This is a genomic window from Brevundimonas sp., from assembly GCF_003248455.1.
Classification (GTDB): Bacteria; Pseudomonadota; Alphaproteobacteria; order Caulobacterales; family Caulobacteraceae; genus Brevundimonas.
In genome coordinates this window covers 1-56469 of record NZ_QFNM01000016.1, presented here as the reverse complement: position 1 = coordinate 56469, position 56469 = coordinate 1, and the positions used below count along the sequence as shown (strand labels likewise).

At 69.2% G+C, this 56469-nt stretch carries 52 protein-coding genes, 1 other RNA gene and 3 pseudogenes (1 of these 56 only partly in view); 28 read left to right on the top strand and 28 right to left on the bottom strand.

Annotated features, from left to right (window positions below):
• The 3 genes and pseudogenes from DI624_RS07920 to DI624_RS07915 all read right to left on the bottom strand — a co-directional run.
• Positions 1-422, bottom strand: the 5' portion of a protein-coding gene (locus tag DI624_RS07920) for a hypothetical protein (RefSeq protein WP_291537244.1). 214 nt of this gene lie to the left of the window's left edge; 422 of the gene's 636 nt are visible here — the first part of the coding sequence; its start codon is at positions 420-422; its stop codon lies off the left edge, out of view.
• A gap of 69 nt (positions 423-491) precedes the next feature.
• Positions 492-587: pseudogene (locus DI624_RS16120) on the bottom strand (hypothetical protein); the annotation flags it as partial.
• Between the two features lie 673 nt (positions 588-1260).
• Positions 1261-3171 (bottom strand): annotated as a pseudogene (locus DI624_RS07915) (DNA methyltransferase); the annotation flags it as partial.
• A gap of 149 nt (positions 3172-3320) precedes the next feature.
• On the opposite strand from DI624_RS07915, the gene DI624_RS07910 reads away from it, so the two are divergent.
• From DI624_RS07910 to DI624_RS16115, 8 genes and pseudogenes are all read left to right on the top strand, one after another.
• Entirely contained in the window at positions 3321-3656 is a 336-nt protein-coding gene (locus tag DI624_RS07910) for a PadR family transcriptional regulator (protein WP_291537242.1), read from the top strand.
• Between the two features lie 26 nt (positions 3657-3682).
• On the top strand, positions 3683-4822 hold the full coding sequence (locus DI624_RS07905; RefSeq protein WP_291537241.1) for a hypothetical protein: 1140 nt from the start codon (positions 3683-3685) through the stop codon (positions 4820-4822).
• Positions 4823-4949: 127 nt separating this feature from the next.
• Positions 4950-5573 carry a hypothetical protein gene (locus DI624_RS07900; protein WP_291537240.1) on the top strand — a complete coding sequence of 208 codons (624 nt, stop codon included), beginning with the start codon at positions 4950-4952 and terminating at the stop codon, positions 5571-5573.
• Positions 5566-5775, top strand: coding sequence for a helix-turn-helix domain-containing protein (locus DI624_RS07895; RefSeq protein ID WP_291537239.1), 210 nt, complete (start codon positions 5566-5568; stop codon positions 5773-5775). Before DI624_RS07900 ends, DI624_RS07895 begins: the two co-directional genes overlap by 8 nt.
• A 10-nt stretch (positions 5776-5785) precedes the next feature.
• Positions 5786-6958 carry an Ada metal-binding domain-containing protein gene (locus DI624_RS07890; RefSeq protein WP_291537238.1) on the top strand — a complete coding sequence of 391 codons (1173 nt, stop codon included), beginning with the start codon at positions 5786-5788 and terminating at the stop codon, positions 6956-6958.
• Positions 6942-7478, top strand: a complete 537-nt coding sequence (locus tag DI624_RS07885) for a methylated-DNA--[protein]-cysteine S-methyltransferase (protein WP_291537237.1) — start codon at positions 6942-6944, stop codon at positions 7476-7478. Before DI624_RS07890 ends, DI624_RS07885 begins: the two co-directional genes overlap by 17 nt.
• Before the next feature lie 107 nt (positions 7479-7585).
• Complete coding sequence (locus DI624_RS07880) at positions 7586-7984, top strand: host attachment protein (RefSeq protein WP_291537236.1); 399 nt, start codon at positions 7586-7588, stop codon at positions 7982-7984.
• A pseudogene (locus DI624_RS16115) lies at positions 7985-8038 on the top strand (hypothetical protein); the annotation flags it as partial.
• 16 nt (positions 8039-8054) lie between these two features.
• Here the strand turns inward: DI624_RS16115 and ilvA are convergent.
• Positions 8055-9569, bottom strand: a complete 1515-nt coding sequence (gene ilvA, locus DI624_RS07875) for a threonine ammonia-lyase, biosynthetic (protein WP_291537235.1) — start codon at positions 9567-9569, stop codon at positions 8055-8057.
• 541 nt (positions 9570-10110) lie between these two features.
• Between ilvA and nadA the strand changes: the two genes are divergently transcribed.
• The 4 genes from nadA to nadC are packed head-to-tail and all read left to right on the top strand — an operon-like array spanning position 10111 to position 14461.
• Positions 10111-11190 (top strand): quinolinate synthase NadA, encoded by a 1080-nt coding sequence (gene nadA, locus DI624_RS07870; protein WP_291537234.1) that lies wholly within the window; start codon positions 10111-10113, stop codon positions 11188-11190.
• 54 nt (positions 11191-11244) lie between these two features.
• Positions 11245-12090: a site-2 protease family protein gene (locus DI624_RS07865; RefSeq protein WP_291537233.1), complete on the top strand. Its 846-nt coding sequence runs from the start codon at positions 11245-11247 to the stop codon at positions 12088-12090.
• Positions 12087-13607 carry an L-aspartate oxidase gene (locus DI624_RS07860; protein WP_291537232.1) on the top strand — a complete coding sequence of 507 codons (1521 nt, stop codon included), beginning with the start codon at positions 12087-12089 and terminating at the stop codon, positions 13605-13607. The genes DI624_RS07865 and DI624_RS07860 overlap by 4 nt, the downstream gene beginning before the upstream one ends.
• Positions 13604-14461: a carboxylating nicotinate-nucleotide diphosphorylase gene (nadC, locus tag DI624_RS07855; protein ID WP_291537231.1), complete on the top strand. Its 858-nt coding sequence runs from the start codon at positions 13604-13606 to the stop codon at positions 14459-14461. Before DI624_RS07860 ends, nadC begins: the two co-directional genes overlap by 4 nt.
• Before the next feature lie 17 nt (positions 14462-14478).
• Here nadC and DI624_RS07850 read toward each other — a convergent pair whose 3' ends face one another.
• The gene (locus DI624_RS07850) at positions 14479-15555 is read right to left on the bottom strand and encodes a cell wall hydrolase (protein WP_291537230.1); all 1077 of its coding nucleotides are present in this window, start codon (positions 15553-15555) and stop codon (positions 14479-14481) included.
• A 515-nt stretch (positions 15556-16070) separates the two neighbouring features.
• Here DI624_RS07850 and DI624_RS07845 point away from each other — a divergent pair.
• Entirely contained in the window at positions 16071-16253 is a 183-nt protein-coding gene (locus DI624_RS07845) for a hypothetical protein (protein WP_291537229.1), read from the top strand.
• 242 nt (positions 16254-16495) lie between these two features.
• Positions 16496-16852: a DUF6481 family protein gene (locus DI624_RS07840; RefSeq protein ID WP_291537228.1), complete on the top strand. Its 357-nt coding sequence runs from the start codon at positions 16496-16498 to the stop codon at positions 16850-16852.
• Between the two features lie 67 nt (positions 16853-16919).
• Here the strand turns inward: DI624_RS07840 and DI624_RS07835 are convergent, their stop codons facing one another.
• Entirely contained in the window at positions 16920-20171 is a 3252-nt protein-coding gene (locus DI624_RS07835) for a PAS domain S-box protein (protein WP_291537227.1), read from the bottom strand.
• 236 nt (positions 20172-20407) lie between these two features.
• Between DI624_RS07835 and DI624_RS07830 the strand changes: the two genes are divergently transcribed.
• From DI624_RS07830 to DI624_RS07815, 4 genes are all read left to right on the top strand, one after another.
• Positions 20408-21598, top strand: a complete 1191-nt coding sequence (locus tag DI624_RS07830) for a cell wall hydrolase (protein ID WP_291537226.1) — start codon at positions 20408-20410, stop codon at positions 21596-21598.
• Between the two features lie 80 nt (positions 21599-21678).
• Positions 21679-23616, top strand: a complete 1938-nt coding sequence (locus tag DI624_RS07825) for a PAS domain-containing protein (protein WP_291537225.1) — start codon at positions 21679-21681, stop codon at positions 23614-23616.
• A gap of 63 nt (positions 23617-23679) precedes the next feature.
• Positions 23680-24087, top strand: a complete 408-nt coding sequence (locus tag DI624_RS07820; protein ID WP_291537224.1) for a response regulator — start codon at positions 23680-23682, stop codon at positions 24085-24087.
• A gap of 70 nt (positions 24088-24157) precedes the next feature.
• Positions 24158-25117, top strand: a complete 960-nt coding sequence (locus tag DI624_RS07815; protein WP_291537223.1) for an aldo/keto reductase — start codon at positions 24158-24160, stop codon at positions 25115-25117.
• Positions 25118-25189: 72 nt separating this feature from the next.
• On the opposite strand, the gene trxB is transcribed toward DI624_RS07815, so the two are convergent.
• The 11 genes from trxB to DI624_RS07760 form a co-directional block, all read right to left on the bottom strand.
• The gene (trxB, locus tag DI624_RS07810; RefSeq protein WP_291537222.1) at positions 25190-26197 is read right to left on the bottom strand and encodes a thioredoxin-disulfide reductase; all 1008 of its coding nucleotides are present in this window, start codon (positions 26195-26197) and stop codon (positions 25190-25192) included.
• 88 nt (positions 26198-26285) lie between these two features.
• The gene (locus DI624_RS07805; RefSeq protein WP_291537221.1) at positions 26286-27254 is read right to left on the bottom strand and encodes a mitochondrial fission ELM1 family protein; all 969 of its coding nucleotides are present in this window, start codon (positions 27252-27254) and stop codon (positions 26286-26288) included.
• 50 nt (positions 27255-27304) lie between these two features.
• Positions 27305-27778 carry a transcription elongation factor GreA gene (gene greA / locus DI624_RS07800; RefSeq protein WP_291537220.1) on the bottom strand — a complete coding sequence of 158 codons (474 nt, stop codon included), beginning with the start codon at positions 27776-27778 and terminating at the stop codon, positions 27305-27307.
• A gap of 142 nt (positions 27779-27920) precedes the next feature.
• Positions 27921-28121: a hypothetical protein gene (locus DI624_RS07795; RefSeq protein WP_291537219.1), complete on the bottom strand. Its 201-nt coding sequence runs from the start codon at positions 28119-28121 to the stop codon at positions 27921-27923.
• A gap of 54 nt (positions 28122-28175) precedes the next feature.
• Positions 28176-28841 carry a glutathione S-transferase gene (locus DI624_RS07790; RefSeq protein WP_291537218.1) on the bottom strand — a complete coding sequence of 222 codons (666 nt, stop codon included), beginning with the start codon at positions 28839-28841 and terminating at the stop codon, positions 28176-28178.
• Between the two features lie 67 nt (positions 28842-28908).
• Positions 28909-29109 carry a cysteine protease gene (locus DI624_RS07785; RefSeq protein WP_291537217.1) on the bottom strand — a complete coding sequence of 67 codons (201 nt, stop codon included), beginning with the start codon at positions 29107-29109 and terminating at the stop codon, positions 28909-28911.
• Positions 29110-29189: 80 nt separating this feature from the next.
• Entirely contained in the window at positions 29190-30404 is a 1215-nt protein-coding gene (locus DI624_RS07780) for a hypothetical protein (RefSeq protein WP_291537216.1), read from the bottom strand.
• A gap of 60 nt (positions 30405-30464) precedes the next feature.
• On the bottom strand, positions 30465-33764 hold the full coding sequence (carB, locus tag DI624_RS07775) for a carbamoyl-phosphate synthase large subunit (RefSeq protein WP_291537215.1): 3300 nt from the start codon (positions 33762-33764) through the stop codon (positions 30465-30467).
• A 22-nt stretch (positions 33765-33786) separates the two neighbouring features.
• Positions 33787-34101 carry a hypothetical protein gene (locus DI624_RS07770; RefSeq protein ID WP_291537214.1) on the bottom strand — a complete coding sequence of 105 codons (315 nt, stop codon included), beginning with the start codon at positions 34099-34101 and terminating at the stop codon, positions 33787-33789.
• Between the two features lie 178 nt (positions 34102-34279).
• Positions 34280-37489 (bottom strand): TonB-dependent receptor, encoded by a 3210-nt coding sequence (locus tag DI624_RS07765; RefSeq protein WP_291537213.1) that lies wholly within the window; start codon positions 37487-37489, stop codon positions 34280-34282.
• A gap of 157 nt (positions 37490-37646) precedes the next feature.
• Positions 37647-38345 (bottom strand): HAD family hydrolase, encoded by a 699-nt coding sequence (locus DI624_RS07760; protein WP_291537212.1) that lies wholly within the window; start codon positions 38343-38345, stop codon positions 37647-37649.
• 64 nt (positions 38346-38409) lie between these two features.
• Between DI624_RS07760 and DI624_RS07755 the strand changes: the two genes are divergently transcribed.
• Positions 38410-39726: a S41 family peptidase gene (locus DI624_RS07755; protein ID WP_291537211.1), complete on the top strand. Its 1317-nt coding sequence runs from the start codon at positions 38410-38412 to the stop codon at positions 39724-39726.
• 50 nt (positions 39727-39776) lie between these two features.
• Here the strand turns inward: DI624_RS07755 and DI624_RS07750 are convergent, their stop codons facing one another.
• From DI624_RS07750 to tkt, 6 genes are all read right to left on the bottom strand, one after another.
• Entirely contained in the window at positions 39777-40022 is a 246-nt protein-coding gene (locus DI624_RS07750) for a YbdD/YjiX family protein (protein WP_291537210.1), read from the bottom strand.
• On the bottom strand, positions 40015-42102 hold the full coding sequence (locus DI624_RS07745; protein ID WP_291537209.1) for a carbon starvation CstA family protein: 2088 nt from the start codon (positions 42100-42102) through the stop codon (positions 40015-40017). The genes DI624_RS07750 and DI624_RS07745 overlap by 8 nt, the downstream gene beginning before the upstream one ends.
• Before the next feature lie 202 nt (positions 42103-42304).
• Positions 42305-43501, bottom strand: a complete 1197-nt coding sequence (gene purT / locus DI624_RS07740) for a formate-dependent phosphoribosylglycinamide formyltransferase (protein WP_291537208.1) — start codon at positions 43499-43501, stop codon at positions 42305-42307.
• Between the two features lie 5 nt (positions 43502-43506).
• Positions 43507-43911 (bottom strand): VOC family protein, encoded by a 405-nt coding sequence (locus tag DI624_RS07735; protein ID WP_291537207.1) that lies wholly within the window; start codon positions 43909-43911, stop codon positions 43507-43509.
• Positions 43908-44753, bottom strand: a complete 846-nt coding sequence (locus DI624_RS07730) for an alpha/beta hydrolase-fold protein (RefSeq protein ID WP_291537206.1) — start codon at positions 44751-44753, stop codon at positions 43908-43910. The genes DI624_RS07735 and DI624_RS07730 overlap by 4 nt, the downstream gene beginning before the upstream one ends.
• A gap of 169 nt (positions 44754-44922) precedes the next feature.
• Positions 44923-46872 (bottom strand): transketolase, encoded by a 1950-nt coding sequence (gene tkt, locus DI624_RS07725; RefSeq protein ID WP_291537247.1) that lies wholly within the window; start codon positions 46870-46872, stop codon positions 44923-44925.
• 150 nt (positions 46873-47022) lie between these two features.
• On the opposite strand from tkt, the gene DI624_RS07720 reads away from it, so the two are divergent.
• From DI624_RS07720 to DI624_RS07700, 5 genes are all read left to right on the top strand, one after another.
• Positions 47023-47286, top strand: coding sequence for a hypothetical protein (locus DI624_RS07720; protein WP_291537205.1), 264 nt, complete (start codon positions 47023-47025; stop codon positions 47284-47286).
• Positions 47286-47612 (top strand): cell division protein ZapA, encoded by a 327-nt coding sequence (locus DI624_RS07715; protein WP_291537204.1) that lies wholly within the window; start codon positions 47286-47288, stop codon positions 47610-47612. The genes DI624_RS07720 and DI624_RS07715 overlap by 1 nt, the downstream gene beginning before the upstream one ends.
• A 52-nt stretch (positions 47613-47664) precedes the next feature.
• Positions 47665-47825, top strand: a non-coding RNA gene (gene ssrS / locus DI624_RS07710) — 6S RNA.
• Between the two features lie 102 nt (positions 47826-47927).
• Positions 47928-48476, top strand: coding sequence for a 5-formyltetrahydrofolate cyclo-ligase (locus tag DI624_RS07705; protein WP_291537203.1), 549 nt, complete (start codon positions 47928-47930; stop codon positions 48474-48476).
• A gap of 10 nt (positions 48477-48486) precedes the next feature.
• On the top strand, positions 48487-49308 hold the full coding sequence (locus DI624_RS07700) for a TIGR00282 family metallophosphoesterase (RefSeq protein ID WP_291537202.1): 822 nt from the start codon (positions 48487-48489) through the stop codon (positions 49306-49308).
• 7 nt (positions 49309-49315) lie between these two features.
• Here DI624_RS07700 and DI624_RS07695 read toward each other — a convergent pair whose 3' ends face one another.
• The 3 genes from DI624_RS07695 to purL all read right to left on the bottom strand — a co-directional run bounded on the left by DI624_RS07695 (position 49316) and on the right by purL (position 54212).
• Positions 49316-50410 carry a glycosyltransferase family 4 protein gene (locus DI624_RS07695; protein WP_291537201.1) on the bottom strand — a complete coding sequence of 365 codons (1095 nt, stop codon included), beginning with the start codon at positions 50408-50410 and terminating at the stop codon, positions 49316-49318.
• A gap of 67 nt (positions 50411-50477) precedes the next feature.
• Positions 50478-51875: a cytochrome P450 gene (locus tag DI624_RS07690; protein ID WP_291537200.1), complete on the bottom strand. Its 1398-nt coding sequence runs from the start codon at positions 51873-51875 to the stop codon at positions 50478-50480.
• A gap of 108 nt (positions 51876-51983) precedes the next feature.
• Entirely contained in the window at positions 51984-54212 is a 2229-nt protein-coding gene (gene purL / locus DI624_RS07685; protein WP_291537199.1) for a phosphoribosylformylglycinamidine synthase subunit PurL, read from the bottom strand.
• 110 nt (positions 54213-54322) lie between these two features.
• Between purL and DI624_RS07680 the strand changes: the two genes are divergently transcribed.
• Together DI624_RS07680 and DI624_RS07675 are read left to right on the top strand one after the other, a co-directional pair.
• On the top strand, positions 54323-54463 hold the full coding sequence (locus DI624_RS07680) for a hypothetical protein (RefSeq protein WP_291537198.1): 141 nt from the start codon (positions 54323-54325) through the stop codon (positions 54461-54463).
• Complete coding sequence (locus tag DI624_RS07675; RefSeq protein ID WP_291537197.1) at positions 54460-54708, top strand: Tat pathway signal protein; 249 nt, start codon at positions 54460-54462, stop codon at positions 54706-54708. Before DI624_RS07680 ends, DI624_RS07675 begins: the two co-directional genes overlap by 4 nt.
• Before the next feature lie 4 nt (positions 54709-54712).
• Here DI624_RS07675 and DI624_RS07670 read toward each other — a convergent pair whose 3' ends face one another.
• A complete protein-coding gene (locus DI624_RS07670; RefSeq protein ID WP_291537196.1) occupies positions 54713-55504 on the bottom strand; it encodes a hypothetical protein in 792 nt (263 codons plus the stop codon).
• 82 nt (positions 55505-55586) lie between these two features.
• Here DI624_RS07670 and DI624_RS07665 point away from each other — a divergent pair, with 82 nt between their 5' ends.
• Positions 55587-56021, top strand: a complete 435-nt coding sequence (locus tag DI624_RS07665; RefSeq protein ID WP_291537195.1) for a hypothetical protein — start codon at positions 55587-55589, stop codon at positions 56019-56021.
• Positions 56022-56087: 66 nt separating this feature from the next.
• Positions 56088-56321, top strand: coding sequence for a hypothetical protein (locus DI624_RS07660; protein WP_291537194.1), 234 nt, complete (start codon positions 56088-56090; stop codon positions 56319-56321).
• Here the strand turns inward: DI624_RS07660 and DI624_RS07655 are convergent.
• The coding region (locus tag DI624_RS07655) for a phosphoribosylformylglycinamidine synthase subunit PurQ (RefSeq protein WP_291537246.1) at positions 56322-56469 on the bottom strand (148 nt) is incomplete at its 5' end.

Genomic DNA, 56469 nt, shown 5'->3' with positions numbered 1-56469 from the left:
CGTCTGGCGGCGGGGCCGGGGGTGCTGACGGCGAGGAACAGGCTTTGGGTCTGGGCCTGGGACGCGCCGGCCTGGCGCCGCTGGTAGTCTGGACGCAGCCAATGCACCCGGCCCGCGGCCTCTTCCTGGGCGCGCGCCTGGTTCAGGGCCGCCAGCCGCGCCACCGTTTCGTCGCGCGACAGGCCATCCGGCCAGCCATAGGCGGCGTAGGCCAGACGGTCGATGGCGTCGTGCAGGTCGCGCAGGATGATGACGAGGCCGCGCTGCTTGATCGCCTCCTGCCGGGCGTCGAGCGGCTGACCGGCCCTAAGCTGTTCCAGGCAGTTGTAGAGGGTGGTCAGGGTCAGGTCGGGGTTCTGGGCCAGGACGGCGCGCCGGCGCCCGTCCAGCGCTTCGCCCGCCGCCCGCAGCCGGTCGCGCAAGGCCTCGTCCAGCGCCGGAAAGGGGAAGGGGTCGAAGCAGCGGGACTTGGTGTAGCGCGGCCGATCCTCCAGGACCCCGCCGTTCGCGACGCACCAGGCTTGGTGAACGCGGCTCGAAAGCAGGGCCAGGGTCGCCGCATCGTCGTCCGCGATACAGACCAGCATATTGTCCGGCAGGATTTCGGCGTCGAGGAATTGGAAGGTCCGGTGCTTGGCCGTCTCCACCGTGGCGATATAGCGGGGCAGGTTTTCTAGTGCAGGGCGAAAGTCGCCTCTTGGGTTCGCCGAATATCCACCAGAAGTCGCGGTATGCCGCCCGCGGATTGGCGTCGCGTCCCACGAGAACACCGTGGGCGTCGCGGGCCTCCTTCACCTGCTCGACCAGATGCTGATAGGCCTCGGGGAAGCGTAGGCGCAGGTCGTCGACCGACAGGCCGTAAAAGTCCATTACCCAGGCGTCGCGGGACCGTCCGGTCAGGTCGCGGCCGTTGCGATAGGGGCGGATGTGACGCTCCAGCCCGGGCCGCGCCCCCAGCCCCAGCGCCTTGGCCTGGGCGTGGCTGACGATGAAGCCGGCGCCGTGCAGTTTGACGCCGGGCGAACAGACGCCGGCCGAGGCCTTCACCGCCAGCGCCTTGGTCACGTCGACGCCGATGGTCAGGTCCGCGTTTATGCGGCCGGAGCTGGCCGCCAGCTCCACGACCGGTTCGTCCGTCTCCAGGGCGGATTCGGAAAGGCGCGTCAGGACGGTCCCGTCATGACGGCCGGCCTGCGCCACCGTCATGGCGATGCGGACGGCGGCGCTGTCGCGGCTGGCCTTGGTCCACGGATGGTCGGGCGCGGCGTAGATCAGGCTTAAGGCCTGCGGGCCGGACAGCCAGCGCTCGACGGTGCGGCGCTGGAAGACCTGGGTGATCGAATTGGTCGTCACGAAGCCGAAGCGGCGCAGAACCGTCCCCGGCCGCGTCAGGATTTCGGCGGCTTGGTTCCACCAGTACATCACCAGGTCCGCGCTCTCGTTCATGCGCGGATGGGCGATCCACAGGGCTTCGGCGTAGCCGGGATCGAGCCGCGAGCGCACGTCTTTGCCGCCGATAAAGGGCGGATTGCCGACGACGAACTCGGCTTCGGGCCAGGCGGTCGGCCGGGGATTGGGCCACAACTGAACCGGCGCGCCGTCGCGATAGCCGGTCACGACCCCCGGCGCCCCGTCCCAGGTCAGCATCGCATCGACGCAGCGGATGTTGCCGTGCGCTCTCAGGATCGGCTCGGACGGATGGCCGGTCCGGTTGCGATAATGCTGTTGCAAAAAGCCGATCCACAACACCACATCGGCGATGGCGGCGGCCCGGGGGTTCAGCTCCAGGCCCAGGAACTGGCGAGGATCGACGGTGTCCAGGTCCAGCGTGTCCGATTGGCCCAGGTCCAACAGGGTCTGCAGCACCTCCCCCTCCAGCTTCTTCATCTGTTCCAGCGCGACATAGAGGAAGTTGCCGGTGCCGCAGGCCGGGTCCAGGACGCGCGTCCGGCGCAGGGTCTGATGAAAGCCCTTCACCAGCCGCACGGCGCCGCGCGCATCGCCTTCGTCGCAGGCCATTTCGACGCCGTGCTGAACCTCGGCCCAGTCAGCGCGCAGCACCTCCATCACCGTCAGCTCCACCATATGTTCGACGAAGCGGCGCGGGGTGTAGTGCGCGCCCAGCCTGCGCCGCTCGGTCGGCTCCAGGGCGTGCTCCAGGAGACTGCCGAAGATAGCCGGCTCGACGTCCTTCCAGTCTTTGGAGGCGGCCAGGATCAGGCGACGGATTTCCGGCGCGCCGAGCGGGAAGGCGCGTCGGTCGGCGAACAGATTGCCGTTGATGTGGGGCAGATAGTCGCCGAAGCCCGAATAGAAGCGCTGCGGCCGCTCCTCCAGATCGAAGCGGGTCCACATCTCCTCCATCATGGGGACGAACCGGGCGGGAGAATGGACGCAATCCTCCAGCATCTCGATCAATCTGAGCTTGGGGATCAGGTCGACGTCGGCGGCGAAGATGGTGAAGATGCATCGCATCAGGAAATGGGCCGCGTCCTGGGCCGCGATTCCCTGATGTTCGAGACGGCGGGAAATGACGCTGAGTTCGTCGGCGATCTCGCGCGTGACGACCGCCGCGATGCGGGCGGGATCGAGGCTGTGGGGATTTGTCCAGATGGCGCGCAGCCGGGCCTGGATCTCCGGCTTGGCCAGATCGGCGTGGCTGAAGCGATGACCGAGCCGGTCGGGGAAGGGGGCGTATCCACGCCCCGTGCCGGAAAAGTCCGCCCAGATTTCGAAGGACCGCGCCACGTCGCAGATGATGACGAACGGCGGCGCGACATGGTCGGCGGGCAGCATGGAGACATAGGCGAAAGCCTGGACCCGCGCATTGCGGATCAGACTGTCCCATCCCGGCCCGTGGGGCGGCGACATCAGGGGCGGCGCGTCCCCGAAAGGCAGGAGCTTGGACGTTCCCGACAGCCGCGACTGCTTCGCCTCCAACAGGAAGCAACCGCGCTTGTAGAGGTCGATCCGCTTCGGTTGGCCGGAGTGGAAGCTGGGACGCACGGCCCGTTCGAACACATAGTCGTTGTGGAGCGTGGTCGCCCCGGCCGGATCGGGCGTCGGCAGATCCAGCGCCTGCAGCAGGCCGATGATGTAGGGCGCGGTGTTTGCGCGTTCCGCGCCGCCCTCCCTGTCGGCCCACAACTCTATGAACGCTTCGATAGTCATGCAGCCCCCGCATGCGACGGGGCTCATAACGCACGTATAAATAGTATTGGCAAGACCGAGGCGGCGACGCACGAATGACTTTGACTTCCACACACAGTATGTCCCATACACTGTGCGTCACACACTATGTGGCGCACGGAGGCTGACGCTTGAGCCAGAACGAAGAGGAGTTGCTGTTCGACAGCCTGAGGCTGGAGTTGCGGCGGGGGTCGTTGATCTTAGCCGTGCTGGCCAGTCTGAGGCGCGAGCAATACGGCTATTCGCTGCGGGTGGCCCTGGGTGAGGCGGGCGTCGAGATGGAGGAGAGCACCCTCTATCCGCTGCTGCGCCGGCTTGAAGGCCAGGGGTTGCTGGACAGCGAGTGGCGCGAGGAGGATCGGCGAAAGAAGCGGTTCTACCGCTTGTCGGCGAGGGGCGAGGCGATGCTGACGCGGCTGGCGGCCGAGTGGCGCGGTCTGTCGAGATCGCTGGAGACGATGCTGTGAACAATGCGATGGAAGGAGGGGCCGGGATGGACCTGATGGAACGCTATCTGAACGCCGTGGCGGCGCAGCTGCCCAAGGACGTTCGCGAAGACATCGTCGCCGAGCTGCGCGACGAGATCATGGGGCGGCTGGAGGCGCTGGAGGCGCGTCTGGGTCGGCCGGCGACCGACGACGAGGTCGAGACCCTGCTGCGCGAAGTGGGCCATCCGCTGAGCGTCGCCGCCCGATATCGGCCGGGGCCGCAGGCGCTGATCGGACCGGCGCTTTATCCCTGGTGGCTGTTCGGGGCCAAGGTCGGCCTGGTCGTCATGGCCGCCGTCACCCTGGTCGGACTGGCGGTGCGGGTGCTGGTCGGCGACGTCTATCCGGGCCAGGCCATAGGCCAGGCCATCGCCAGCCTGTTCAGCGGCGCCGTGACCGTGGTCGGCCTGCTCACCCTCGCCGGCTTCATCCTGGAGCGGCAGGAGAAGAAGCCGGACTTCATCGCCAAATGGCGGGTCAAGGACCTGGGCGTGTTCGAATTGGCCAGCGACTTCGACGCCGAACTCTGGGGCCGGAAGATCGCGCAGGAGGACTGGTTCGGCCGGGGCCGCGCGCGCCCGTCGAAATCGGGGCGCGAGGTGCGCAAGGGGGCGCAGATGTCGCCCGTCGCCCGCGCCGTGGCCAGCGCCATCGGCTGGACCGTGGTGCTGCTGTGGTGGACCGGCCTGTTGCAGGCCTGGCCCCTGCGGCCCGAGGAACTGGCCGGGGTGGTGGATGGCGTCGATTACGGCCGCATCCTGGGTCGGATGGTCGCCGCCGCCTATTGGCCCGTCATCCTGTTCGCCGTGTGCCGCATCGGTTTCGACCTGATGCGCGCAGCCTCGGGCGGTCCTGTGCGGCTGACGGCCCTGGGGGACATCCTGTTCGGCTTGGCCGCCGCCTGGGGCGTGCTGTGGGTCTGGTTCTGGTCGGCCCTGTCGCCGGTCGTCTGGGTCGGCACGGCCACGGCGTTCTTCGAACGGGTGCGCCTGCTGTTCGAACGCGACGGCGACCACGCCGGCGGCGTGGCGACCATATTGATGGTGGTCGTGGTCTGGGCCTTCGCGGTGGAGGTGGCGCGCATCGTGCGGGCGGTCGCGCGGCTGATCGTCGGGAGCGAGGCGAAACCGCTTGACGGGGTGTAACCTATAGGTGATATGTAACCTCAGGGTGACTTCAGGAGGTTGCAGTGATCGAAGACGAAACGCACATGGTCCAGCGCGCGACGGCGGAGCGGAGCGGAGCCGGTGCTGGCTCGGCGGCCTGGCCCTGGTGGCCGTCGGCGCCGCCGGACTGATCGGCGGGTCGGGGTTCGCCGTCCTGACCGGGGCGGAGGGCGACCGGGCCACGGTCGCCGGTGTGGCGGCGGGCATGGGCCTGGCCTTCATGCTGCTGGGCGGGCTGATGGCCTGGTGGGGGCGGCCCGGTCGGCCCGTCGACGTCGCCGCCAGTCGCGACGGCTCCCGCCGCGAAAAGCTGCAACGCGAGCGGACGCGACAGCTGGTGCTGTTCCCGCTGGTGCTGCTGATGTTCATGGCCCAGGCGCAGGGCGGAATGCAGCGGGTGTTGGGCGGGGATGATAATGTCGGGGCCTATGTGCAGATCCTGCTGCCGGTCCTCTACGGCTGGCTGATCCCGGTCCTGGTCATGGGGTGGGACCTGCACGCGCGGCGCAACCGCCGCCTGCTGGAGGACGAACTGACCCAGGTCATGCGGGCGAAGTCGATGATACTGGCGTTCGTGGTGCTGATGGCGGGCGTGACGGCCGCCCTGGGGCTGGGGCTGTGGCGCGCCGACTACGGGGTGATGGCGCTGCCCTATGTGCTGGCCCTGGGCGGAGCCTCGGCGGGCCTGCGCTTCGCCTGGCTGGACCGGGAGGCCGGCCGCGATGGGTGATCCCCGACTGGGCTCGCGTCTGAAGGAGATCCGCACCGCCGCCGGCCTGACGCAGCAGGGATTGGCCGACAAGGCCGGGGTGTCGCGCAAGACGATCAATACGGTCGAGAACGGTGTCTTCATTCCATCGACCCTGCTTGCCCTGGACCTGGCGCGGGCGCTGGAGACGACGGTGGAGGCGCTGTTCTTCCTGAAGGACTGAGACGCAATCCATGTCCGAAAACCGCGAGACATCGCGGGGCTGGCGGGGCATCCTCGGCCGCATGGATATGGTTCTGGATCAGGACGCCTGCTGGCGGGCGGTGACGGCCAGGGACGCCCGGTTCGACGGGCGTTTCTTCACCGGCGTCGTCTCGACCGGCATCTACTGCCGCCCGGTCTGCCCGGCGCGCACGCCCAAGCGGGAGAATGTGGTCTTTCACCGCACGGCGGCGGCGGCAGAGGCGGCGGGTCTCAGGGCGTGTCTGCGCTGCCGGCCCGAGACGGCGCCCGATTTCGCCGGCTGGCGCGGCGAGGCCCCGCGCGGGGGCGCATGGCGGGGCACCGCCAACACCGTCAGCCGCGCCCTGGCCCTGATCGAGGCGGGGGCGCTGGACACGGCGGACACCGAGGCGCTGGCCGCACGCTTGGGCCTGGGGGAACGCCAGTTGCGCCGCCTGTTCCGCCAGCATCTGGGCGCCGCCCCCGTCAGCGTGGCCCAGACCCGGCGCGTGCTGCTGGCCAAGCAGTTGATCCACGAGACCGATCTGGCGATGGCCGATGTCGCCCTGGCGGCGGGGTTCGGCAGCGTGCGGCGCTTCAACGAGACCTTCCTGGCCCTGTACGGCCGACCGCCGTCGGACCTGCGTCGACGCAGGGGCGAGGCCGAGGCGGGCGGGACGATCCGGCTGGGGCTGGCCTATCGTCCGCCCTACGACTGGCCGGCGATGATGCAAGCCCTGGCCGCGCGAGACGTGGACGATGAAAAGGTCGTCGACGGCGTCTGGACCCGGCGTCTGCGCGCCGGGATCGACGGGACCGAAGGGGCGGTGAGGGTCCGACCCGGCGCGCCCGGCCGCGTGGCGGTCGAGGTGCGGATGGGGGTGTTGAAGGCCCTGCCCGGCGTCCTGGCCCGCGTGCGGCGGGTGTTCGACCTGGCCGCCGACCCGGAGGCCATCGCCCGCGACCTGTCGGCCGATCCGGCCCTGAGGGCGGCCCTGGCGGCCTGGCCCGGTCTGAGACCGCCCGGCGACTGGATCGACAGCCATGAGACGGCCCCCAGCGACCGTCTGCCCTCAGGCGATGCGACGACGACGGCGCGGGCTGAGCGGTGGCGCCCCTGGCGGGCCTATGGCGCGCTTTACTGGACCAGGACGAAGGAGCAGTACGATGGCCAGACCGCCTGAGGCCCCGCCGATGCGGCTGACGCTGGACCGGATCGGCTCGCCGGTGGGGGAGATGCTGATCGCCACCGACGCGGACGGCGTGGTGCGGGCGCTGGACTTTCACGACTATGAGGCGCGTCTGCGCCGGCTGCTGATCCGCCACTACGGCGCGGTCGATCTGACGGAGGGGCGGGCGCCCGAAGCGGTGCGCGACGCCGTGGCGGCCTGGTTCGCGGGCGATCTGGGCGCATTGGACGGCCTGCCTGTGAAGACCGGCGGCACGCCGTTTCAGCGCGCGGTGTGGAAGGCCCTGCGCGATATTCCGGCGGGTGAGACCCGCACCTATGGCCAGTTGGCGACGGCGATCGGCGCGCCCCGGGCCGTGCGGGCGGTGGGTCTGGCCAACGGGGCCAATCCCGTGGGCGTGATCGTTCCCTGCCACCGGGTGATCGGCGCAAACGGGACGCTGACAGGCTATGCCGGCGGGCTGGAGCGCAAGCGCTGGCTGCTGGCGCACGAGGCGGCCGGCCGGCGGCTCTGACGCTCGGGCGCGGTTCGTCGCGCGACATCGTGGAGGGGGGGCTGCGCCAGGCAACGGCCTGGGCCTCGGTTCGTTACCCTGAGCCGAAAGAGACTGGAGAACCGACGATGAAACTTTCCAATGGCGCGCTGGTGGCGGTGGTGGACGGCGAGAAGCTGGCCCTGTTCAAGAACACGAACGCCTCCGACATCGCCCTGATCCCGCTGGAGACTCCGCCCGTCGCCGACCGCGTTTCCGGCTCGGCGGGCCGCCGGTCGAACGAGGCCAATCCCGACAACGACACCCAGGCCGAGGACGGCTTCGCCATGGGCGTCGCCGAGGTGCTGAACAAATGGTCGGTCACGAACAAGATCGAAGAACTGCTGGTCATCGCCGCGCCCAAGACTCTGGGGGAGCTGCGCAAACACTGGCACAAGGATCTGCAGGGCAAGCTGGTCGGAGAGATCGCCAAGGACCTGACCGGCCATTCCAGCGACCAGATCGCCGCCGCCATCGACAAGGCCTGATTGCGGGCGTTGGTCAGCCAGGGAGCGCCGTCGGCGCTCCCTTTTTTCGGCCTGGCCCTGTCTTTCGCCGTCAGGCGCCGTCCAGAAACAGGCGGCAGGCGGGATTGTCGGTCTCCTCGACATAGGGGTAGCCCAACTCCGCCAGGGCGGCGGCGAAGCGGTCATGGTCCTGGGGCGGAACGCTGATCCCGGCCAGGACCCGGCCGACGTCGTCGCCGTGGTTGCGATAGTGGAACAGGGTCAGGGCCCAGGCCGGCTGGAGGCTGTTCAGAAAGCGCAGGAAGGCGCCGGGGCGTTCGGGGAACTGGAAGCGCAGGATGCGCTCGTGCGGCAGGCCCACGGTGCGGCCGCCGACCATGTAGCGGACGTGCAGCTTGGCCGTTTCATTGTCGCTCATGTCCTCGACGGCGTAGCCGCCGCCGCGGAGCGTTTCGATCAGGTCGTCGCGTTCGTGCGGGCCGTCGCGCAGGGCCACGCCGACGAAGATCTGGGCGTCGCCGTCGCCGGACCAGCGATAGTTGAACTCGGTCACCGAACGGCCGTCGAGGGTGTTCAGGAAGCGGCGATAGTCGTCGCGGTCGTCCCTCATCGCCACGGCCAGCAGGGCCTCGGCGCCCTCGCCGATCTCGGCCCGTTCGGCGACGTGGCGCAGCCGGTCGAAGTTGACGTTGGCGCCCGAGTTGATCGCGACGAGGGCGCCGGTTCCGGGATGGGCGGCCGACCACGCCTTCAACCCCGCCAGGGCCACGGCGCCGGACGGTTCGGCGATGGCGCGGCTGTCGTCGAAGATGTCCTTGATGGCGGCGCAGATGGCGTCGGTGTCGACCAGGACGATCTCGTCCAGCAGGGTCTTGCACAGGTCGAAGGTCATCTCGCCCGCGCGCCGCACCGCCACCCCGTCGGCGAACAGGCCGACCTCGTTCAGGGTGACGACCTGTCCGGCGTCGATGGCCGATTTCATCGTCGGGGCGTCGACGGGTTCGACCCCGATGACCTGGGTTTCCGGGCGCAGGAATTTGATTATGGCGGCGACGCCGGCCGCCAGGCCCCCGCCGCCGATGGGGACGAAGACAGCCTCGATCGGATCGGCGTGCTGGCGGGCGATCTCCAGCCCGACGGTGCCCTGGCCGGCGATCACCTCGGGGTCGTCGAACGGGTGGATGAAGGCGGCGCCGGTCTGGCGTTCCAAGTCGCGGGCGTGGGCGTAGGCGGCGTCGAAACTGTCGCCGTGCAGCACCACCTGACCCCCCAGGGCGCGCACGGCCGCGACCTTGATGCCGGGGGTGGTGGTCGGCATGACGATGACGGCCCGGGCGTTCCGGCGGGCGGCGGCCAGGGCCACCCCTTGCGCATGATTGCCGGCCGAGGCGCAGATGACGCCCTTCGACAGTTCGGTCTCGGACAGGCCGGCGATCTTGTTGTAGGCGCCGCGAATCTTGAACGAGAAGACCGGTTGCAGGTCCTCGCGCTTCAGCAGGACGGGCCGTTCGAGCCGCGCCGACAGCCGCCGCAGCGGGTCCAGCGGGGTCTCCTCCGCCACATCATAGACGCGGGCGGTGAGGATGCGGCGGATGGTGTCCTGCATGGAAATGTCGAGAAGAGCGGGATTTTGGGAAATGAAGGAGCCGTTCGTGTAGGCGAGCGGCGCGGACCGCGAAAGGTTCTTGCGCAAATCGGCGTGTCTGGCGAGGTGGGTTTCACACGCCGGCAGCGAAAAACACCGTCTGAATAGTGTGAATAGTCCGAAATCGACGGCGGACAGGGCGGCGGTCGCGGTCCCAAAGGGCTGCGGCTGACGGTCTGCGTGACACGCCGGATGACGAAGAAGATGAGCTTGCGACCGGATCGACCGCCTCCCGAAAACACCCCGGCAGCATCGCACAGTTTGGGAGGGCGGTAGGTAGAACGGCGGGCGCGGTCGATATGTCGTTGATGATTCGGCGACTTCTCGCGAGAAATAGGATGGCGGCGTCGCGCGCCCTGGCGTTCCGCCGAGCGATCTGTTCCATGCTCTCGCTTGGATCAGGCTCTGGCCGACGGAACAATCCTCTTGCGCCCGTCCCCCATCGGCCTACATTGTCTCTGCTTATGCTAACTTTGAGCATAAGGGTCTTGGAGAGTAGGTCATGGCCGACGGCGCCTTTGGTCTGACGAAGGAACTGGAGCGGGAGACCGCCGGCGTGTGGGCCAAGGTCAAGGACCATGTCACCCCGCTGGAATGGCCCGAACAGGCGCGGCTGATCAGCGAGATCAACCGGCTGAAGCGCGAGCGCGACGCCGTGATCCTGGCCCACAACTATATGACGCCCGAGATCTTCCACGGGGTCGGCGACTATGTCGGCGACAGCCTGGGCCTGGCCAAGGAGGCCGCGCGGTCGGACGCCAAGGTGATCGTCCAGGCGGGCGTCCACTTCATGGCCGAGACGTCCAAGATCCTGAGCCCCGAAAAGACGGTGCTGATCCCCGATCTGCGCGCGGGCTGTTCGCTGGCGTCCTCGATCACCGGCGCCGACGTGCGGCTGATCAAGCAGCGCTATCCCGGCCTGCCGGTCATCACCTATGTCAACACCACCGCCGAGGTGAAGGCCGAGACCGACATCTGCTGCACGTCGGCCAACGCCGTCCAGGTGGTGGAATGGGCGGCCAGGGAATGGGGCGTCGACCGGGTCATCCTGATCCCCGACGAGTTCCTGGCGCGCAATGTCGCGGCCCAGACGTCGGTGGGGATCATCGCCTGGAAGGGCCATTGCGAGGTGCACAAGCGGTTCACCGCCCAGGACATCGCCGACATGCGCGACGCCTGGCCGGACGCCGAGGTGCTGGCCCACCCCGAATGCCCGGAAGAGATTCTGGCGGCCTCGGACTTCGCCGGATCGACGGCGGCCATGACCGACTATGTCGAACAGCGCAGGCCCAAGCGGGTGGTGCTGATCACCGAATGTTCGATGGCCTCCAACATCAAGGGCGACGTGCCCGGCGTGGAGTTCGTCGGCCCCTGCAACCTGTGTCCGCACATGAAGCGGATCACCCTGCAGAACATTCACGACTGCCTGGTCAATATGCAGTTCGAGGTGACTGTGCCGGAAGAGATGATCGAACGCGGGCGCCTGGCCGTGCAGCGGATGATCGACCTGCCGCCGCCCGCCGTCCCGGCCCGCTACGACATCGTCAAGGCGCGCCATCACGTCGATGTGGAGCTGATCTGAGGCGCGGCGTTCGGTCCTGTCGCCAGGACCGGGCGCGACGCCCATCTGAACGCCATGAGCGATATCGACACCACGCCCCGCAAGCCCGGCCCATGGGACATCCAGCCCCAGGGGCCGCGCCCGCCCGCCGCCGCCGCGCCCGCCGTCGAACAGCCGGTCGACAAGGATCAGAGCCTGGTCTGGGTCTTGGCCTCCACCGCCCTGATGGGCGGCTTTCTGTGGTGGATCACCGGCAGCGCCATCGTCGCGGGGGCGGTGCTGATCGGCCTGTTCGTGCACGAGGCGGGCCACGCCCTGGCCATGAACCGGCTCGGGATGGGGCCGGCGCGCATCTACATCATTCCGTTCCTGGGCGGTCTGGCCAAGGCGCGGCGCGAGCCCAAGAGCGAATGGCATGGGGTTCTGGTGTCCCTGGCCGGGCCGGCGTTCGGTCTCTTGGCCATGATCCCCTTCATGGGCGTGGGCCTGGTTCTGGGTCAGTCCGAATGGCTGGCCGGCGCCTTCTTCATCGCCCTGCTCAATCTGGTGAACCTGGTTCCCGCCCCGCCGCTGGACGGGTCAAAGGCCCTGGGGCCGGTGCTGACGCGGGTCCACCCCCGACTGGAACAGGTCGTGCTGCTGGTCATCGGCGTGGCCGTGGTCTGGTGGGGGCTGTCGACGGGCCGGTTCATTCTGGCCGCCTTCCTGGCCCTGTCGGTCTTCGCCCATCTGAAGCGCGGCGTCTGGCGCGCGGCCTGGGGCACGCTGAGCTGGCCCGAGGCGGGACGCAGCCTGGTCCTGTATCTGCTGACGCTGGCCCTGTGCGCGGCGGCGGCGGTCGGCGCCCTGCTGCCCATGACCGAAGGCGACCCGGCCGGGGCGGTGCGTCTGGGTCTGAGCTATCTGGGGGTCGGACGATGAACCGGCTGCGACACGACGGCCCGCTGATCGTCGGCGCGGGCCTGGCGGGCCTGTCGGCGGCGCTGGAAGCCGCGCGGGCCGGGGCGCAGGTGCTGGTCGTCACGCCCGAGCCGCTGCTGAACGCCTGCTCCTCGGCCTGGGCGCAAGGGGGGATGGCGGCGGCCCTGACGGCCGTCGATTCCGCCGAGCTTCACGCCCGCGACACCGAGGCGGCCGGCGCAGGCCTGGTCCAGCCGGACGTGGCCCGGACCCTGACCGGCGTGGGACGCCAGACCGTCGAATGGCTGGCGGCCCTGGGCGCGCCGTTCGACCGCGACGCGGACGGCGGTTTCGTCGTCAGCCTGGAGGCCGCCCATTCCACCCCGCGCGTGGCCAGGGTCGGCGGCGACGGCGCGGGCCGCGCCATATTGTCGGCCGTGGTCGCGGCGGTGCGGGCCGAAAAACGCATCCAGGTCTGGGACGACGCCCGCCTGAAGGCCCTGGCCCAGGACGCCGACGGCCGCGTGGTCGGGGCGGTGATCGCGCGCGGGCCGCACGCCAAGCGGATCGAGATCGCGGCGACGGCGGTCGTTCTGGCCACCGGCGGGGCGGGCGGTCTGTTCGCCGCCACCACGACGCCGTCGGCCCTGAAGGGCGAGGGAATGGCCCTGGCCGCCCTGGCGGGCGCGGACCTCCTGGACCCCGAGTTCGTGCAGTTCCATCCGACGGCGATAGACGTCGGTCTGGACCCCGCCCCCCTGGCCACCGAGGCTCTGCGCGGCGAGGGGGCGCGGCTGGTCGACGGCCAGGGGCGGTTCCTGCTGGGGGCTGAGGACGATGCGGACCTCAAGCCGCGCGACGTGGTGGCGCGCGCCGTCCATGCGGCGCGGATGGGCGGACGCGGGGCCTATCTGGACGCCCGCGCCGCCATCGGGGACGAGTTTCCCCACGCCTTTCCCGCCGTCTTCGCCGCCTGCATGCGCGCCGGCCTGGACCCGCGCCAAAGCCCTATCCCCGTCATGGCCGCCTGCCACTATTACATGGGCGGAATCGCCGCCGACGCCGACGGACGGACAAGCGTCCCCGGCCTCTACGCCGTGGGGGAATGCGCCGCGACCGGGGTGCACGGCGCCAATCGGCTGGCGTCCAACTCCCTGCTCGAAGCCTGCGCCTTCGGACGGCGCGCCGGCCAGGCGGCGGCCGGAGAGATCGGCGGAGGGCGGTCCCTGCCCGCCCAGGGCGCGCCCGACCTGCCCGAACCGGCGATGGCCGAACTTCGCGCGGCCATGACCGCCCACGCCGGGGTGGTGCGGACGGCCGAGGGACTGGCGGCCTTGATCGCCCTGATCGACCGGCTGCAGGCCGAGTACGGCCCGGCGGCGCCGCTGCTGGCCGCGCGCCTGATCGCCCAGGCGGCGCTGGACCGGCGGGAGAGCCGGGGCGGCCACTACCGCGCCGACTATCCGCAAACGGCTGCTCGGGCCGAGCACACGCGGGTCCGGCTGGCCCGCCCGGCGGCGATGGAGGCGGCGGAATGAGGCGACTGCCCGACATCCTGGTCGAGCCGGTCGTGCGCCTGGCCCTGGCCGAGGACCTGGGCCGGGCGGGGGACGTCACCGCCATGGCCTGCATCCCCGAGGATGCGCGGATGACGGCGGCCTTCGTCGCGCGCAAGGCCGGGGTGCTGGCGGGGATCGAGGCCATACGGCTGTCGGTGCTGGCCCTGGACCCGCAGGCCCAGGTCGATCTGCGCCTGAACGACGGCGAGGCCCTGGCCCCCGGCGCGGTGCTGGCGGTGGTCGAGGCGAACGCCCGAGCCTTCCTGTCGGCCGAACGGACGGCGCTGAACCTGGTCGGGCGGCTGTCGGGGGTGGCGACCCTGACGCGGGCCTATGTCGAGGCCGTGGCCGGAACCGGCGCGCGCATCGCCGATACGCGCAAGACCACGCCCGGCCTGCGCGCGCTGGAGAAACACGCCGTGGCCTGCGGCGGAGGGATGAACCACCGCTTCGGCCTGGACGACGCCATACTGATCAAGGACAACCACGTCGCCGTCTGCGGCGGCGTCGCCCAGGCGGTGCGCCGGGCGCGGGCCTTCGCGCCGCATCTGATGAAGGTCGAGGTCGAGGTCGACGGCCTCGACCAGCTGGACGCCGTCCTGGCCCTGATCGACGAGGGCGCGGCGCCGGACGTGATCATGCTGGACAACTTCAGCCTGGCCGATCTTCGCACGGCGGTCGGGCGCGTCGGCGGCCGGATCGTGCTGGAGGCGTCGGGCGGGGTCGATCTGACCACGGTGCGCGCCGTCGCCGAGACGGGGGTCGACGTCATCTCGGTGGGCGGCCTGACCCATTCGGCGCCCAATCTGGACATCGGTCTGGACGCGCTTTGAACCGCCGTCCCCGCCGGTCAGGCGGGGGTGGCTGCGGCTTCCGCGACCTCGGCCTTGGCGGCGGCTTCGGCTGGACGTGCAGGGCGGGCGGCCGGCGCGCTCGCCGCCCGGGTCGTCGTCGGGGCAGGCGCGGCCGCGGGGCGCGGCTGCGACGCCGGGGCGCGGGCGGTCGTCGGGTTCAGGCCTTCCTGGGCCAGGACCAGCGAATAGGCCACGGCCTGGCCCGCCTGGCGGGCGGTCTCCACCGGGTTCAGGCCGGCCTGGACCAGGCGCGGCCGTTGAGCCTCGACCGAAGGTCGGGCGGCGTAGGTGAAGGCGTTCGCGCTCCCCGTACGGCCGCCGAAACGATAGAACAGATGGCTGCCGACCTGGCTGACCTGCACCAGGGACGACCGCCAGCCTGGCGCGACGCTGGTGGTGTGGAAATGGGTGGCGGAGCCGACGCGGGCGAAGACCGAACCGGACAGGGCGCCGGAGGCGACGGCGCGGGCGCGGTTCCAGGCCGAGGCGTTGACGCGGCCGCGCATCACGCCGGAACAGGTAAAGGAGAACTGGCATCCGCTGCTGCGCGCGGCGCCTTGGAACACCACGCCGCAGATGGTCTTGGGGAAGGCGGGGTGGCGGACCCGGTTCAGGACCACCTGGGCCACGGCCTTCATGCCGTCGGCGCCTTCGCCGCGCGCCTCGTAATAGACGGCCTGGGTCAGGCAATCCAGGTCGCGGCTGGCGTCCAGCGCATGGTCCATGCGGAAGGGGCGGGCTGGGTCAGGCGCCGTCAGGCTGGCGCGACGAAGATTGGAACCGTTCGACGCGCGAAGCTGTTCGAGACGGGCGGCCAGCAGTTCGGACTGGCGGTCGCGCTGGGCGGAGCCGGCGCTGGTGTAGGGATCGTGCCGACGCGCGATGGTCAGGGCGCTGGCGTCCAGACCGCCGGCGGCGGCGGCCAGGGCTTCTTCGGTGAAGCCGGCGGCGGTGGCGCCCTGGATGCGTTCGGCCTGGGCGCGCAGCGTCGTCGCGCGCGCAGCCACGCCGCCCACATAGGCGCATCCGATCGCCAGACCCACCAGACCTCCGAACGCCGCGGCTGCCGTCATGGGCTTCATCCTGGCCACACGATCGGCGCGCAGCAGTGCGCGCGTCTGCGGGAAATGCGACAACGACATAGTCCTGTTCAGCAGGGCGAGAAACGCGGCCCCCGGGGGTAGTCCTGCCGGCCGGGCGACGCTGACGGTCGCTTTCCAGCCTGCAAAATCCGGCGCTCGGCTCACTGGCCCGGGCGTCGAGGACGGGCCTATAGCCAGCCTTTTATGGCGGCAATGTGGTCGATTCGCAATCTTGCGGTTAAGCGACAGAAGCGATTATGTATTTTTCAGCAGCCGCCGAGGATGTGGCGGAAACCGGGCGTCGAGGCCGCAATCGAACGCATCTTTACTGTATTGGGTTACATGAAGACTTGAAGTCCAGTAGGCGTTTTTGATGTCGACGACTAAAAACGATCGGCCTGTCGGTTGTGAAATGTGACAGAGCGCGTAATTCGCGACTTGAGGTCAGGATTCGGAACCGCGATGCAGCGAGCGGCGTTGAAGCGTGGCCTTTGGAGAAAAGCCTCATGAAGATCGCCATCACCGCCGCCGCCGTCCTGGGAACCCTGGCCCTGGCCGCCTGCGGAACCACTATCGAACAGAAGGCCGCCAGCGGCGCGGTCGCGGGCGCCGTGGTGGGCGGCCCTGTCGGCGCCGCCGTGGGCGGCGCGGCCGGCACGGCCGTCGGCCACTCGCAAAAGCCCAACTAGGGCCGCCGCCCAGCGATCCGTCCGACGGCGGCCCTTGCCGTCGGACGGATCGCGCCTATCTGGTGTGGTGGTCGGGCCGCCGCGCCCGACCAAACGTCGCCCGCGGTCGATTTCATCGCGGCGAACCTTGATTTCCGCCCGCATATCGGCTTTGTGCGCCCCGCTTCTGGCCGCGCCTTTCTTCGCCGCCAGATCCCCGACGGCCGCCCCTGGCCGCTCACAAGGAACCCTGACGCTTTCGCATGAAAGATCTGAAGACCGGATTCTCCGACCGCATTACCGCCCAGCAGGAAGCCAAGAAGGCCCTGCTCGCCAAATTCAAGCCCAAGGCCGCCGCGCCCGACCCCGAATTCGACAGGCTGGCCGAGAAGCGGGCCGCCGAAAAGGAAGCCCTGCGCCAGCAGCACGAATTGGCCAAGGCCGAACTTCGTCGCGAGAAGGCCGAGAAGGAAGCCGCCCGGCTGGCCGCCGAAATGGCCGCCCAGGAAGAGATCGACGCCTCCAAGCGCGCGGACCGCAAGGCCCGCAAGCAACTGACCAAGGAAGAACAGAAGGCCAAGCGCGACGCCCGCTACGCCGCGCGCAAGGCGCGCAGATAGGCGCCGTCCCCGGCTTTCGACAGATGAACGCGCCGCAGGCCCTGCGGCGCGTTTTTCTTTGCGCCGATCAGGCGGCCGGCGCGGTCTTCAACTGTTCCAGCAGATCGCGCAGCTGTTCGGAGGAATAGGGCTTGCGCAGCAGCGGCCACGGAATGTCGGCCAGCACCTCGTCCACGTCTTCGCCGACATAGCCCGACATCAGGGCGATCCGCAGTTCGGGCCAGGCCCGGGCCGCCGCGCGCGCCAGATCCACCCCGCTCATGCCGCCTGGCATGACCACGTCGGTCAACATGATGTCGAACGCCGCCCCGGCCAGCAGGCGCAGGGCCTCCTGGCCGTTCTCGGCCAGTTCCGCCTCCAGCCCCAGCTCCTTGAGAATCTCCAACGCCACCGCCGCAACGCCCGGATCGTCCTCGACCAGCAGCACCCGCCCGCCCTCGATCCGGCGGGCGTCGGCCTTGACGGCGCCGGCGCCGTCGGAACCGACGTCGTCGGGCGACAGCGGGGGCAGATACAGGCGGATTTCGGCGCCCTGTCCCGGCGCCGAGACGATCTGGACCCCGCCGCCCGACTGGCGCGCGAAGCCATAGACCTGGCTCAGCCCCAGGCCGGTGCCCTTGCCGACGCCCTTGGTGGTGAAGAAGGGTTCGAACACCCGATCCAGAATTTCGGGCGACATGCCCTGGCCGTTGTCGATCACGGCGACGCAGACGTAGCGGCCGGGCGCCAGTTCGGCGACCTCGCCGGCCGCGACCTCGACCTCTTGCGTCTGGACCGTGATGCGCGCGCCGCCCCGTCCCTTGGGACCCGTCACGTCGCCCAGGGCGTCGCGGGCGTTGACGATCAGGTTCAGCAGGGCCGCTTCGAACTGGGCGGGGTCGACATTGGCGCGTGCGCCGCCGCGCTTCAGCCGGACCTTGAAGTCGACCGTCTCGCCGACCGCGCGGCGCCACAGCGGCTCGCCCTCGCGGATCAGGGCGTTCAGGTCGATCGGCTCGGGCCTCAGCGCCTGACGACGCGAGAAGGCCAGCAGCTGGTGGGTCAGGCTCTCGCCCCGGCGCGCGGCGGCCAGGGCGGCCTCGCCCAGCTTCCTGCGCTTGGCCGGATCGTCGCTGCGCAGGATCATGTCCAGGGCGCCGATCACCACGGTCAGCAGATTGTTGAAGTCGTGCGCCACCCCGCCGGTCAGCCGACCGACCGCCTCCATCCGCTGGGCGTGCATCAGCTGGGCCTCGGCCTGGGCCTTTTCGATCAGGGCTTCGTCGACCCGTTCCTCCAGCAGTTCGTTGATCCGCTTCAGGTCGTCCTCGGCGCGCTTGGCGTCCGTCACGTCCAGACAGGCCCCGACATAGCCCTGGAACACGCCCGAGGCGTCGAAGCGCGGCACGCCCTCGGTCCGCAGCCAGCGCGAACCCAGGGAGGGGTGTTCGATCCGGGTCAGCGCCTCGAAACGGTCGCGCGCGCCGAATGCGCGCATGAAGGCGGCCGAGAAGACCCCCTCGTCGTCGGGGTGCACCAGGCCGCGCCAGCTGTCGGGCAGGTGGGCTTCGCCCGTCACGCCGAAGAAGGTGCGATAGCGGCGATTGGCGAAGGTCAGCTGGGCCGCGTCGTCGCTCATCCAGATCAGGGCCGGGGCGCTGTCGGCGACGGTGCGGAAGCGGTTCTCGGATTCCTCCAGCTTGGCCTGGGCCACGCGCATCTCGGTCACGTCGAAGGCCACGCCGACGAAGCCGGCCACGTCCGACCCGCTGAGGCGCGGGCGGGAGAAGGACTTCAGCCAGCGCCACTGGCCGTCGTGCCGCCGATAGCGCGCCTCCAGCGAGAAGGGCTCGTTGGACGCCTCTCCGGCGACGGACTCCGCCAGGATGCGCGCCTGGTCGTCGGGATGGACCATCGCCAGCCAGTCCAGGTCGCGCGCCGTCTCGTAGTCGGCGCCATGGAACTCGACATAGGCCTGGTTGACGAAGCTGCGGCCGCCGTCCTGGCGCGTCACCCAGATCAGGACCGGGGCCGTATCGGCGATGGCGCGGAAGCGCTGTTCGCTTTCGCGGGTCTCGTTCTCGGCGCGCGCGCGTTCGATCTCGGCCCAGGTGCGGGCCGCGACCTCCTCGACCAGGCTGGCTTCGGCCTCGGTCCAGACGCGGGGACGAGAGGCGTGGACATAGAGAAAGGCGCGCAACCGCCCGCCGCGGATCAACGGCGCCCGAATCAGGGCGCGGGTCTGGATGGCCTCGAAGGCGTCGGAGACGGCGGCCGTGCGGGGGTCGTCGCGCACGTCCTCGATCTGAATGGTGCGGCCGTCGGCCAGGTCCGCGATCAGACCCTCTCCGAAGGCGTGCAGATCGAACCGCCCCTGGGCGCTGGCCACCCCGGAGGTCCAGTCGTGGGTCATGGACACCATTCCCGCGGCCTGGTCGATTTCGCCATAGCCGACCCGGTCGGCCTCCAGCAGGCGGCCCAGCGCGCCCTCGACCTCGGCCATGATGGCGATCGGATCGGTCAGGTCGCGCAGCCGGTCGCTGAGGTCCAGCAGGAAGGCGTGACGGCGTTCGGCCCTGGCCGAGGCCTCCAGCGCCTCATGGGTGTCGGTCACGTCGAAGGAAATGCCGGTGTGGCCCAGGAACCGGCCCTGGCCGTCGAAACGCGGCTGGACCATCGCCCGCATCCAGCGCCAGCCGCCATCCGAACTCTGGACGCGGGCCTCGAACGCATAGGGGGCGCGGTCCCTCGACGCCGCGGCCTCCATGGCGTCCACGCGCGCGACGTCGTCCGGGTGGATGGCGCTTCGCCAGCCGTCGCCGGACAGGGACGTATGATCGAGTCCATGCAGGTTCACGACGGCGGCGTTGGCGAATTCGAACGCGCCCTGCGCATCGCGCAGCCAGATGGGGCAGGGGGTGGTGTCGGCCAGGTGGCGGAACCGGGTCTCGCTCTCGCTGACGCGCAAAAGCGCCCCGCGCAGCGCTGCGCTGACCGCGGCCGTAAACAGGCCCACGATCACGAAGTTGACGGTGGCCACCCCGCCGATGGCGCTCAGAACCCCGTCCTCGCCTGTGGTGGTCAGGCCCAGGATCGCCCAGCCCCCGCCCATGCAGACCGCCAGCGCCGCCAGCGCCGCCGTCCAGCCCCCCGCCAGCGCCGCCAGGCTGACCGCCGGCAGCAGGATGGAAAAGCCCGTCACCTCGCCATAAACGGCCGACAATGCGGCTCGCCCGATCAGCGCGGCGACGGCGAAGCCCGCGCCGACAGCCAGGCGGCCGATCACCGACGGCGTCGACAGCCGGGTCAGTCCGACCAGCCATCGGTCGATCGTCGCCATACGCCCCGACGACGCCTTTTCGCCCATCTTCTTCCGCATCCCAAGATACGCCCGACCATGCGAACGGCCGACAGCTTTACACCGTGGATCGCGCGCGGCCACCCCATCTTGCGCGCCGCGGCGGACGCGCCCCCGTATCGCTGATCGTCAGATCGCCGGAAAATGGTCCAGGTTTGCGGCTAGGAGCGCGAACCCCTGGCGGTCGGCGGCGTTGTCGAACGCGCTTTGGACTTTGAATGACACTGTCGTCCTGGAAGACCCTGTGGAAGACGCTGCGGCGTTCGGCGGCGGCCCTGCCGGCGGCGGGCGCGGTGCTGGGCGTCGCCATGGCCGCAGGATCCAGCGTGCGCCCCGATGCGGACCGCACGGCCGAGGCGGTGTCGCGCGTCACCGGCGGCGACCTGGGCGTCCAGGGCCTGGCCGCGATCAAGGCGCGCCTGACCCCCGCCCAGCTGGCCGAGGCCCTGCGCCACGATCCCAGTTTGCGGCAACCGGCCCTCTACGGGCTGACGCCCGGCTGGGAAAGCCTGACCCTGGCCGGCAAGCCGGGCCTGGAGCCGGGCAAGAGCGGGCTCGAGGCCCAGCGCCTGAACGCGGTTCTGTCGCCGGCTTTCGGCGTGGTGCGCCCCGCCCAGCCCTTCGTCTTCAAGGGCAGCGCCGAGGATCGCCGCCGCGCTCTGCGCTGCCTGACCCAGGCCGTCTATTTCGAAGCGGCGCTGGAGCCGGACAGCGGCCAGGCGGGCGTGGCTCAGGTGGTGCTGAACCGCGTGCGCGATCCCAACTACGCCAACACCGTCTGCGGCGTGGTGTTCGAGGGGGCGGAGCGGACCACCGGCTGCCAGTTCAGCTTCACCTGCGACGGCTCCCTGGCCCAAGCCCCGGTCCCCTGGGCGTGGGAGCGCGCGCGCCGCGTGGCGGAAAAGGCGTTGGACGGCGCCGTGGCCCAGGAGGTCGGCGCCGCCACCCACTATCACGCCGACTATGTGCGCCCCTGGTGGGCCCCCACGGTGGCCAAGGTCACTCAGATCGGCGCGCACATCTTCTATCGCTGGAAGGGCGTCTATGGCGAGACCGCCGCCCTCAGGAACGTCTACAAGGGCCGCGAGCCGCTGATCGACGAGGCGCGCTTCTCGCGGCCGCGGGCCTTGACGGCGGCTGGAGCCGCGACGGGCGGCCCCGATCCCGACGCGCCCGCGACGCCGGCCAAGGACGCCGCTCTCCGCACCGTCGAGATCGACGGCAGGCAACGCGTCGTCGGCGTGGCCAGTCTGGGCGGACGGCGTCTGCCGACGCGCGAAGAGGTCGCCGCCATCAACGCCCGCCTGACCGTCGATCCGGCCAAGCCCGCGCCGCAGGCCGCCCCGCAGGCGGCGCCGGCCGGGGTGACGACGATGGCGGTGGAGGAAGTCGGGCGCCCGGCCAATTGATTTCGCATTTGCAACGGCCTGGCGGGTCGGGGCATTGATGAAGCCGGGCCAGGCCCGACCGGAATCGACGAGGACGACTGTTGACCCGCCAAGACACCCACAGGCCCTCGTGGGACGAGAATGAGCGCCTCGAGGCGCTGCGAAGCTACGGGGTGCTGGATACCGAGCGGGAGGTCGCCTTCGACGATGTGGTGAACCTCATCGCCGAAATCTGTCAGGCGCCGATCGCCGTGGTGAATCTGATCGACGCGGACCGCCAGTGGTTCAAGGCCGAGAGGGGGCTGGGCGTGCGGGAGACGCCGCTGGCGACGTCCTTCTGCGCCAAGGCCCTGCTTGAACAGGACGGCATGGTCGTCCCGGACGCCGCCCAGGATCCGCGCTTCGCCTGCAATCCGCTCGTGACCGAGGCGCCGCACCTGCGCTTCTACGCCGGCCGCCTGCTGAAGAGCCCGCAAGGCTTGCCTCTCGGCACCCTGTGCGTCCTGGACGCCAAGCCGAGGCCGCAAGGGCTGACGCCTTTGCAGGAGATGGCGCTCACGACCCTGGCGGGACAGGTCACGAGCCAGCTGGAACTGCGCCGCGCCCTGCTGGAGCGGGATCGCAGCGAAAAGGCCGCCAGGCTGGCCATCGAGGCTTCGGCCTATGTCGGCGCCTGGGACTGGGACATCGCGGCGGATCGGGTCGTCGCCGACGAGCGGTTCGCGTGGATGTACGGGGTCGATCCCGCCGTCGCCCGCCAGGGCGCGCCGATCGACCTCTTCCGCGCCAGCGTCCATCCCGACGACGGCCCCCGCCTGACCCAGGACATCCAACGCGCGCTGGAAGGGGAGGGGGGCTTCGTCAGCGAATACCGGCTGGTCGTCGATGGGACGACGCGCTGGGTCCTGGCGCGCGGCCAGGCCGAATACGATCGGTCCGGCGCGGCGGTGCGTCTGCCCGGCGTCGCCGTGGACATCACCGAACGCAAGCAGATCGAGACCAACCTGGCCGAAACCGCCCGGGCGCTCAGCGAGAGCGAGACGCGGTTTCGCGTCCTGGCCGACGCCATGCCGCAGATGGTCTGGTCGACCCTGCCCGATGGGTTTCACGACTATTACAACGCCCGCTGGTACGAGTTCACAGGCGTTCCGGTCGGGTCCACCGACGGCGAGGGGTGGAACGACATCCTCCACCCCGACGACCAGCCGCGCGCCTGGGCGGCCTGGCGCCGTTCGCTGGAGACCGGAGAACCCTACGAGATCGAATACCGGCTGAAGCACCACGACGGCGGCTATCGCTGGGCCCTGGCGCGGGCGGTGGCCATTCGCGACGACGAGGGCCGGATCACCCGCTGGTTCGGCACCTGCACCGACATCGACGAGCTGAAGCGGCTGGAGCAGGGCCGCGAACTGGTCAGCCAGGAACTGAGCCACCGCATCAAGAACATCTTCGCCGTGATCACGGCCCTGGTGGCGCTGTCGGCGCGGCAGCATCCCGAGGCCAAGGGCTTTTCCGCCTCCCTGCGCACCCGCATCGCCGCCCTGGCCCGCGCGCACGAGTTCGTGCGCCCCCATACCGAGACCTCCAAGACCACGGTCGGCGACACCACCCTGCATTCCTTCCTGGCGGACCTGTTCAAGGCCTATGCGGACGACACGGGCGAGCCGCGCGTGCTGATCAGCGGCGACGACGCCGTGTTCGACGACCAGGCGGCGACCTCCGTCGCCCTGCTGTTCCACGAGTTGGCGACCAACGCCGCCAAATACGGCTCGCTCTCGGAAAAGGCGGGAATCGTCTTCCTGAGCACGGCGCGGCAGGCGGATCGCTTCCTCCTGACGTGGACAGAACGCGGCGGCCCGGCGGTCCAGGGACCGCCCAGCCGTTCGGGTTTCGGCTCTTCGTTGGCGACCCTGTCGGTCGAAGGGCAGTTGGGCGGGAAATTGCATCGCGAATGGAACGCGGACGGGCTGAAGGTCATTGTCGATCTGCCGGATGCCGCCCTGTCGAGGCGCCGCGCGGCGATAATGGCGGCTAATTAGCCTTTCGTTGAAACTCCGAGCCGTTTATCGCGTTATGTCCGCTTCCGAGCACAAGCCTGATTAATGATCGCGCGTATCCTCATCATCGAAGACGAAGCCTTGGTGGCGATGGAGCTTCGATTCATCCTGGAAGACCTGGGGCACCAGGTGGTGGGCGTGGCCGCGACCGCGCGGGCCGCGCGCGATCTGGTGCGCGAGAACGACGTCGATCTGGCTCTGGTCGACATCCACCTGTCCGACGGGCCCACCGGCATCGCCCTGGGTCGCGAGTTGGGCCAGGATATGGGCGTCAGCGTCCTGTTCATGACGGCCAACCCCGGCATGGTGCGCGAAGGCGTCGCCGGCGCCATCGGCGCCCTGTCCAAGCCGACCGACGAACAGGCGGTCGAGACGGCCGTCGATTACGCCCTGCGCCGTCGCCACGGCCAGCCCGTGGAATACGCGCCCCCCGGGCTGCAACTGTTCGGCTGATCGCCGCCTCGGCGGTTGCGGTCGCCCCGATGCGGCCTATGTCCAGAGCTCCCCGAAAACGGAGCTTCTCATGAACACCCTCGCCAAACGTGCGCTCGGCCGCAGCGGACTGGATGTCTCGCCTCTGGTCTTCGGCGGCAACGTGTTCGGCTGGACGGCCGACAAGACCGCGTCGTTCGCCCTGCTGGACGGCTTCGTCGAAGCCGGGTTCGACGCCATCGACACCGCCGACGCCTATTCCCGCTGGGTCGAAGGCCATTCGGGCGGCGAGAGCGAAACCATCATCGGCGAATGGCTGAAGGCGCGGGGCGGCCGCGACGCCGTCAAGATCTTCACCAAGGTCGGCTCGGACATGGGCCAGGGCCATAACGACCTGTCGCCCGCCTGGATCGAAAAGGCGGTCGAGGACAGCCTGCGCCGGCTCCAGACCGACTATATCGACCTGTACCAGACCCACTGGCCCGATCCGAACACGCCGCAGGAGGAGACGCTGCGCGCCCTGGACCGGCTGGTGCAGGCCGGCAAGGTCCGCGCCATCGGCACGTCCAACCATTCCGCCGAACAGGTCGCGGAGGCCCTGGCCGTTTCGGAGCGCGAGGGCCTGGCCGCCTATGCGACGCTCCAACCCCACTACAACCTCTACAGCCGCGCGACGTTCGAAGGGCCGTTGCAAGATTTGGCGGTCGAGAAAGGTCTGGGCGTCATCACCTATTTCAGCCTGGAAAGCGGCTTCCTGACCGGCAAATACAAGACCGCCGACCAGATCGTCGGGACCAAGCGGGAAGGGATGCTGAAGGGCAAGTTCGACGAGCGCGGCGTGCGCATTCTGGCCGTGCTGGACGCCGTCGCCCAGAGAAACGAGGCCACGCCCGCCCAGGTCGCCCTGGCCTGGCTGCTGGCCCAGCCGGGCGTGACGGCGCCGATCGTCAGCGCCACGACCATCGAGCAGCTGGCCGATACGCTGAAGGCGGCGACGCTGGAGCTGTCGGCGGCGGATGTGGCGGAGCTGACGGAGGCGTCGGTTTACTGAGGCTTTGCGCCGCCCCCACCCGGTCGCAACGCGACCACCCTCCCCTGAAGGGGAGGGAGAGGCAAGCGGGTTCTACCAGACCCCGATCTTCTCCGCTTCGGCGTGGCTGATCGGGTGGCGGGCCTTGGCGTGGTCTTCCTCGGCGAGGAAGCGGGCGGCTTCCAGCGCGGCCATGCAGCCCATGCCGGCGGCGGTGACGGCCTGGCGATAGACGTCGTCGGTCACGTCGCCGGCCGCCCATACGCCCTCGATGGCGGTCGAGGCCGTGCCGGGTTTGACCTTCAGATAGCCGCCGGCGTTGGTCTCCAGCTGGCCCTTGAACAGTTCCGACGACGGGGCGTGGCCGATGGCGATGAAGACGCCGTCGGCGGGGATTTCGGTCGTGGAGCCGTCTTGGACGTTCTTCAGCCGGACGCCGGAGACGTTCCGGGCCATGCCGTCCGTCACGCCGACGATCTCCTCCACCGCCACGTTCCAGATCACCTCGACCTTGGGATGGGCGAACAGGCGGTCCTGCAGAATCTTCTCGGCGCGGAACTCGTCGCGGCGGTGGACGACCGTGACCTTGGAGGCGAAGTTGGTCAGGAACAGCGCCTCCTCCACGGCGGTGTTGCCGCCGCCGACCACCACGACCTGTTTGCCGCGATAGAAGAAGCCGTCGCAGGTGGCGCAGGCCGAGACGCCGAAGCCCTGATAGGCGGCCTCGCTCTCCAGCCCCAGCCACTTGGCCTGGGCGCCGGTGGAGATGATGACCGTCTCGGCCAGGATCTCCTCCCCGCCGTCCAGCTTCAGCCGGAACGGGCGTTGCGACAGGTCGGCGGAGACGACGATGTCGTGGATGACTTCGGTCCCGACGTGCAGGGCCTGGGCCTGCATCTGCTCCATCAGCCACGGACCCTGGATGGTGTCGGCGAAGCCGGGATAGTTCTCGACGTCGGTGGTGATGGTCAGCTGGCCGCCGGGCTGGAGGCCGGCGATCACCACCGGGTTCAGGGACGCGCGGGCGGCGTAGATGGCGGCGGTCCAGCCGGCGGGGCCGGAACCGATGATGGCGACGCGGACGGTGCGAACTTGGGTCATGGCCCTATTTAGGCGGTGATTCCCGTTTGCGCGATGCCGGTCTCGTCCGAGGCCCAGGCCGATGGGATGACGAGCGGGGCGATCGAACCTATCGCGCCCGCATCGCCTCCAGCACGGCCTGGGCGGCGCGGTCGGTTTCGGCGAGCGGTTCGTAAGTCCAGGCGGCCAGCGTCCCATCGAACGGCCGGGCGGCGCCGCGCGACCGCAGGTCGTCGTGCAGCCGGGCGAACTTGCCGGCGGGCTTTAGCGGGATCATCGGCAGGACATGGACCGGCTTGCCGGTGGAGGCGGCCTCGGCGGCCATGTTGGCGCTGTCTTCCGTCACCAGGACATGGTCGGCGAAATGCAGGAAGGCGAACAGGGGGTTGTCGCCGGTCCCGTCCCAGATCCAGCCAGGGACCTTGGCCAGGCGCGCGGTCATCGCCGCCCTGGCCGCATCCGGCGTGCGGCGCGAGAAGGTCAGCATCAGAGAGCCGCCCGCCGTCCGCACGGCCGCCGCGATCCGGTCGGCCAGGTCGGCGGCGTGGGCGGGCGTCAGGTCGAAGGTCTTGGATTTTCCGCCCACCAGCACGGCGACGCGCGGATGGGGCAGGGGGGCGATCCGATCGGCGAAGGCGGGCGCGGCCTGGGCGATCCTGTCGGGCGTGATGCGGTGGGGCGAACCCGTGATCTCGAAGACATTGTCGCCGGACAGGCCGTCGTGGGCGGGGGCCACGATCATGTCGTAGCGCGCGTTGGCCCAGCGCGGATCCTGGGTCTGGACCACGAAGGTCCTACCGCCGCTCCAGCCCTTGATGCGGGTGGAAAGGGGCAGCGCAGCGCGGCCCGTCGCGATCCAAAGATCGGGCCAGGGGGCGTCGATGGCGTCCGAGGGGGCCAGCATGGCCCGCGTCTTCAGCGCGGAGGGCAGGCGGTCGAACGGCGCGCGCCAGCGGATGCGTCGGGTGGCGATCTCGGCCGGCGTCAGGCGCTGGACCGCCTCGGCCAGGCCCAGGGCCTGGTTCTCGATGCCCGCGCGGCCGTCGGAGACGACCCAGATGGAAAGGGGGGCGGGCATCTGTTCCGCCTCCCCCGCAGGGGGAGACGGAAGGTCTTGCGCCGAGCGGCTTATTTCCACTCGACCTTGAGGATTTCGTAGGCCTTGACGCCGCCGGGGGTGTTGACCTCGACCACGTCGCCGACCTCCTTGGAGATCATCGCGCGGGCGATGGGCGAGGCGATGGAGATCTTGCCCTTCTTCACATCGGCCTCGTGTTCGCCGACGATCTGATAGCGGGCCTCTTCCTCGGTGTCCTCGTCGACCACGGTGACGGTGGCGCCGAACTTGACCTGGTCGCCCGACAGTTTGGACACGTCGATCACCTGGGCGCGGCTGATCTTGTCCTCGATCTCGGCGATCTGGCCCTCGATCCAGCCCTGGCGTTCCTTGGCCGCGTGATATTCGGCGTTCTCGGACAGGTCGCCGTGTTCGCGGGCCTCGGAAATGGCCGCGATCACGCTGGGCCTTTCGACCGACTTCAATTGCTTCAGTTGATCGTCGAGGACGCGATAGCCCTCGGCCGTCATCGGCACTTTTTCCATTGTGTCGTGATTTTCTTGTTCGCCCGGAGACTGGAAAGACGCGGAGTAGGCACACAAAAGGCCGCGGGGCGGGCGCGGCCGGGCATCAAGACTAGGGGCGATCCGCCTTTAAATCAAGACCGTCACCCTGTTTCGGACCCGGTCAGGCGCGCGCGGGCGGTTCGGTCTTGGGATTGCGGCGCAGGACGCCCTTGATCAGGCTGTAGGCCAGCCAGCCGATCGCGGCCAGGCCGGTGAACATGAACAAGCCCGAAACCAGCGCGGCTCCTGCGGCCATGAAGGCCAGGACGAAGGCGACGGCGGCGGCGAGCCCGGCGATGATCTGAATGGTTTGAAGGCGCATGGTTCGTTAACGTCCGGCGCCGCGCCCGGTTGCGATCAGCCGATCACGTTCCGATCACGCATAGCTGTATTCGCCACCCCGTTGCAGGGCGCGCCGATAGGCGGGTCGGGCGTGAATCCGCTCCAGGAAGGCCTTGAGGCGCGGCTTGGTTTCTGCGTCGAAGGCGCGGTCGGCCCCCGCCTCGACCGGGAAGCTCATCATGATGTCGGCGGCGGTGAACTGGTCCCCCGCGAACCAGTCGGATCGGCCCAGCTCGGCCTCCCAGAAGTCGACATGGGCGCGCAGCTGCGGATCGACGAAACCGGCCAGGGCCTTGGCGGCCACGCCTTTGACCAGCGGCCTCATCAGCGCCGGGGCGCGACGGGGCAGCATGGTGAACACCAGCTTGAGCAGCAGCGGCGGCATGGCCGAGCCCTCCGCATAGTGCAGCCAATAGGTGAAGCGGCGGGCCTCCTCCGAACCCGGCGCCGGACGCAGCCGCCCCTGGCCATAGGTCTCCAAAAGATATTCGACCACGGCGCCGGTCTCGGCGACCGTGATCGCCCCATCCTCGATCACCGGCGACTTGCCCAGCGGGTGGATGGCGAGAAGTTCCGGCGGGGCCAGCCGGCTGCCGGGATTGCGTTCGTAACGGACGACGTCGTAGTCCAGCCCCAACTCCTCGAGCAGCCACAGGACGCGCTGGGAGCGGCTGTCGTTCAGGTGATGGACCTTGATCATGGCGATCTCCGCGTTTCGGCGCCCATCCTAACGCGGTTTCCGACTGACGTCAGGTCAGCCTTTCCGATCAGCGGGGCGCCCTGCCGCTCCAGCGCGTGCGGGGCTCGGGGCGGAGCTTCTGCTGGGCGCCCTGGCGGCGGTTGCGCCACACCTCGTAGGCCAGAGTGGCGAGGGCCAGCTTGCCGGCATGACGCCCGGCGACGCGACGGCCGCCCTTGGACAGCAGAAGGCCGCCGATGAGCGGGACGAGCTTGTGTCTGCGGATCATGATGTTTCTCCTTCGCAAACCTAACGCTGCAACCCGCCGCGCGTTCTAGACTGCGACGACATGGGCGATATCGTGGTCCGCTATTCGCGCGGCGGCGCCCAGTCGGAGTTTCGGAAGACCCCCAGATACTGGGCGTATCGACCCTGGGCGGCGCCGGGATCGAGGTCGAAGTTCTGACCGACCGAGGTTTGAACCTTCAGGAAGTCGGCGCCGGTCAAGGGCGAGCCGGGCGCGGCAGAGTCGAACAAGGTGATCCGTCCCGGCTCGGACGCGGCGCGCAGGGTGGAGGCGCCCCTCACCATGACGAAGGGGCCGTCGATGTTGAACTTGTCCAGGCGCATCCGCTGCACGCCCTCAGGCGTCGGCACGGGAATCTGCACCGCCGAGTCCAGCGACAGGACGACCAGGGTGGCCACGGCGTCGGCCGTCGGCAGGTCGGATTCCCGCACGCGCGCCGCGAAGGGCCGTGCGCCGTTCACCGGCCCCTGCATGGCGTGGAACATCCCCCACAGGCCATAGGCCGGCCGCCCGCCCAATTCGCCCGACCGGACAGCCTGGGCGTAGGTCTCGAAGATGACCGACTCGCGATCACGGCCCTGGGCCACCCGCTCCAGCACGCCCCGCAATCGCGGAACAGCCGGGCCGTCCAGGCCGTCGAGCGCGGCCAGGGCGGCGCGCGCCTTGTCGGCGTTCGAGGCGCTAGACAGATCGACGTCGCGTCCCTGGCTCGTCAGCCATTCGCCGACCAGGAGCCAGTCCTGAATGGCGTCGATGCCAATGAAGCGGATGCGGCGTTCGGCCGGCAGGGTCTGGTTGAGGGACCGGATGCGGCGCACCTTGTCCTCGAAGGCGGTGTTGCCCCATTGGGCGCCCGCCCGGGACCAGTGATCGAAGACCCGATCCAACGCGGCTGCGTCTCCGGTCTCCAGATAGTGGTTCAGTCGGTCCCCCTGGACGGGATCGACCTCGGCCACATAGTCGGTCAGGCCGATCCGGTCGTTCAGGTGGCGCAGCAGTTCGAAGTCCAGAATCTGGGGCGCGGCGACGCCGTGACTTTCGCCCAGCAGGATCAGTTTCGATCGGTAGAAGCGGTCGGGCAGGGCGAAGGTCAGGCCGCCCGAAACCGGGCCGTCGATCACCGTGTGCGCGCGCAGCCAGGCCGCCTTGGCCGGATCGACGGGATCGACCAGGGCCTCGGCCGGGAGGGGTTGGGGCGGCCCCATCTGGGCCAGGGCGGGCGATGAGCAGAGTGTCGCGAGCAGGACGGCGGCGAAGGACAGCGACTTGAGGCTCATGGCGATTCCCCGGAACGATGTTCCGGGGATGCTATCGGACGGCGCGCCGTCCGCAAGAGGTCAGCCGCAGGCCTGGATCGCCCTCACGTCCAGGTCGCCGGCCTTGATGGCGCCGATGGCCTGGGCGGCGGCCAGGGCGCCGGCGGTGGTGGTGTAGTAGGGAATCTTCATCATCAGGGCGGTCCGGCGCAGGGAGAAGCTGTCCTGAAGCGACTGCTTGCCCGAGGTGGTGTTGAAGACCAGCTGGACCTCTCCGTTCTTCATGGCGTCGACGATGTGCGGACGGCCTTCCAGCACCTTCTTGACCCGCTTCGCCTCCAGACCCTGTTCGACCAGATAGGCATGGGTGCCGCCCGTGGCGATCAGGCTGAAGCCCTCGGCCAGCAGCGTCTTGGCTGCATCGACGATGAAGGGCTTGTCCTCGTCCTTGACCGAGACGAAGGCGCAGCCGGAGGTGGGCAGGGTGACGCCGCCGCCGATCTGGGACTTGGCGAAGGCGCGGGCGAAGGCGGGGGCCATGTCGGTCTCGCCGTCACGCTTCCAGTCCAGGCCCATGACCTCGCCGGTCGAGCGCATTTCCGGGCCCAGAATGGTGTCGACCCCGGCGAAGCGGGCGAACGGGAAGACCGCCTCCTTGACCGCGATGTGGTCGTAGGGCTTGTCCGTCAGGCCGAAGGACTTCAGCGGCACGCCGGCCATGACCTTGGCGGCGATGGCGGCGATGGGCCGGCCGATGGTCTTGGCTACGAAGGGGGCCGTGCGCGACGCGCGTGGGTTGACCTCCAGCACGAAGATGCGCGGGTTTTCGCCGTGCGGTTCCTCGATGGCGAACTGGACGTTCATCAGGCCGCGCACCTTCAGGGCCTTGGCCATTTCGGCGGTCTGGCGTTTCAGCTCGGCCACCGTCTCCGGCCGCAGCGACCAGGGCGGCATGGAGCAGGCGCTGTCGCCCGAGTGGACGCCGGCCTCCTCGATATGCTCCAGCACCCCGGCGACGAAGACCGTCTCGTCGTCGCACAGGGCGTCCACGTCCACCTCGGTGGCGCGGTTCAGATAGTGGTCGATCAGGACCGGATCGTCGCCCGAGACGCGCATGGCCTCGTGGACGTAGCGGTCCAGCTGCTCGCGGTCGTGGACGATCATCATGCCGCGTCCGCCCAGGACGTAGGAGGGGCGCAGGACGACCGGGTAGCCGACCTCTTCGGCCTTCTGGGCGGCTTCCTCGGCGCTGCGGGCCAGGCCGTTTGGCGGTTGACGCAGGCCGATGCCCTCCAGCATCTGCTGGAAGCGCTCACGGTCTTCGGCCAGGTCGATGGAATCGACGCTGGTGCCCAGCACGGGGATGTTGTCGTCCTGAAGCACATGGGCCAGCTTCAGCGGGGTCTGGCCGCCGAACTGCACGACGCAGCCGATCAGTTCGCCCCTGGAGCGTTCGACCTCGATCAACTCCAGCACGTCCTCGGCCGTCAGCGGCTCGAAATACAGGCGGTCGGAGGTGTCGTAGTCGGTCGAGACCGTCTCGGGGTTGCAGTTGACCATGATCGACTCGACGCCGATCTGATCGAAGGCGAAGGCCGCGTGGCAGCAGCAATAGTCGAACTCGATCCCCTGGCCGATCCGGTTCGGACCGCCGCCCAGGATGACGGCCTTCTTCTTGTCCGACGGCTCGGCTTCGCACTCGGGAACCTGGCCCAGGGCGCCGGTCTCGTATGTCGAATACATATAGGCGGTGGCGCTGGCGAACTCGGCCGCGCAGGTGTCGATGCGCTTGAACACCGGGCGGACGTTCAGGCCGCGACGGGCGGCGCGGACCGCCTTTTCCGTCTTGCCGGTCAGGGCGGCCAGGCGGGCGTCGGAGAAGCCCTTGGCCTTCAGGCGGCGGAACTCGGTCGGGTCGGTCGGCAGCCCCTTGACCCGGACGTGGCCTTCCTCGCGCACGATGTCGGCGATCTGGCGCAGGAACCAGGGCTCGTAGGCGCAGGCGGCGTTGACCTCTTCCACCGTCAGGCCGTGGCGGAAGGCCTGGGCGATGACGCGGATGCGGTCGGGGGTGGGCACGCCCAGGGCGCGGACCACGGCGGCGCGGGCGGCCGCGTCGTCCTGCGACCCCGCGACGTCCTCGATCTCCACCTCGTCGAAGCCGTTCAGGCCGGTCTCCAGCCCGCGCAGGGCCTTCTGCATCGATTCCTGGAAGGTGCGGCCGATGGCCATGACCTCGCCCACCGACTTCATCGAGGTGCCCAGCAAGGGTTCCGAGCCCGGATATTTCTCGAAGGCGAAGCGCGGGATCTTGGTGACCACATAGTCGATCGACGGCTCGAACGACGCCGGCGTCACCTGGGTGATGTCGTTGGTCAGTTCGTCCAGGGTGTAGCCGACCGCCAGACGCGCCGCGACCTTGGCGATGGGGAAGCCGGTGGCCTTGGACGCCAGGGCGGACGAGCGCGAGACGCGCGGGTTCATCTCGATCACGACCATGCGGCCGTCGGCGGGGTTGATGGCCCACTGGACGTTCGATCCGCCGGTCTCGACGCCGATCTCGCGCAGGACGTTGATCGAGCCGGTCCGCATCCGCTGATATTCCTTGTCGGTCAGCGTCAGGGCCGGGGCGACGGTGATCGAGTCGCCCGTGTGGACCCCCATCGGATCGACGTTCTCGATGGAGCAGATGATGATGCAGTTGTCCGCCGTGTCGCGGACGACCTCCATCTCGTATTCCTTCCAGCCCAGCACCGATTCCTCGATCAACACCTCGGTGGTCGGCGACAGGTCCAGGCCGCGCAGGACGATCTCCTCGAACTCCTCGCGGTTGAAGGCGATGCCGCCGCCGGTGCCGGCCAGGGTGAAGGACGGGCGGATCACGGCGGGCAGGCCGACGAACGCCAGCCCCTCCAGCGCCTCTTCCATCGAGTGGGCGGCCTTGGAGCGGGGCGATTCCAGCCCCAGCTTGTCCATGGCGTCGCGGAACTTCTGACGATCCTCGGCCTTGTCGATGACCTCGGCCTTGGCGCCGATCATCTCGACCCCGTGGCGGGCCAGGGCGCCCGATTCATGCAGGGCCAGGGCCGTGTTCAGCGCCGTCTGGCCGCCCATGGTGGGCAGCAGGGCGTCGGGCCTTTCCTTTATGATGATCTTCTCGACCATCTCGGGGGTGATCGGCTCGATGTAGGTGGCGTCGGCCACCTCCGGGTCCGTCATGATGGTGGCGGGGTTGGAGTTGACCAGGATGACCCGGTAGCCCTCGGCCTTCAGCGCCTTGCACGCCTGGACGCCGGAATAGTCGAACTCGCACGCCTGGCCGATGACGATCGGGCCGGCGCCGATGATGAGGATGGACCGGATGTCCGTGCGCTTGGGCATGGGAGCCTCTTCTTATTGAACGCTAATGGGTCACGACCGCGCATTCCCAGCCGTCGTAGTCCAGCTGGAAGGCCGCGGCCCAGGATTGCATCATGGCGGAGGTCGCCGAGAACGACGCCTCGTCCACCGCCATGGTGGTTTCGAGCACCGTCATGTCGTCTGCGCCGCGCGTCAGGAACCCCGCGCGCCGGGCCACCTCGTTCAGATCGCCGTGGTCGCCCTCGCCATAGAAGTAGAACAAAGTGTGGCGCGGCGTCACGCCGCTGTCGCCCTGTTCGGCCAGCGCCGCGCGCACCATGGCGTCGCGTTCTTCATGGCTGGCGTCGGAGGCGTTCACGGGGCGTCGTCGTCCTTCTCGCGCGCGAAAAATCACCGCCGGCGGGGGAGGCCGTGCGGCGGTTCGCGCCGGGTTGTCGGTTAAGCGGCCCGTCTAGAGAAGGCGGGGCAGGGGGGCAAGCGAAAAGGCCCCGCGATCGACGATCGCGGGGCCTTTCGGGCTCGGTTCCCGAAAAGGGTCAGAACCGGCCGGTGATCCGGGCGAAGAAGAAGCGGCCCATCGCGGACACCGGGGTGGCCACGCTGTTGATGAAGGGCCGTTCCTCGAAGATGTTGTTGACGCCGACGCTGATGGTCGTCGCCTCGTCCATGTCCCAGCGCACCGAGGCGTCGCTAATCCAGACCTCGTCGGCGAAGGGGGTCGTGTAGAGGTCGACATCCTCGATCTCCACGATCGACTGGCGCGACTGATAGCTAGTGTTCCAGTAGACGGTGAAGGGCTCCAGCTTCCAGCGGGCGCTGGCGTTCAGAGCCCATTCCGGGAAGCTGGCCTGACCCAGGGCCGGATTGACGAAATCCGGATCGCTGAGCGACGGATAGTCCTGGTTGGTTTCCAGGTAGGTGCCGTTCAGCGTCAGGTCCAGCGATCCCCAGGCGGGCCGGCCCAGCGAGGCCAGGTCGAAGCCGTAGTTGATCGAGAAGTCGTAGCCGGCGGCCTCGGTGCTGGCGAAGTTCAGCTGGGTCTGCAGCAGATAGTCCAGCGCGCCGTAATAGATGGACGACGGATCCAGATCGCGACCGACCAGGGCGCAATACTGATTGTCAATGCCGGTGTCGCTGTCATAGCAGAAGTCGACGATGTCCTGAGCGCTGACGCTGGCCACGGCGTTGTCGATGGCGATGTTCCAGTAGTCGACGGTGGCCGTCAGACCGGGGATGAAGCGCGGTCGCAGCACCACGCCCAGGGTCCAGGTCTCGGCCGTTTCTTCCGCAAGGTTCGGATTGCCGCCGGTCTGGCCGTAGAACTGGGCCGTGGCCGGATTGGTCCAGCCGCCGGCCTGATCGACCGGCACGCCGAACGCCAGGCAGTTGGCGTAGCGGTCGGGGTCCAGGTTGATGAAGTTGATGTCGCACGGATCGTTCGGCTGGAAGCCCTGGGACGTCAGGGGCGAATACAGTTCGGCGATGTTCGGCGCGCGGATGGCCTCCGAATAGCCGCCGCGGAAGCGGATGTCCTCGATCGGGGCCCAGACGCCGTCGATCTTCCAGGTCGTGGCCTCGCCGATGGTCGAATAGTCGGCGTAGCGGCCGGCGACGCTGACGGTCAGGATTTCGGCGAACGGCAGGTCGGCCAGCAGCGGGATGCTGAGTTCGGCGAACACCTCCTTCACGTCGAAGCCGCCGCGCGTGGCATCGTCGGCGATGCCGCGGAAGGGCAGGCCGCCGGTGGGGTTGGTCGTCGCGTCCCACAGGGTGTTCAGGGCATCCGGCGTATAGTCGCTGTCCTCCTCGCGGTATTCGGCGCCGACGGCGAAGCCGATCGGGCCGGCCGGCAGGCTGAAGAAGGGCTCGCTGTTGCCGACGAGGACGGCGCTGACCACCTTCTGTTCGATCACGGCGCGGTCGGTGACGCGCGGGAAGGCCCAGGCGGCGGCTGCGGTGTTGTCGTTGCCCTGGCCGAACAGGTTCAACGGCAGACACTCGCCGCCGGTCGGGTCGAAGGTGACGTAGCCGGGATAGTAGGTGCCCAGCGAGCTGGGCAGGGCGACCGAGGTCGGGTCCAGATTGACGCGGCAGGTGGCCTGGCCGGTCGCCGGGTCGATCACCGCGTCCAGGGCGGCGAAGAAGCGGTCTTCCTGGCGGGCCGAGGAGGTGCTGGCCTGTTCGGTGCGGCCGTAGTTCAGCGACACGTCATAGGACCAGCCGTTCGAGAATTCGCCCTCGAAGCCGCCGACGACGCGGATGGTCTCGCGCTCGCGCTCGATCAGGGGATCGGCCAGGTCGGCGTGGTCGCGCGACAGGGTGACCAGGCCGCCCGCCGCCGCCGGATCGGCCGCGATCTCGGCGTCGATGATCTCGCGGATGGCGGTCGGGATGAAGGGGTTGTCCAGCTGGATGCGGATCGAGTCGTCATAGGTGCTGTAGGGCGCATAGACGTAGTCGTCGCTCTTGACCGCCTTGACCTGCAGATAGGGTTTGAACAGCGGCGAGACCTCGTAGCTGAGGAACAGGTTGGCGTTGACCTGATGGTTCTCGGGCGCGATCGAGTCGCCGTTGAAGGTGATCTCGGCGCCGTCGCCGCCGAACGAGTTCTGCGAGCCGGCGATCAGCCCGTCCTGGAACGGGCGAATCTGGCCGGTGTTGCGGTCCGTGACCCAGCAGCCGACGAACCAGCCTGGCCCGCCGCGTCCGCCGAAGCTCTGCAGACAGTCGTGAACGCCGTTGCCGTCCAGGTCGGGCGTGTTGATGAAGTCGTCATAACCGCTGGCGTCGGCGCCGCCGGCGTAGCCGATGCCGTAGGGATCCCAGCCGATCACGCCGTCGGTCGAGGAGATGTGGAAGTTGCCGTAGGGCAGGATGGCGTTCGACGGCGCGTTGCGGGCGCGGTCGAGCAGCGACGGGTCCGTGCCGGCGTAGCGCGGCGCGCCGCTGGTCAGCAGGATGGAGCGGCCGATCGCCTGATAGGGCGAGACGCCGGCCGGCAGCGGGTCGCCTTCCTGGAAGTAGCGGGCCGGGTTGGCCTGGTCGGTGGCCTGGCCGTTGTTGGCCAGATAGCGGCGGTCCCCGGCGAAGACGGGTTCGTTGACCGTGGCCTGGATCGAGAAGGCCACATGGCCCTTGTCGCCCTGCCCGAAGCGGCGGCCGTGGGTGAAGGACAGTGAGGTCTCCTCGCCGTCGCCGTGACGCGACACGCCGTACTGACCCTCGAATTCGGTGCCGACGAAGTCGTCGTTGATGATGAAGTTGACCACGCCCGTCACGGCGTCCGAGCCGTACACGGCGGACGCGCCGCCGGTCAGAACCTCGACCCGTTCGACCAGGGCCGACGGAATGGTCGAGACGTCGACGGCCGCCGAACCGGGCACGCCCGCGACGTGGCGCTTCCCGTCGACCAGAACCAGGGTGCGGTTGGAGCCCAGGCCGCGCAGGTTCAGGGTCACGGAGGTGCCGTCCGCCTGGGCCCGGCTTTCGGACGCCAGCAGGGCCGGCGCGCGGTCCAGCACGTCGGCGACGTTGGTGGCGCCGACCGAATCGAAGGCCTCGGCCGTGATCAGCTGCAGCGGCTGCTGGGCGTTCTCGGCCGCGACGGCGATGCGCGAGCCGGTGACGACGATCTCGTCCACCTCCTGCGCCACGTCAGCCTGCTGGGCGAAGGCGGGAAAGGCGATCCCGGCCGCCAGGGCCGAGGTCACGAGAAGGGCGGAACGACGATGATGGTGACGGTGCAAGTTTGTATCCCCCAAACAATACCGAGGATCAGGTTTTTGCACTTGCGAAGGAAGGTCAACACAATTGCGTCACTTTTCATTCGAAATGACGACAGATTGCGACAAAATGGCGCGATTTCACCCGGCTTGAGTGTGCGTTTGCGAAGTGAGGAGCCGCTCAGTCGTCGATCGCCGCGATCAAGTCGGGGAGTTCGTCGATGCGGGACAGGGACACGTAGCGCGGTTCGTCCACCGGCGCGTCGGCCAGTTCGTGCGCCCAGGTGACGGGGTAGGGGATGTGGACGCCGAAGGCGCCGGCGGCGATGGCGGGCAGGACATCGGACTTCATGGAGTTGCCGGCCATGACGGCCTCGGACGGACCCGTGCCGTGGCGGGCGAAGACGCGGTCGTAGGTGGCGCGGTCCTTTTCCGACACGATCTCGACCGCGCTGAACCGCTCGCCCAGGCCTGAGGCGGCCAGTTTGCGCTCCTGGTCCATCAGATCGCCCTTGGTGATCAGCACCAGCCGGTATTTCTCGGACAGTTCGGCGACCACCTCGTCCACGCCGGGCAGGGTTTCGACCGGATGGGCCAGCATTTCGCGGCCGGCGGCCAGGATTTCGCGCACCACCTGGGGCGGGGCCTCGCCGCCCGTCAGCTCCATCGCCGTCTCGATCATCGACAGGGTGAAGCCCTTCACCCCATAGCCGTAAAGGCGCAGGTTGCGCTGTTCCGTCTCGGCCAGATGCGCCTCAATGGTCGCCTCGTCGCCATGATCGGCCAGGAGATCGACGAACCGCGCATGGGTCAGGCGGAAGATCGTCTCATTGTGCCAGAGGGTGTCGTCGGCATCCAGGCCGACCGTCGTGATGCTCATGGCGCGCCCCCTATCACGGGAAGGGGCGCGACGGGAGAGACGGCGCGCGGGGCCGGTCGATAGCATGACGCGCATTCGTGACTTGAGACGCGCCGGCTGGTGGGTTCTGATGCGGGCCATGCGCGTCTCGATGTCCGCACGACTGATCGGCGTCCTGTTGCTGGCGGCGCCGCTGGGGGAAGTCGCTCCGGCGCTGGCCCTTCCGGCGGCGTATTCCGGCGAGGCGGCGGCGCCCAGCCGGTCGCAGGCGCGGCTGAACCAGCGAGTGTTCGACCGGATCTGGAGCGAGGTCCGCAGCAGCTACTACGACCCGACCCTGCATGGGGTGGACTGGAACGCCGCGCGGGCGCGGTTCCGCCCCCAGGCCCTGGCGGCCCTGGACGAGCGGGCGCTGTACCGCACGCTGAACGCCATGCTGGACTTGCTGGACGACGGCCACGCCTCGGCCAGCCCGCCCGCCGCCGTGCGCCGCCAGGAGGCCCAGTTCGCCCGGCGCGCCGTCATGGGTCTGATGCTGATGCGGGGCGAGACGCCGGACGACTGGACCGTCGAACGCATCCGTCCCGGCTCCCCGGCCGAGGCGGCGGGGATCAGGCTGGGGTGGACTTTGAAGGCGGTTGACGGCCGACCTTGGGCCCCGGACGTGGAAACGCCGGAGGGGCGGCCCCTGCAACTGGTCCTGATGGACGAGGCGGGCGCGCGTCATGAGACCACGCTGACGCCCCGCGTGATGGAGGCGGTCCAGCCCTTCGTCGCCGATACGTCGCGGCCCGGCGTCCTGGTGCTGCGGGTCGAGCAGTTCGACAAGGGGCTGGGGCCGTGGATGGGCGGGGCGCTGGAGGGCCTTTCGCCGGATGTGGCCGTGATCCTGGATCTGCGCGGCAATCCGGGCGGGCGGCTGTGGGAGGCGGAATCGGTGCTGACCTGTTTCCTGCCGCGCAACCAGGCCTGGGCCACGCGCACCGGGCGCAGCGGTCGGGCGGTGGTGCTGAGGGCGTCGGGCGATTGCGGCGACCGGCGCGATCCGCTGGCCAATCCGGTCGCCGTCCTGGTCGACCAGGGCAGCCGCAGCGCGGCGGAACTGACGCCGGCGGCCATTCAGGAGGCGCGACGCGGCGTCGTGGTGGGCGAAAAGACGGGCGGTTCGGTCCTGATCGCCCAGGAGACCAATCTGCCAGACGGCGGGCGGCTGACGCTCAGCCGGGCGGACTTCGTGACCGCCGGCGGGATACGGCTGGAAAAACGCGGCGTGACGCCCGACATCGCCGCGCCCCGCAGCGTGGCCCAGCGACGGGCCGGCGACGATCCGACGCTGGAGGCCGCCATCGCCGCCCTGCGCGCCGAGGACCGGGCGGCGGCGGACCGGCCCATCGGTCTTTAGGTCGACCTCATCCCGGCTTTCGTCGGGATGAGCGCAATATCAAGGTCAGATCAGCAGCACTTGAACCCGCCCGCCCCGCCGAAGCGGCGCTGTTCGTGCAGGCGGAAGAAGGCGGTCTTGTCCAGCGGCGCCTGGTCGGGATGGGTCGCCGCCGCATGGTCGACATAGGCCTGGTAGTCGGGCTGGCCGATCATGGCCCCGGCCGTGCGCTGGACGCCGCGACCCCACCGGATGGCGGCGTCGCGGCACAGGCACAGCAGGTCCGCGCTCGACGGATCAGGCCCCGACCTAGGCACGGGCCACGTCCGCGGCTTCGTCGGCCGGGGTCAGATCGTGGCTTTCCGGATATTCGCGCACGGTCGGACGGTTGTTCAGATAGGCCTTGCGGCAGGCCAGGACGCCATAGACGACCATGGTGATGACCACGAACAGGAAGCCCGCCGTCAGCGCCGAGTTGACATAGTCGTTGATGACGATGCGGTGCATGTCCGCCGCCGTCTTGGCCGGGGCGATCATTTCGCCGGCGCCCAGGGCCTCCTGATACTTGCGGGCATGGGCCAGGAAGCCGACGCGGACATCCGGGTGGAACAGCTTCTGGAAGCCCGCCGTCAGGGTGCAGATCAGGAGCCAGGTCGCGGGCGCGACCATGACCCAGGCGAACCGCTCGCGCTTCATCTTGAACAGGACCACGGTCCCCAGGATCAGGGCGACGGCGGCCAGCATCTGGTTGGCGATGCCGAACAGAGGCCACAGGCTGTTGATGCCGCCCAGCGGATCGACCACGCCGGTGTAGAGGAAATAGCCCCACAGACCGACCGTCAGGGCCGTGGCGACGACGTTGGCCCCCCACGACTTGGTCTCGCGCATCTTCGGAACCGCGACGCCCAAGAGATCCTGGATCATGAAGCGGCAGACGCGGGTGCCGGCGTCGACCGTGGTCAGGATGAACAGCGCCTCGAACAGAATGGCGAAGTGATACCAGAAGGCCATCATGGCCTTGCCGCCGATGACGCTGGACAGGATGTGGGCCATGCCGACCGCAAGCGTCGGGGCGCCGCCCGCGCGCGACAGGATCGAATGCTCGCCCACGTCGCGGGCCAACTGCTCAAGCTCTCCCGGCGTGATGTGGAAGCCCCACTGGGCCACGGCGGCGGCGGCCGAGGCCGCATCCGTGCCGATCACGGCGGCCGGGCTGTTCATGGCGAAATAGACGGCCGGGTCCAGGACGGTGGCGGCGATCAGGGCCATGACGGCCACGAAGCTTTCGCACAGCATGGCGCCATAGCCGATCAGCGGAATCTGGTTTTCGTTCTCCAGCAGCTTGGGCGTGGTGCCCGACGAGATCAGGGCGTGGAAGCCCGACACGGCGCCGCAGGCGATGGTGATGAACAGGAAGGGGAACAGGGCGCCGGCGAAGACCGGTCCTGTGCCGTCGATGAAGGGGGTGATGGCCGGCATCTGCAGATGCGGACGCACGATCAGGATGCCGACGGCCAGGGCCACGATGGCGCCGATCTTCAGGAAGGTCGACAGATAGTCGCGCGGCGCCAGCAGCAGCCAGACCGGAATGACCGAGGCGATGAAGCCATAGACCATCATCAGAATGGCCAGGGTCGGGCCGGTCAGGGTGAAGGCCGGGCCCCAATAGGGATCGGCCGCGACATGGCCGCCGCCGATGATGGCCAGGATCAAGAGGACGACGCCGATCACCGATACCTCGCCCACGCGGCCGGGCCGCAGGAAGCGGGTGTACAGGCCCATGAAGATGGCGATGGGGATGGTGGCGGCGACGGTGAAGGTCCCCCAGGGGCTTTCGGCCAGGGCCTTGACCACCACCAGGGCCAGGACGGCCAGGATGATGACCATGATCATCAAGACGCCCACCTGGGCGATGATGCCGGGGATATTGCCCATCTCGGTGCGGATCATGTCGCCGAGCGACTTGCCGTCCCGGCGCGTGGACATGAACAGGACCATCATGTCCTGCACCGCGCCGGCCAGGACAGCGCCGACCAGGATCCACAGGACGCCGGGCAGATAGCCCATCTGGGCGGCCAGCACCGGCCCGACCAGCGGCCCCGCGCCGGCGATGGCGGCGAAGTGGTGGCCGAACAGGACGTTCCTGGGCGTCGGCACATAGTCCAGACCGTCGTTGCGCCGCACCGCCGGCGTCGGCCGCGCGGCGTTCAGTCCCATCACCTTGCCCGCCAGGTATCGACTGTAGAACCGATAGGCGATGGCGTAGGTGCAGACGGCGGCGACCACCATCCAGACCGCGCTGATGCTTTCGCCCTGGTGCAGGGCGATGATGGCCAGGGACACGGCGCCCAGAATGGCGATGGCCCCAAAGACGATGGGGGTGCTTAGCTTGCCCACGAACAATTCCTCCCGGCCGACTGACTGGCGGCCCTCGCGCTTGGTTTGCACCACAATGCAGGACAAGGCCAATCGACTAAAGTCGTAGAAAAGGGAACCCGCCTGCTTTCCATTTTCTGCGAAGGCGGCTCGAAACGGAGAGACAGAGGGGCTCTGAAACGCATCTCCGCCGCCTGTGGGACTTCAAGAGCCCCGAAGCGCGCTAGGATCGAACCACCTTCACGTGCGCCGCCGCTTCGCGTGCGCGTTCGCGGGCTTGCTCGACATCGGCGCCGCGCGCCGTGGCCACGCCCATCCGGCGGCGCTCGAACGCTTCGGGCTTGCCGAACAGGCGCAGGTCGGCGGTCGGCGTCGACAGGGCTGCGGCGACGCCTTCGAAGGCCACGCCCTGCGCCTCCAGGCCGCCGTAGATGACCGCGCTGGCGGCCGGTTCGCGCAGGGTCGCATCGACCGGCAGGCCCAGGATGGCGCGGGCGTGCAGGCTGAACTCGGACTGGGTCTGGCTGGCCAGGGTCACGAGGCCGGTGTCGTGCGGACGGGGCGAAACCTCCGAGAACCAGACCTGGTCGCCCTTGACGAACAGCTCGACGCCGAAGACGCCCCATCCCCCAAGCGCCTGCGTCACCTTGGCCGCGATGTCCCGGGAGGCGGCCAGGGCGGCGGGCGTCATGGCCTGGGGCTGCCAGCTTTCGACATAGTCGCCCTTGACCTGGCGATGACCGATGGGGGCGCAGAAGGAGGTAGCGGTCTCGCCGTCTGCGCCGCGCGAACGGACGGTCAGCAGGGTGATCTCGAAATCGAAGTCGATCCGCCCCTCGACGATCACCCGAGATCCGGCGACCCGTCCGCCCTCCTGCGCATAGGTCCAGGCGTCGGCGATCTGGTCGGTGTCTTCGACGAAGGACTGGCCCTTGCCGGAGGACGACATGACCGGCTTGACGAAACAGGGGAAACCCACGGCCTGCGCCCCTGCCGCCAGCTCCTCGGCCGAGCCGGCGAAGGCGTAGGGGCTGGTGGGCAGGCCCAGGTCTTGGGCGGCCAGCTTGCGGATGCCCTCGCGGTTCATCGTCAGCTGCACGGCGCGGGCGGTGGGGACCACGCGCGCCAGGCCCGACGCCTCGATCTCGGCCAGGATGTCGGTGGCGATGGCTTCGATCTCGGGAACGATGATGTGCGGGGCCTCGGCCAGGATCAGGCCGTTCAGCACCTGGGGATCGGTCATCGGAATGACGTGGCTGCGGTGCGCGACCTGCATGGCCGGGGCGTTCGGATAGCGATCGACGGCGATGACCTCGACGCCGAGCCGTTGCAGCTCGATGGCGACCTCCTTGCCCAGTTCGCCGCTGCCCAGCAGCATGACGCGAACGCCGGTGTCGGAAAGCGGGGTGCCGAGTTTCATGGGCGTCAGGCTCCGGTAGCGGGTTCGATCAGGTCCCAGGCGTTGCCGTAGAGATCTTCGAAGACCACCACCTTGCCATAGGTCTCATGTCGCGGGGTTTCACGGAAGTGGACGCCGGCGGCGAGCCAGGCGGCGTGGTCGCGCAGCAGGTCGTCGGTCTCCAGAAAAAGCCAGACGCGGCCGCCGGCCTGCTTGCCGACCTGGGCCTTCTGGGCGCCGGTCGTGGCGCGGGCGAGCAGCAGGCTGGTCTCGCCGCGACCACTTTCGCTTTGGGGCGTGACCCGCACCCAGCGTTTGCCCCCACCCATGTCGGTGTCTTCACTGAGCCCGAAGCCTAGCTTTCCGACATAGAAGGCGATGGCCGCGTCATAGTCGTGAACAAGCAGGCTGATTGCGCCGATCCGGCTCATTTCGCAGGCTCTGCATAGAGCTGGCGGAAGGCGTCCAGGGCGGCGCCATGGTAGATGGTGGCGTGGGTCTCGTTCAGGCGGGGCGTGAAGCTCCAGCTCAGGCCGGGCAGGGCGTTGTCGCGCAGATTGGCCGTCAGGACGTCCATCGGCGCCTGCATCTCAGGGCCTTCGTCACCCAAGGTCAGGATCAGGGTGCGCGGGTCGTTCGACTGGTCGCGCAGACGGGCGCCGGACTGACGCGCCAACTCACCGCCGTCCCACCACAGGCTGGGGCTGACGGCGACATAGGCGTCGAACATCTGCGGTTCCTTCAGGAAGGTCTCGACCACGAACAGGCCGGCGAGCGACTCGCCCATCAGGGCCGTCTCGCCGCTGGTGCGATAACGGGCCTGGATGAAGGGCAGGACCTCATCGGCCACGAAACGGCGGAAACGGTCCGAATGGCCCTGCGTCGGATAGCGGGCGATCAGGTCGGGATCGGTGGTGGGCAGGGCCAGTTCGTTGCGGCGATCCACCGAGGCGATCCCGACCACGATAACATCGCGGGTGGTGCCGACGACGGTCCCCATCTGGGCGAGCCCCGAGATGTGGTGGAAGTCCTGATCCTGACCGCCGTCGAGGACATAGAGGACGGGGTAGGCCTTGCCGCTGTCGGCATAGCCGGGGGGCAGCCAGATGTTGATCTCGCGCGTCGCGCTCATGATCGCGGAGGGCAGGGCGTAGGAGCGGCCGATGACGATGGGGGTTTCGACCGGGGCGGGCGTCTGGAGGACGGTGTGGGCCTGAGCGACGGGCGCCGTCAGGCTGAGTGCGAGAAGAAGACCGAGGATGCCGGATTTCATCGTCTGCTCCACAAGTCTCCCTTTCCTTGGGGGAGAGGGCTTAAGCGCACGGCGGCGAAGCCGTCATTCTGGCGCGAAAGGTGAGGGGTCGTAGTGCGGACTGGCACACCATCCGACCCTCATCCGGCCCTGCGGGCCACCTTCTCCCAACGGGAGAAGGGCCGTGTTCTTAAAGCCGCGCCTTGACCGCCGCGACCACCGCCTCGGCGGTGATGCCGAACTTGTCGTACAGGACCTCCGCCGGGGCCGAGGCGCCGTAGCCGGTCATGCCGACGAAGGCGCCGTCCTCGCCGATGAACCGTTCCCAGCCTTGTTTGATGGCGGCTTCCACCGCGACGCGGACCGTGCCGCGGCCGATGACCGAGGCCTGGTAGGCGGCGTCCTGCCGTTCGAACAGTTCGAAACAGGGGACGGAGACGACGCGGGCGGGCGTGCCTTCGGCCTCCAGCGTCTCGGCCGCTTTCAGCGCCAGGGCCAGTTCCGTGCCCGTGCCGAACAGCGTGACCTTGGCTTCGCCCGATGCGGCCTTGATCTCATAGGCGCCCTTTGCGGACAGGTTCAGAGACGAGGCGACGGTGCGGACCGCCGGGGTCTTCTGGCGCGACAGGGCCAGGGCGGACGGCGCGGTTTTGGACTGGAGCGCGACCTGCCAGCATTCCATCGCTTCGATCGTATCGGCGGGACGGAAGACCAGCAGGTTCGGAATGGCGCGCAGGGCGGCCAGGTGTTCGACCGGCTGGTGCGTCGGGCCGTCCTCGCCCAGGCCGATGGAATCGTGGGTCAGGACATGGATGACGCGGACGCCCATCAGCGCGCCCAGGCGGATGGCCGGGCGGCTGTAGTCCGAAAAGGCCATGAAGGTGCCGCCGTAGGGAATGACGCCGCCGTGCAAAGCCAGGCCGTTCATGGCGGCGGCCATGCCGAACTCGCGGATGCCCCAGTTGACGTAGCGGCCCTCATAGGTCGGGGCGTCGAAGATCGGCGTGCCCTTGACGAAGGTGTTGTTCGAGCCGGTCAGGTCGGCCGAGCCGCCGACCAGTTCGGGAATGGCGGCGAACAGTTCGTCCAGCGCGGCGCCCGAGGACTGGCGCGTGGCCTGGGCGGGCCGGGTCTCGACCAGTTCGGCCATCTTGGCATTCAGGGCGTCGAAGGCGCCTTCCGGCAGGTCGCCCTTCATGGCGCGGGTGAAGTCGGCGGCCTGGGGCGAAGCGGCCAGACGGGCCTCCCACTTCTTGCGGTCCTTGGCGCCGCGACGGCCGACCTTGCGCCAGGCCGACAGGATCGTCTCGGGCATTTCGAACGGATCGTGGTCCCAGGCCAGGCCCAGGCGGGTGGCGGCGATCTCGGCGACGCCCAGGGCCGCGCCGTGGGTCTTGTGGCTGCCTTCCATGGTGGCGGCGCCCCGGCCGATCTTGGTCCTGCAGGCGATCAGGGTCGGCTTGTCCTGGCGGGTCGCCCACTGAAGCGCGGACTTGATCGCCTTCATGTCGTGGCCGTCGACGGCCTTGACCGCCCAGCCAGCGGCCTTGAAGCGCGCCTTCTGGTCGACGGCGTCCGACAGCGACACCTTGCCGTCGATGGTGATCTCGTTGTCGTCCCACAGCACGGTCAGTTTGTTCAGGCGGTAGCGCCCGGCCAGGGCGATGGCCTCCTGGGACACGCCTTCCATCAGGCAGCCGTCGCCGGCGATCACCCAGGTGCGGTGGTCGACCAGATCCTCGCCGTATTTGGCCGCCAGGCGCCGCTCAGCCATGGCGAAGCCGACCGAGGCGGCCAGACCCTGGCCCAGCGGGCCGGTCGTGACCTCGACGCCCGGCATATGGCCGTATTCGGGGTGGCCGGCGGTCTTGGAGCCCCATTGGCGGAAGTTGGACAGTTCGGCCTTGGTCGCGGCCTTGTAGCCGGTCAGGTGCAGCAGGGCGTAGATCAGCATCGAGCCGTGGCCGGCCGACAGGATGAAGCGGTCGCGGTCGGCCCAGTCGGGACGCGACGCATCGAACTTCAGGAACTTCGAGAACAGCACCGTGGCGACGTCCGCCATGCCCATCGGCATCCCCGGATGGCCCGACTTGGCCTTTTCCACCCCGTCCATGGCGAGGACGCGGATGGCGTTGGCCATCTGTTCGGGAGTGGCCTTGGGTGCGGGCTTGGGTGCGGATTTGGCGTCGGTCACGGCGGAGACCTTTCGGACGATGCGGAATTTAAGAGGCGGCGCCGCTTTACCCCGGCGCGTCCTCGGGTTCTATACGCAATTTGCAAGGAGCGACCGATGGCAGACGCCACCACGGCCGCACGGGCGCGCATCGACCGCGCCCTGGCCGATCTCGAACGCAAGGTCTTGGAACTGAAGGCGCGCCCCGCCTCGGCGCCGGCCGTGGCGGACGACGACCTGTTCGCGCCGCGGCCTGCCGACCAACGCGTCGCCGAGCTGGAGGCGGCGGGCCGCGAGGCGTCCCAGGCGCTGGGCCGCGCGGCCGAGGCGGTGCGCGAGGCGCTCCAAGCCAGGGATGCGCCAGAAAGCGAGGACCGCTGATGGCGACGGTGACAGTGGAGGTGAACGGCCGGCCCTATGCGGTCGGTTGCGCCGACGGCCAGGAGGAGCGGGTCCGCATCCTGGCCAAGCAGTTCGACAACCAGGTGCGCGCCGTGGCCCAGGACGTGGGCCATGTCGGCGATCTGCGCCTGTTCCTGATGTCGGCCCTGATCCTGGCCGACGAACTGCACGAGGCCCGCCTGGGCGAGGGCAAGGCGCCCGCCGCCCCGCCCCCGCCCCCGCCCGCGCCCGCCGCAGCCGAGGGCGTGGCCGAGGCCCTGAACGCCGTCGCCGCGCGGATCGAGAAGATCGCCCAAAATATCTGATCGGGCCGCGCTGGCGTGTTCGGCCTCGAGGCCCTATCTTGTCGGACGGCGGGTCCTGCTGCGGCTCACGTCGAAGACAACATATCCTTCTGACCTTAATTCACTCTACGGGATCTGTCCCTGTCCGGGCTCGAGGGCCTGGGCATATGGAACCCACCTGGCTACCCAGGTCGAGAGGATTTAAACGTTCCTCACGGTTCGCGCGGCGCCGCCAACTTTCTTTATTTTTAGGGCGCTAACGCTCGCCGCGCGGCGGCTCGCTGCTTGGGCGCGCTATCGCTCGCCGCGACGGTCTTGCCGATCTAAGGTCGCGGCATGAACTCCGAGAAGCACGAACTCCGGGCCGCCGCGCGGGCGCTGCGCAAGCGCCTGGCCCAGGCCGATCCGGCGGCGGCGGCCCGTGCGGCGGATCGCGCCGACGCGCTGCCGGGGGGCGATGTCGTCGCCCTTTATCGCGCCATGGGCTCCGAACTGGACACGGACGCCGTGGCCCTCGCCCTGCTGGCGCAGGGGCGACGCCTGTGCTTGCCCGTGGTCGTCCAGCGCGACGCGCCTATGCTGTTCCGCGCCTGGTCCCCGCACGAACCGCTGGAAATGGACGCCGCCGGCTGTCCCGCGCCCCTGCCTCTGGCCGACGGGGTGGAGCCCGATCTGATCCTGACGCCGCTGTTGGCCTTCGATGAACGCGGCGGGCGGCTGGGGCAGGGCGGCGGCTATTACGACCGCACCTTCGCCGAACGTCCTCACGCGCTGCGGGTCGGCTTCGCCTATGCCGGCCAGCGGGTCGAGCGACTGGCGCTGGATGATCACGACATCCGACTGCATGGCGTTCTGACCGAGAACGGCTATACGGCTTTCGAATGAGACTTTTCGAATGAGACTGGCATTTTTCGGCGACGTCATCGGCAAGTCCGGCCGTGACGGCGTCAGCGATCACCTGCCGGGCCTGAAGCGCGATCTGAAGCTGGATTTCGTCGTGGTGAACGCCGAGAACGCAGCGGGCGGTTTCGGCATCACCGAGAATACGGCGCGCGAGCTGTTCATGGCGGGCGCCGACTGCCTGACGCTGGGCAACCACAGCTGGGACCAGCGCGAGGCCCTGACCTATATCGTGCGCGAGCCGCGTCTGATCCGTCCCGCCAACTATCCGCGCCTGATGGACGCGCCGGGCGCCGGGGCCAATCTGTTCGAGACCGACACGGGCCGCACCGTCCTGGTCATGAATGTGCTAGGCCGGGTGCACATGGACCCGATGGACGATCCGTTCGGCGCGGTGGAGCGTGAACTGGCCGCCGCCCCCCTGGGCGCCGTCGCCGACGCCGTCATCGTGGACATGCATTGCGAGGCGACCTCGGAGAAGATGGCGATGGGCCACTTCTGCGACGGGCGGGCCTCGCTGGTCGTGGGCACCCACACCCACGTTCCGACCGCCGACTGCCAGATCCTGCCGGGCGGCACGGCCTATCAGACCGACGCCGGCGGCTGCTGCGACTACGACAGCGTCATCGGCAACGAAAAGGAAGAGCCGCTGCGCCGCTTCACAACGCGGATTTCCGGCGGGCGCTATACGCCCGCGTCCGGCCCGGCGACGGTGTGCGGCGTCTTCGTGGAGACCGACGATCGCACGGGCCTGGCCACGCGCGTCGAGCCGATCCGGGTGGGCGGTCGGCTGTCCCAGGCCGTGCCCGTGGTCTGAAGCAAGCTCAGGCGGCGATCCGGCGACGCTCGACCAGGGTGCGTCTGACGGCGTTCAGGTCGGCGGCGCGGCGCCGGGGCGTATGGGTTTCCAGCACATAGGCCTGGCCCGCGCGGGCCAGAGCCAGCCGTTCGGCGGGATCGCGGATCAGCCGATCCATCGCCGCCGCCAGCGTCTTTGGCGTCACCGCATCGACATAGAGGGCGTGGGGACCGCTGGCTTCGCGCAGGCCTCCGCGGCCGGACGAGATCAGGGCCGCGCCGGCGGCATGGGCCTCGATGGCCGTCAGGCCGAACGGTTCGTCCCAGACCGAAGGGGTCAGGGCGATGGCCGCCGACTGCATCCGCCGACGCACCTCGGCCAGAGGGGCGGATTTCAGCACCTCGACCCGGTCCCCGAAGCGCGCCAGCGGGGCGACGTGGCGCGCGGCCCACTGGGCGTGAGCGTCCCAGTCGTTCAGCATCAGGACCGCGCGCCAGTCGGCATGGGCGTCCAGAACGGCGGGCAGGGCGGTGCACAGGATGTCGACCCCCTTTTCCGGCATGGCCCGCCCCGCGAAGGCGATGACCGGCGGCCGGTTTTCGGGCGAGGCCAGCCAGGCCCCGGCGTCGATCGGATTGGGCACGGCGAAGGCGCGGTCGTCCATGTCGGGGAAGGCCCGCACGAAGGCGTCGCGTTCGGTCTGGCTGACGAAGACCAGACCGTCCATCCGCCGGTAGCGCGCCCGATAGCGCCAGGCGTCCAGCCTGTGACGCGGCGCCCGTAGCGCATTGTGGCGATAGAGCAGATGCGCGGCCTCGGGCAGGGCCTGCTGCACCGCCAGGGCCTGTTTGACCTGCTGGTGATGTTCGATCACATCGGGACGAAAGGCGCGCAGCCGGGCGATCAGGGCCTCCATCCGCCCCCGCCCGCCAGGCAGGGCATCGACGCCGCCGAGATTGTGATCGTCCGCCCCGCTGCAGCAGAAGATGCGCGTTTCGACATCGGGATCGTCGCAGGTCGACTGCGCCGCGCCGGCCAGGGTGCGCACGACCGTCTCCATCGAATTGGGCTGGGCCTCGGAAAACCGGGAACCGGGGGGAAGCAGGATGGCGACGCGCAAGGGTGGAATCCGCTGAAAGACCGGCGTCCCTTATCGCTCATCCGCGACGGGACGGCGACCGCCTTCGTCAGTCCCGATGCGGCCCGCGCCGGACCCGCAGCCTGAGGCGCATCGGCTCGCGACTGCGCAGGGTGATCTGGTGGACGGGGCGGGGCTCGGCCGTGGTCAGGGCCTCGACCTGGGCGACCCGCAGAATCGCGGCCAGGGCGATCATCGCCTCCTGAAGGGCGAAGGCGGCGCCGATGCAGACCCGCGGTCCGGCGCTGAAAGGAATATAGGCGTAGCGGTCGATGGACTTGCGGTTCTCGGGCAGGAACCGTTCCGGCCTGAAGGCGTCCGGGTCGTCCCATAGCCGCTTGTGACGCTGCAATATCCAGGGCGAGACGATCACCGTCGCGCCCGCGCCGATCTTCTGGCCGCCGATCTCGTCGTCCGCCAGGGCCTTGCGCGCCATGGTCGGGGCGGGCGGGAACAGGCGCATCGTTTCTTCCAGCACCGCGCGGGTCCAGGGCAGGCCCTCGGCCCATTTGGGATCGGAGACGTCGAAGGCGTCAGCCTCGGCTTGGAGCCGGGCCAGATATTCGGGCTGGCGCGACAGCAGGTGCAGGGTCCAGCCCAGGGCGCGGGCGGTCGTCTCGTGGCCCGCCAGGATGAAGGTCAGGATGTTGGAGGCGACCTCCTCGTCCGACAGGCCGGGGCCGCCGTTCTCGTCCCTGGCCAGCAGCAGCGCGTTAAGCAGGTCGTCATGGAAGGCGCCGCCGGCCTCGATATGGGCGCGTCGGGCTTCGACCAGTCGCGTGACGCGCTGCTCGAAGAAGCGGGCGGAGCGGAAACTGGCCAGCCGGCCCAGTCGCGGCGCCCAGTCCGGCGCGCCCAGCACGTCCAGCGGATCGATCCGCGCGCCATTGGCCAGGAACTGATTCAGCGCCCGCTCGAATCCGCGCGCCTCGCCGCCCAACTCGTCCGAGAACATGGTCGCCGACAGGATGTCGAACGTCAGGCCCGACATCTCCGAATCCACATCCAGCACCCGCCCGCGCGCCGACAGGGACCAGGCGGCGACGCGCGCGCGGCAGACCTCGGCCATGCGCGCGTTAAGCGTCGCCATCTTGGCTGGCGTGAACAGGGGCGCCAGGATGCGCCGGGCGCGGCGCCATTTGTCGCCCTCGGTCAGCAGCAGGCCCTCGGCCAGCATCGGCCCCAGCACCCGCTTCTGCAACTCGCCCTTTTCGTAGTTGGCGGCGTTCTCGGTCAGGACGTGGCGGACGCCTTCGGGATGGCTGACCACCAGAATCTCGCCAAAGGCCGAATGGCCGTGAATCTGCGGCTCGGCGAAATGGCGCTCGGACCACATTCGGATCGGGTCGCGCCAGCTGATCCACAGGAAGGGCAGCAGCGACAGCGGCTCGCCCGCCCGGCGCGGCGGGATGGCGGGGCGAAAGACGGAAGCGTCGGCCAGTGTCATGTCCATGCCTTCAGTCAGGTCACAGACTTAAGGCGTCGGATAGGCGGAACAAGGGCCTGCGCGAGACGCACCTTGCGGCGCGGGGTCGCACGGGAATGGCGACGGGAACTAGGCCGCGTCGCCCAGCCAGCCCGGCATCCAGCCTTCGTGCCATTCGCGCAGGTGGGCGACGGGGATGCTGAACAGGTCGCCCTTGTCGCCCTTGGAGGCGAAGGCGTCGCCGCCCGCGCGCCCGACGACCGAGGCGTGCAGACCGGCGTCGCGGGCCTGGGCGATCAAGGCGTCCGCATCGGTTACGGCGACCAGGTAACGGGCCTGGTCCTCTCCGAACAGGAAGATATGGGCATGGGCGGCGCTGGAGGCGTCCAAAGTCGCGCCGACGTCGGAGGCCAGCACCAGGTCGGCCGCCGCGCCGATCAGGCCGCCGTCGGACAGGTCGTGGACCACGGTCAACTCGCCCGCCTCGATCAGGCCGCGGACAAAATCGCCGGTCTTCTTTTCCAGCGCCAGATCGACGGGCGGCGGGGCGCCGTCCTCGCGGCCCAGCACCTCGCGCAGATAGATCGACGCGCCCAGTTCGCCGTGCGTCTGGCCGATCAGGACCAGGGCGTCGCCCTCGGCCATGCCGGAAAAGCCGGTGACGACGTCGTAGTTGGGCAGGAGGCCCACTGCGCCCACGGTCGGGGTGGGCGGAATGGCGACGCCGTTGGTCTCGTTATACAGCGACACATTCCCCGACACGACCGGGAAGTCCAGTTCGCGGCAGGCCTCGGCCATGCCGTCGATGGCGCGCACGATCTGGCCCATGATCTCGGGCCGCTGCGGATTGCCGAAGTTCAGATTGTCGGTGATGGCGATGGGGCGCGAACCCACGGCGGTCAGGTTGCGCCAGGCCTCGGCCACCGCCTGTTTTCCGCCCTCGTAGGGGTCGTTCTGGACATAGCGCGGGGTGCAGTCGGAGGTGACGGCCAGACCCTTGTCGGCGCCGTGAACGCGGACCACGCCGGCGTCGGCGCCGGTGGCCGAATCCTGCAGGGTGTCGGCCATGACGTGGCGGTCGTACTGCTCCCAGATCCAGCGCTTGGAGGCCATGTCGGGGCAGGCGACGACCTTCATCACCGCATCGGCCCAGTTCTCGGGCGCGGGAATGTCGGCGGGGTTCAGTTTCGGCTGCAACTCCGGTTGGACCCAGGGGCGGTCGTACAGGGGCGCGTCGTCGAACAGGGGGGCGAGCGGCACGTCGCAGACGATCTCGCCGTGATGCTTCAGCACCAGGCGGCCAGTGTCGGTGGTCACGCCGATGACGGCGGCGTCCAGGCCCCATTTCTGGAAAATGCGATAACCGTCGTCCTCGCGGCCGGGCTTCAGGACGGCCAGCATCCGCTCCTGCGACTCGGACAGCATCATCTCATAGGCGGTCATGCCCTCTTCGCGCTGGGGCACGGCGTCCATGTTCAGTTCGATGCCGACGCCGCCCTTGCCGGCCATTTCGACCGAGGACGAGGTCAGGCCGGCCGCGCCCATGTCCTGGATGGCTGCGACGGCGCCCGAGGCCATCAGCTCCAGCGTGGCCTCGATCAGCAGCTTTTCGGCGAAGGGGTCGCCGACCTGGACGGTGGGGCGCTTGCTTTCGGATTCGTCGTCGAACTCGGCCGAGGACATGGTCGCGCCGTGGATGCCGTCGCGGCCGGTCTTGGAGCCGAAATAGACCACCGACAGGCCCGCCGACGGCGCGGCCGAATAGAAGATGCTGTCCGCCTTGGCCAGGCCCACGCACATGGCGTTGACCAGGATGTTGCCGTTGTAGCCGGCGTGGAAGTTGGTCTCGCCCGCCACGGTCGGCACGCCGACGCAGTTGCCGTAGCCGCCGATGCCCGAGACGACCCCCTTGACCAGGCGCTTGGTCTTCTCGTGCGACGGATCGCCGAAGCGCAGGGCGTTCAGCAGGGCGACGGGCCGCGCGCCCATGGTGAAGACGTCGCGCATGATGCCGCCCACGCCCGTCGCCGCCCCCTGATAGGGTTCGATGTAGGAGGGGTGGTTGTGGCTCTCCATCTTGAAGATGCAGGCGTCGCCGTCGTCGATGTCGATGACCCCGGCGTTCTCGCCCGGCCCGCAGATGACGCGCTCGCCGGTGGTCGGGAACTTGCCCAGATGGATTTTGGAGGACTTGTAGGAGCAGTGCTCGGACCACATGACCGAGAAGACGCCCAGTTCGACATGGTTCGGTTCACGCCCCAGCCGGTCCAGGACCACCTGATATTCGTTCGGGGCTAGGCCATATTCGGCGGCCAGGTCGGCCATCGATTTCTGGGGGGTCGTCTGCGGAGCGCTCATGGGCGGCGCTTCTAGCCGCAGACGGGCCGAATGTCAGCCCGCCCGGCGCAAGATCGGGGAACATCGACGATCGCAGGCGGTTGATTCCAGCGATACTCACAGGAGCCGACATGACCGACACGCCCACCGACCCCGCCGCCACGCCCCAGGACGACGACCTGCCCGAGATCGCCGCAGACGACGCCGGCGCCTCCGCCCTGGCCGAAGCGGCTCAGAAGAAGGCGCAGGACGAAGAGGAGGAGCCGCAATGAGTCAGCCCCGCACCGACCGCATAGTTCCGGCCGAAGGCCAGCAGATGGACCGCTCGAACGACCCGGAAACGACTGCCAAGCTGGACGCCGAGGCGCCGGAAGCGGCGCTCGCCAGCCGTCAGCGTCTGACAGGTTCGGCCGTCGGCGTCGGCAGCGTCGATTTCGGCAGCGCCGGCGCCTTCGACGTGGGGGCGGGCGATCACGAACCCCGGGACGACGCCGTCGTCGCCCCGTCCAAGCCCTGAACGGTCAGCGCTCGACGCCGGGGCGCAGGCGGAAGCTGAGCAGCACCCCGGCGATCAGCAGGACGACCGCCCCGCCCAAGGCGGTGAAGGCGACGGCCGGCTTTTCCGCCTGTTCCGCCACGAAGGCGCCCAGAAGGCCCCAGGCCGCCGGAAGGGGATAGGCCAGGGTGCGCAGGCTGGCGGTGACGCCCAGCGCCACGACCGTCACAGCCACGATGGCGACGATGGCCCACAGGCTGGGAGACAGCGCGGCGGGCAGGGCGTCGAAGGCGGTCAGGGTGGTGATCAGGTTCAGCGGCGCCGCCACCGTCAGCCAGCCCGCCAAGGCCGCCAAGGGCCACACCAGCAGCATGCGCTCGCGATCCAGGCGGGGCAGGGCGCGAATGGTCCCCGACACGGTCAACAGCGGGATCAGCAACGCCAACAGCGAGGCGAAGATCACCGCCACGCTGGCGGCCTTCAGGTTCATCGCCGCGACGACGATCCAGAAGCCGACGCCGAAGAAGGCGACCGCCGAGGGCAGGCCCATTCGCGTCAGCAGAGGGCTTTCGCCGGTCTGCGGCAGGGCCTGGCGCACCGCATAGGCCAGGACGCCTGCATAGATCAGCCCCCAGATCGAAAAGGCGTAACCGGCGACGCGCAGGGTGCTGTTTCCGTCTGCGGCGAATTCGGCCTGGCTCAGGCCCAGGCCCGACAGATTCTGGACCACGGGCGTGACGACGGCGAAGACGGCGGCGGCCAGCACCACCAGACGGCGGGTGCGCTGGCGGGGCGTGGGGCGTATGATGGAGGACATTCTATTTCCAATGCGGGGCGCGTGTCCGGCCCATACGCGCCGGAACGTCAGAGGTTCACCCGATGCGCATGAAAAGTGAAGCTTGCATTCGGACAGGTCGGCGGGGTCTGTTGCGACGATGATGCCGCCGCGCCGTTCGCCTGTCTCGATCTTCGCCCTGGCGGCGATGGGCTTTGCGGCGTTTCCGGCCGCCGCCCAGGTGCAGCCGTCCATCCCGGCGACGACTCTGCCGCCCGGGGCGCAGGACGCCTGGGGACAGGTGCGCGCCGCCCTGACGCCGGCGCAACAGGCCAATGCCGTGCGGCGATTCCTTTCGGCCTTGGCGGCGTCCGAGGGACGGCCGACCCTGCCGCCGACGGATGCGCGCGACATCGCGTCCGGCCGCGCCGTGTCCCTGGACGATCCGGCCCTGTCGCAGCGGCCGCAGGCGCATGAGATCACCATCACGGTCGGCGGCCAGTTCCTGGTCTTCCGTCCCCTGTCGCGCGCCAGCGTGGAGCCCCTGTTCGGGCGCTAGGGCCTGACAGGAACCCAAAGGGCGGACAGGCGGTTGTTCTGGCGAACCACAGACGAGGATGTTCCCATGGCCGATCCCGACAACGAAGACCTGGACCTGAACGACGAGGTCGAGGCCAATCTGGCCATCGAACAGGGCCTGGGCGTCGGCGCCCGCGAACTGGCCGCCCAACGCGATCCCGGCGGCGTGATCACGGCGGACGAGGAGCCGGAGCTCGAGAACGGCGCGTCCGTCGAGGCCGGCGATACGGATCAGCTTGACGAGAATCTCGGCGTCCAGGGCGTCGACGACGCCGACTGATCAGGCCGCCGCGTAGATGCTCTGGAACAGGACCGCGCCGTCCGCCGAGCCCAGTTCGGCCTCGAAGGCGCGGTCGGGGTGGGGCATCATGCCCAGGACGTTGCCGCGCGCGTTCTGGATGCCGGCGATGGCGTTGACCGAGCCGTTG

Excerpts from the sequence above, each read along its gene's own strand:
- DI624_RS07905 (WP_291537241.1), top strand. The coding sequence starts at position 3,683 with ATGGACCTGATGGAACGCTATCTGAACGCCGTGGCGGCGCAGCTGCCC.
- DI624_RS07895 (WP_291537239.1), top strand. The coding sequence starts at position 5,566 with ATGGGTGATCCCCGACTGGGCTCGCGTCTGAAGGAGATCCGCACCGCC.
- DI624_RS07890 (WP_291537238.1), top strand. The coding sequence starts at position 5,786 with ATGTCCGAAAACCGCGAGACATCGCGGGGCTGGCGGGGCATCCTCGGC.
- DI624_RS07885 (WP_291537237.1), top strand. The coding sequence starts at position 6,942 with ATGGCCAGACCGCCTGAGGCCCCGCCGATGCGGCTGACGCTGGACCGG.
- DI624_RS07880 (WP_291537236.1), top strand. The coding sequence starts at position 7,586 with ATGAAACTTTCCAATGGCGCGCTGGTGGCGGTGGTGGACGGCGAGAAG.
- ilvA (WP_291537235.1), bottom strand. The coding sequence starts at position 9,569 with ATGCAGGACACCATCCGCCGCATCCTCACCGCCCGCGTCTATGATGTG.
- nadA (WP_291537234.1), top strand. The coding sequence starts at position 10,111 with ATGGCCGACGGCGCCTTTGGTCTGACGAAGGAACTGGAGCGGGAGACC.
- DI624_RS07865 (WP_291537233.1), top strand. The coding sequence starts at position 11,245 with ATGAGCGATATCGACACCACGCCCCGCAAGCCCGGCCCATGGGACATC.
- DI624_RS07860 (WP_291537232.1), top strand. The coding sequence starts at position 12,087 with ATGAACCGGCTGCGACACGACGGCCCGCTGATCGTCGGCGCGGGCCTG.
- nadC (WP_291537231.1), top strand. The coding sequence starts at position 13,604 with ATGAGGCGACTGCCCGACATCCTGGTCGAGCCGGTCGTGCGCCTGGCC.
- DI624_RS07850 (WP_291537230.1), bottom strand. The coding sequence starts at position 15,555 with ATGACGGCAGCCGCGGCGTTCGGAGGTCTGGTGGGTCTGGCGATCGGA.
- DI624_RS07845 (WP_291537229.1), top strand. The coding sequence starts at position 16,071 with ATGAAGATCGCCATCACCGCCGCCGCCGTCCTGGGAACCCTGGCCCTG.
- DI624_RS07840 (WP_291537228.1), top strand. The coding sequence starts at position 16,496 with ATGAAAGATCTGAAGACCGGATTCTCCGACCGCATTACCGCCCAGCAG.
- DI624_RS07835 (WP_291537227.1), bottom strand. The coding sequence starts at position 20,171 with ATGGCGACGATCGACCGATGGCTGGTCGGACTGACCCGGCTGTCGACG.
- DI624_RS07830 (WP_291537226.1), top strand. The coding sequence starts at position 20,408 with ATGACACTGTCGTCCTGGAAGACCCTGTGGAAGACGCTGCGGCGTTCG.
- DI624_RS07820 (WP_291537224.1), top strand. The coding sequence starts at position 23,680 with ATGATCGCGCGTATCCTCATCATCGAAGACGAAGCCTTGGTGGCGATG.
- DI624_RS07815 (WP_291537223.1), top strand. The coding sequence starts at position 24,158 with ATGAACACCCTCGCCAAACGTGCGCTCGGCCGCAGCGGACTGGATGTC.
- trxB (WP_291537222.1), bottom strand. The coding sequence starts at position 26,197 with ATGACCCAAGTTCGCACCGTCCGCGTCGCCATCATCGGTTCCGGCCCC.
- DI624_RS07805 (WP_291537221.1), bottom strand. The coding sequence starts at position 27,254 with ATGCCCGCCCCCCTTTCCATCTGGGTCGTCTCCGACGGCCGCGCGGGC.
- greA (WP_291537220.1), bottom strand. The coding sequence starts at position 27,778 with ATGGAAAAAGTGCCGATGACGGCCGAGGGCTATCGCGTCCTCGACGAT.
- DI624_RS07795 (WP_291537219.1), bottom strand. The coding sequence starts at position 28,121 with ATGCGCCTTCAAACCATTCAGATCATCGCCGGGCTCGCCGCCGCCGTC.
- DI624_RS07790 (WP_291537218.1), bottom strand. The coding sequence starts at position 28,841 with ATGATCAAGGTCCATCACCTGAACGACAGCCGCTCCCAGCGCGTCCTG.
- DI624_RS07785 (WP_291537217.1), bottom strand. The coding sequence starts at position 29,109 with ATGATCCGCAGACACAAGCTCGTCCCGCTCATCGGCGGCCTTCTGCTG.
- DI624_RS07780 (WP_291537216.1), bottom strand. The coding sequence starts at position 30,404 with ATGAGCCTCAAGTCGCTGTCCTTCGCCGCCGTCCTGCTCGCGACACTC.
- carB (WP_291537215.1), bottom strand. The coding sequence starts at position 33,764 with ATGCCCAAGCGCACGGACATCCGGTCCATCCTCATCATCGGCGCCGGC.
- DI624_RS07760 (WP_291537212.1), bottom strand. The coding sequence starts at position 38,345 with ATGAGCATCACGACGGTCGGCCTGGATGCCGACGACACCCTCTGGCAC.
- DI624_RS07755 (WP_291537211.1), top strand. The coding sequence starts at position 38,410 with ATGACGCGCATTCGTGACTTGAGACGCGCCGGCTGGTGGGTTCTGATG.
- purT (WP_291537208.1), bottom strand. The coding sequence starts at position 43,501 with ATGAAACTCGGCACCCCGCTTTCCGACACCGGCGTTCGCGTCATGCTG.
- DI624_RS07735 (WP_291537207.1), bottom strand. The coding sequence starts at position 43,911 with ATGAGCCGGATCGGCGCAATCAGCCTGCTTGTTCACGACTATGACGCG.
- DI624_RS07730 (WP_291537206.1), bottom strand. The coding sequence starts at position 44,753 with ATGAAATCCGGCATCCTCGGTCTTCTTCTCGCACTCAGCCTGACGGCG.
- tkt (WP_291537247.1), bottom strand. The coding sequence starts at position 46,872 with ATGGCCAACGCCATCCGCGTCCTCGCCATGGACGGGGTGGAAAAGGCC.
- DI624_RS07720 (WP_291537205.1), top strand. The coding sequence starts at position 47,023 with ATGGCAGACGCCACCACGGCCGCACGGGCGCGCATCGACCGCGCCCTG.
- DI624_RS07715 (WP_291537204.1), top strand. The coding sequence starts at position 47,286 with ATGGCGACGGTGACAGTGGAGGTGAACGGCCGGCCCTATGCGGTCGGT.
- DI624_RS07705 (WP_291537203.1), top strand. The coding sequence starts at position 47,928 with ATGAACTCCGAGAAGCACGAACTCCGGGCCGCCGCGCGGGCGCTGCGC.
- DI624_RS07700 (WP_291537202.1), top strand. The coding sequence starts at position 48,487 with ATGAGACTGGCATTTTTCGGCGACGTCATCGGCAAGTCCGGCCGTGAC.
- DI624_RS07690 (WP_291537200.1), bottom strand. The coding sequence starts at position 51,875 with ATGACACTGGCCGACGCTTCCGTCTTTCGCCCCGCCATCCCGCCGCGC.
- purL (WP_291537199.1), bottom strand. The coding sequence starts at position 54,212 with ATGAGCGCTCCGCAGACGACCCCCCAGAAATCGATGGCCGACCTGGCC.
- DI624_RS07680 (WP_291537198.1), top strand. The coding sequence starts at position 54,323 with ATGACCGACACGCCCACCGACCCCGCCGCCACGCCCCAGGACGACGAC.
- DI624_RS07675 (WP_291537197.1), top strand. The coding sequence starts at position 54,460 with ATGAGTCAGCCCCGCACCGACCGCATAGTTCCGGCCGAAGGCCAGCAG.
- DI624_RS07670 (WP_291537196.1), bottom strand. The coding sequence starts at position 55,504 with ATGTCCTCCATCATACGCCCCACGCCCCGCCAGCGCACCCGCCGTCTG.
- DI624_RS07660 (WP_291537194.1), top strand. The coding sequence starts at position 56,088 with ATGGCCGATCCCGACAACGAAGACCTGGACCTGAACGACGAGGTCGAG.